Source organism: Plantibacter sp. (assembly GCF_059073635.1).
In genome coordinates this window covers 171525-228410 of record NZ_JCACOF010000010.1, presented here as the reverse complement: position 1 = coordinate 228410, position 56886 = coordinate 171525, and the positions used below count along the sequence as shown (strand labels likewise).

The 56886-nt window shown below is 69.7% G+C and carries 51 protein-coding genes, 1 tRNA gene and 1 pseudogene (2 of these 53 running past the window's edge); 35 read left to right on the top strand and 18 right to left on the bottom strand.

The genetic code is table 11. From position 1 onward, the window contains the following. From AC5JOC_RS13290 to AC5JOC_RS13280, 3 genes are all read right to left on the bottom strand, one after another. A protein-coding gene (locus tag AC5JOC_RS13290) for an arginase family protein (protein ID WP_064295283.1) crosses the window boundary here: on the bottom strand, positions 1 to 367 show its beginning. Its footprint begins 494 nt before the window's first position; only the first 367 of its 861 coding nucleotides appear in the window; its start codon is at positions 365 to 367; its stop codon lies off the left edge, out of view. Positions 368 to 446: 79 nt separating this feature from the next. Beyond that, positions 447 to 1220 carry a PspA/IM30 family protein gene (locus tag AC5JOC_RS13285; RefSeq protein WP_064295284.1) on the bottom strand — a complete coding sequence of 258 codons (774 nt, stop codon included), beginning with the start codon at positions 1218 to 1220 and terminating at the stop codon, positions 447 to 449. 74 nt (positions 1221 to 1294) lie between these two features. Continuing rightward, positions 1295 to 3328, bottom strand: coding sequence for a TPM domain-containing protein (locus AC5JOC_RS13280; RefSeq protein ID WP_494246547.1), 2034 nt, complete (start codon positions 3326 to 3328; stop codon positions 1295 to 1297). A gap of 316 nt (positions 3329 to 3644) precedes the next feature. Between AC5JOC_RS13280 and AC5JOC_RS13275 the strand changes: the two genes are divergently transcribed. Beyond that, entirely contained in the window at positions 3645 to 4391 is a 747-nt protein-coding gene (locus AC5JOC_RS13275; RefSeq protein WP_124769603.1) for a gamma-glutamyl-gamma-aminobutyrate hydrolase family protein, read from the top strand. Between the two features lie 185 nt (positions 4392 to 4576). Continuing rightward, positions 4577 to 5407, top strand: a complete 831-nt coding sequence (locus AC5JOC_RS13270) for a DUF3097 domain-containing protein (protein ID WP_071262446.1) — start codon at positions 4577 to 4579, stop codon at positions 5405 to 5407. A gap of 22 nt (positions 5408 to 5429) precedes the next feature. Here the strand turns inward: AC5JOC_RS13270 and AC5JOC_RS13265 are convergent, their stop codons facing one another. Then, positions 5430 to 6764 carry an aminotransferase class III-fold pyridoxal phosphate-dependent enzyme gene (locus tag AC5JOC_RS13265; protein ID WP_426738482.1) on the bottom strand — a complete coding sequence of 445 codons (1335 nt, stop codon included), beginning with the start codon at positions 6762 to 6764 and terminating at the stop codon, positions 5430 to 5432. A gap of 159 nt (positions 6765 to 6923) precedes the next feature. Here AC5JOC_RS13265 and AC5JOC_RS13260 point away from each other — a divergent pair, with 159 nt between their 5' ends. Next, on the top strand, positions 6924 to 10928 hold the full coding sequence (locus AC5JOC_RS13260; RefSeq protein WP_192006679.1) for a Pls/PosA family non-ribosomal peptide synthetase: 4005 nt from the start codon (positions 6924 to 6926) through the stop codon (positions 10926 to 10928). Then, positions 10928 to 12262 carry a M1 family metallopeptidase gene (locus AC5JOC_RS13255; protein ID WP_494246546.1) on the top strand — a complete coding sequence of 445 codons (1335 nt, stop codon included), beginning with the start codon at positions 10928 to 10930 and terminating at the stop codon, positions 12260 to 12262. The genes AC5JOC_RS13260 and AC5JOC_RS13255 overlap by 1 nt, the downstream gene beginning before the upstream one ends. A 6-nt stretch (positions 12263 to 12268) precedes the next feature. On the opposite strand, the gene AC5JOC_RS13250 is transcribed toward AC5JOC_RS13255, so the two are convergent. Together AC5JOC_RS13250 and AC5JOC_RS13245 are read right to left on the bottom strand one after the other, a co-directional pair. Further along, the gene (locus AC5JOC_RS13250) at positions 12269 to 12937 is read right to left on the bottom strand and encodes a 4'-phosphopantetheinyl transferase family protein (RefSeq protein WP_494246545.1); all 669 of its coding nucleotides are present in this window, start codon (positions 12935 to 12937) and stop codon (positions 12269 to 12271) included. Between the two features lie 55 nt (positions 12938 to 12992). Next, positions 12993 to 13067, bottom strand: a tRNA-Arg gene (locus tag AC5JOC_RS13245). Between the two features lie 90 nt (positions 13068 to 13157). Here AC5JOC_RS13245 and AC5JOC_RS13240 point away from each other — a divergent pair. From AC5JOC_RS13240 to prfA, 8 genes are all read left to right on the top strand, one after another. After that, positions 13158 to 13991 (top strand): transglutaminase-like domain-containing protein, encoded by an 834-nt coding sequence (locus AC5JOC_RS13240; RefSeq protein WP_086473968.1) that lies wholly within the window; start codon positions 13158 to 13160, stop codon positions 13989 to 13991. A gap of 59 nt (positions 13992 to 14050) precedes the next feature. Continuing rightward, the gene (locus tag AC5JOC_RS13235; protein WP_064295369.1) at positions 14051 to 15721 is read left to right on the top strand and encodes an arginine--tRNA ligase; all 1671 of its coding nucleotides are present in this window, start codon (positions 14051 to 14053) and stop codon (positions 15719 to 15721) included. A gap of 103 nt (positions 15722 to 15824) precedes the next feature. Further along, positions 15825 to 16592: an LmeA family phospholipid-binding protein gene (locus AC5JOC_RS13230; RefSeq protein ID WP_494246544.1), complete on the top strand. Its 768-nt coding sequence runs from the start codon at positions 15825 to 15827 to the stop codon at positions 16590 to 16592. Positions 16593 to 16915: 323 nt separating this feature from the next. Continuing rightward, on the top strand, positions 16916 to 18322 hold the full coding sequence (lysA, locus tag AC5JOC_RS13225) for a diaminopimelate decarboxylase (RefSeq protein WP_494246543.1): 1407 nt from the start codon (positions 16916 to 16918) through the stop codon (positions 18320 to 18322). Beyond that, a complete protein-coding gene (locus AC5JOC_RS13220; RefSeq protein ID WP_079002763.1) occupies positions 18319 to 19638 on the top strand; it encodes a homoserine dehydrogenase in 1320 nt (439 codons plus the stop codon). The genes lysA and AC5JOC_RS13220 overlap by 4 nt, the downstream gene beginning before the upstream one ends. 65 nt (positions 19639 to 19703) lie before the next feature. Beyond that, positions 19704 to 20660: a homoserine kinase gene (thrB, locus tag AC5JOC_RS13215; RefSeq protein WP_071262436.1), complete on the top strand. Its 957-nt coding sequence runs from the start codon at positions 19704 to 19706 to the stop codon at positions 20658 to 20660. Between the two features lie 232 nt (positions 20661 to 20892). Further along, on the top strand, positions 20893 to 23112 hold the full coding sequence (gene rho, locus AC5JOC_RS13210; protein WP_124769593.1) for a transcription termination factor Rho: 2220 nt from the start codon (positions 20893 to 20895) through the stop codon (positions 23110 to 23112). Positions 23113 to 23221: 109 nt separating this feature from the next. Continuing rightward, positions 23222 to 24301 carry a peptide chain release factor 1 gene (gene prfA / locus AC5JOC_RS13205; protein WP_071262434.1) on the top strand — a complete coding sequence of 360 codons (1080 nt, stop codon included), beginning with the start codon at positions 23222 to 23224 and terminating at the stop codon, positions 24299 to 24301. A 65-nt stretch (positions 24302 to 24366) separates the two neighbouring features. On the opposite strand, the gene AC5JOC_RS13200 is transcribed toward prfA, so the two are convergent. The 3 genes from AC5JOC_RS13200 to cysK all read right to left on the bottom strand — a co-directional run bounded on the left by AC5JOC_RS13200 (position 24367) and on the right by cysK (position 27530). Then, positions 24367 to 25923 (bottom strand): ABC-F family ATP-binding cassette domain-containing protein, encoded by a 1557-nt coding sequence (locus AC5JOC_RS13200; RefSeq protein WP_079707201.1) that lies wholly within the window; start codon positions 25921 to 25923, stop codon positions 24367 to 24369. 92 nt (positions 25924 to 26015) lie between these two features. Continuing rightward, entirely contained in the window at positions 26016 to 26582 is a 567-nt protein-coding gene (gene epsC / locus AC5JOC_RS13195) for a serine O-acetyltransferase EpsC (protein WP_079707200.1), read from the bottom strand. A gap of 9 nt (positions 26583 to 26591) precedes the next feature. Beyond that, on the bottom strand, positions 26592 to 27530 hold the full coding sequence (cysK, locus tag AC5JOC_RS13190) for a cysteine synthase A (RefSeq protein ID WP_079707199.1): 939 nt from the start codon (positions 27528 to 27530) through the stop codon (positions 26592 to 26594). Positions 27531 to 27693: 163 nt separating this feature from the next. Here cysK and prmC point away from each other — a divergent pair, with 163 nt between their 5' ends. After that, positions 27694 to 28602, top strand: coding sequence for a peptide chain release factor N(5)-glutamine methyltransferase (gene prmC, locus AC5JOC_RS13185; RefSeq protein ID WP_241160911.1), 909 nt, complete (start codon positions 27694 to 27696; stop codon positions 28600 to 28602). Between the two features lie 181 nt (positions 28603 to 28783). Here the strand turns inward: prmC and AC5JOC_RS13180 are convergent, their stop codons facing one another. Continuing rightward, on the bottom strand, positions 28784 to 29422 hold the full coding sequence (locus AC5JOC_RS13180; RefSeq protein WP_241160910.1) for an HAD-IA family hydrolase: 639 nt from the start codon (positions 29420 to 29422) through the stop codon (positions 28784 to 28786). A 125-nt stretch (positions 29423 to 29547) separates the two neighbouring features. Here AC5JOC_RS13180 and AC5JOC_RS13175 point away from each other — a divergent pair, with 125 nt between their 5' ends. The 18 genes and pseudogenes from AC5JOC_RS13175 (at position 29548) to yaaA (AC5JOC_RS13090) (ending at position 44524) form a co-directional block, all read left to right on the top strand. Next, complete coding sequence (locus AC5JOC_RS13175; RefSeq protein ID WP_139382577.1) at positions 29548 to 30345, top strand: glycosyltransferase family 2 protein; 798 nt, start codon at positions 29548 to 29550, stop codon at positions 30343 to 30345. Then, positions 30330 to 30731: pseudogene (locus tag AC5JOC_RS13170) on the top strand (NAD-dependent epimerase/dehydratase family protein); the annotation flags it as partial. The gene AC5JOC_RS13175 and the pseudogene AC5JOC_RS13170, both read left to right, overlap by 16 nt. Before the next feature lie 55 nt (positions 30732 to 30786). Then, positions 30787 to 31314, top strand: coding sequence for a Rossmann-fold NAD(P)-binding domain-containing protein (locus AC5JOC_RS13165; RefSeq protein ID WP_494246907.1), 528 nt, complete (start codon positions 30787 to 30789; stop codon positions 31312 to 31314). Between the two features lie 12 nt (positions 31315 to 31326). After that, positions 31327 to 33147: a polysaccharide biosynthesis protein gene (locus AC5JOC_RS13160; protein WP_079002758.1), complete on the top strand. Its 1821-nt coding sequence runs from the start codon at positions 31327 to 31329 to the stop codon at positions 33145 to 33147. Next, the gene (locus tag AC5JOC_RS13155; RefSeq protein ID WP_494246542.1) at positions 33144 to 34130 is read left to right on the top strand and encodes an MraY family glycosyltransferase; all 987 of its coding nucleotides are present in this window, start codon (positions 33144 to 33146) and stop codon (positions 34128 to 34130) included. The genes AC5JOC_RS13160 and AC5JOC_RS13155 overlap by 4 nt, the downstream gene beginning before the upstream one ends. Before the next feature lie 73 nt (positions 34131 to 34203). Next, the gene (locus tag AC5JOC_RS13150; protein ID WP_079707193.1) at positions 34204 to 34872 is read left to right on the top strand and encodes an L-threonylcarbamoyladenylate synthase; all 669 of its coding nucleotides are present in this window, start codon (positions 34204 to 34206) and stop codon (positions 34870 to 34872) included. Further along, positions 34869 to 36134 carry an MraY family glycosyltransferase gene (locus AC5JOC_RS13145; protein WP_079707192.1) on the top strand — a complete coding sequence of 422 codons (1266 nt, stop codon included), beginning with the start codon at positions 34869 to 34871 and terminating at the stop codon, positions 36132 to 36134. The genes AC5JOC_RS13150 and AC5JOC_RS13145 overlap by 4 nt, the downstream gene beginning before the upstream one ends. Then, complete coding sequence (locus AC5JOC_RS13140; RefSeq protein ID WP_494246541.1) at positions 36131 to 36616, top strand: Cg1360 family ATP-synthase-associated protein; 486 nt, start codon at positions 36131 to 36133, stop codon at positions 36614 to 36616. Before AC5JOC_RS13145 ends, AC5JOC_RS13140 begins: the two co-directional genes overlap by 4 nt. A gap of 275 nt (positions 36617 to 36891) precedes the next feature. Then, a complete protein-coding gene (gene atpB / locus AC5JOC_RS13135; protein ID WP_175117868.1) occupies positions 36892 to 37671 on the top strand; it encodes a F0F1 ATP synthase subunit A in 780 nt (259 codons plus the stop codon). A gap of 46 nt (positions 37672 to 37717) precedes the next feature. After that, complete coding sequence (atpE, locus tag AC5JOC_RS13130; RefSeq protein WP_064295310.1) at positions 37718 to 37951, top strand: ATP synthase F0 subunit C; 234 nt, start codon at positions 37718 to 37720, stop codon at positions 37949 to 37951. 30 nt (positions 37952 to 37981) lie between these two features. Then, on the top strand, positions 37982 to 38533 hold the full coding sequence (locus AC5JOC_RS13125) for a F0F1 ATP synthase subunit B (protein WP_064295311.1): 552 nt from the start codon (positions 37982 to 37984) through the stop codon (positions 38531 to 38533). After that, entirely contained in the window at positions 38533 to 39330 is a 798-nt protein-coding gene (locus AC5JOC_RS13120) for a F0F1 ATP synthase subunit delta (protein ID WP_071262369.1), read from the top strand. Before AC5JOC_RS13125 ends, AC5JOC_RS13120 begins: the two co-directional genes overlap by 1 nt. A gap of 109 nt (positions 39331 to 39439) precedes the next feature. Further along, positions 39440 to 41068, top strand: coding sequence for a F0F1 ATP synthase subunit alpha (gene atpA, locus AC5JOC_RS13115; RefSeq protein WP_079707189.1), 1629 nt, complete (start codon positions 39440 to 39442; stop codon positions 41066 to 41068). 3 nt (positions 41069 to 41071) lie between these two features. After that, entirely contained in the window at positions 41072 to 41965 is an 894-nt protein-coding gene (locus AC5JOC_RS13110) for a F0F1 ATP synthase subunit gamma (protein WP_064295314.1), read from the top strand. Between the two features lie 47 nt (positions 41966 to 42012). Further along, positions 42013 to 43479: a F0F1 ATP synthase subunit beta gene (atpD, locus tag AC5JOC_RS13105; protein WP_079707188.1), complete on the top strand. Its 1467-nt coding sequence runs from the start codon at positions 42013 to 42015 to the stop codon at positions 43477 to 43479. Between the two features lie 2 nt (positions 43480 to 43481). After that, positions 43482 to 43757 (top strand): F0F1 ATP synthase subunit epsilon, encoded by a 276-nt coding sequence (locus AC5JOC_RS13100; RefSeq protein ID WP_064295316.1) that lies wholly within the window; start codon positions 43482 to 43484, stop codon positions 43755 to 43757. A gap of 4 nt (positions 43758 to 43761) precedes the next feature. Next, on the top strand, positions 43762 to 44079 hold the full coding sequence (gene yaaA / locus AC5JOC_RS13095; protein WP_494246540.1) for a peroxide stress protein YaaA: 318 nt from the start codon (positions 43762 to 43764) through the stop codon (positions 44077 to 44079). Continuing rightward, positions 44036 to 44524, top strand: a complete 489-nt coding sequence (gene yaaA / locus AC5JOC_RS13090; RefSeq protein WP_494246539.1) for a peroxide stress protein YaaA — start codon at positions 44036 to 44038, stop codon at positions 44522 to 44524. The genes yaaA (AC5JOC_RS13095) and yaaA (AC5JOC_RS13090) overlap by 44 nt, the downstream gene beginning before the upstream one ends. A gap of 10 nt (positions 44525 to 44534) precedes the next feature. On the opposite strand, the gene AC5JOC_RS13085 is transcribed toward yaaA (AC5JOC_RS13090), so the two are convergent. Continuing rightward, positions 44535 to 45122, bottom strand: coding sequence for a DNA-3-methyladenine glycosylase I (locus AC5JOC_RS13085; protein WP_494246538.1), 588 nt, complete (start codon positions 45120 to 45122; stop codon positions 44535 to 44537). Next, entirely contained in the window at positions 45119 to 45667 is a 549-nt protein-coding gene (locus tag AC5JOC_RS13080) for a methylated-DNA--[protein]-cysteine S-methyltransferase (protein ID WP_463530377.1), read from the bottom strand. The genes AC5JOC_RS13085 and AC5JOC_RS13080 overlap by 4 nt, the downstream gene beginning before the upstream one ends. Before the next feature lie 108 nt (positions 45668 to 45775). Here AC5JOC_RS13080 and AC5JOC_RS13075 point away from each other — a divergent pair, with 108 nt between their 5' ends. Then, the gene (locus AC5JOC_RS13075) at positions 45776 to 46744 is read left to right on the top strand and encodes an aldo/keto reductase (RefSeq protein WP_494246537.1); all 969 of its coding nucleotides are present in this window, start codon (positions 45776 to 45778) and stop codon (positions 46742 to 46744) included. A 9-nt stretch (positions 46745 to 46753) separates the two neighbouring features. Here AC5JOC_RS13075 and AC5JOC_RS13070 read toward each other — a convergent pair whose 3' ends face one another. Further along, positions 46754 to 48568 carry a BCCT family transporter gene (locus AC5JOC_RS13070; RefSeq protein WP_079707184.1) on the bottom strand — a complete coding sequence of 605 codons (1815 nt, stop codon included), beginning with the start codon at positions 48566 to 48568 and terminating at the stop codon, positions 46754 to 46756. A 215-nt stretch (positions 48569 to 48783) separates the two neighbouring features. Here AC5JOC_RS13070 and AC5JOC_RS13065 point away from each other — a divergent pair, with 215 nt between their 5' ends. Beyond that, positions 48784 to 49845 (top strand): glycoside hydrolase family 6 protein, encoded by a 1062-nt coding sequence (locus AC5JOC_RS13065; RefSeq protein WP_161578601.1) that lies wholly within the window; start codon positions 48784 to 48786, stop codon positions 49843 to 49845. Positions 49846 to 49900: 55 nt separating this feature from the next. Next, the gene (locus AC5JOC_RS13060; RefSeq protein WP_371742739.1) at positions 49901 to 50839 is read left to right on the top strand and encodes a response regulator transcription factor; all 939 of its coding nucleotides are present in this window, start codon (positions 49901 to 49903) and stop codon (positions 50837 to 50839) included. Positions 50840 to 50903: 64 nt separating this feature from the next. Here the strand turns inward: AC5JOC_RS13060 and AC5JOC_RS13055 are convergent, their stop codons facing one another. Continuing rightward, positions 50904 to 51281: a hypothetical protein gene (locus AC5JOC_RS13055; RefSeq protein WP_137243289.1), complete on the bottom strand. Its 378-nt coding sequence runs from the start codon at positions 51279 to 51281 to the stop codon at positions 50904 to 50906. Then, positions 51278 to 52774 carry a glycosyltransferase family 2 protein gene (locus tag AC5JOC_RS13050; RefSeq protein ID WP_079707182.1) on the bottom strand — a complete coding sequence of 499 codons (1497 nt, stop codon included), beginning with the start codon at positions 52772 to 52774 and terminating at the stop codon, positions 51278 to 51280. The genes AC5JOC_RS13055 and AC5JOC_RS13050 overlap by 4 nt, the downstream gene beginning before the upstream one ends. A 199-nt stretch (positions 52775 to 52973) precedes the next feature. On the opposite strand from AC5JOC_RS13050, the gene AC5JOC_RS13045 reads away from it, so the two are divergent. After that, positions 52974 to 53612, top strand: a complete 639-nt coding sequence (locus tag AC5JOC_RS13045; protein ID WP_236555493.1) for a hypothetical protein — start codon at positions 52974 to 52976, stop codon at positions 53610 to 53612. Positions 53613 to 53631: 19 nt separating this feature from the next. Here AC5JOC_RS13045 and AC5JOC_RS13040 read toward each other — a convergent pair whose 3' ends face one another. From AC5JOC_RS13040 to AC5JOC_RS13030, 3 genes are all read right to left on the bottom strand, one after another. Continuing rightward, positions 53632 to 54804: a diguanylate cyclase domain-containing protein gene (locus tag AC5JOC_RS13040; protein WP_079707181.1), complete on the bottom strand. Its 1173-nt coding sequence runs from the start codon at positions 54802 to 54804 to the stop codon at positions 53632 to 53634. Further along, positions 54801 to 56537: a sensor histidine kinase gene (locus AC5JOC_RS13035; RefSeq protein ID WP_159879183.1), complete on the bottom strand. Its 1737-nt coding sequence runs from the start codon at positions 56535 to 56537 to the stop codon at positions 54801 to 54803. The genes AC5JOC_RS13040 and AC5JOC_RS13035 overlap by 4 nt, the downstream gene beginning before the upstream one ends. Before the next feature lie 74 nt (positions 56538 to 56611). Next, positions 56612 to 56886, bottom strand: the 3' portion of a protein-coding gene (locus AC5JOC_RS13030; RefSeq protein ID WP_064295326.1) for an Lrp/AsnC family transcriptional regulator. The gene runs 208 nt beyond the window's last position; only the last 275 of its 483 coding nucleotides appear in the window; the start codon falls outside the window, past its right edge — the gene reads right to left on this strand; it ends in the stop codon at positions 56612 to 56614.

Genomic DNA, 56886 nt, shown 5'->3' with positions numbered 1-56886 from the left:
ACCCGGACGGCGAGCTGAGCGGGGTGTTGAGGTCGCCGTGGGCGTCGAACCAGACGACGGCGATGCCGGGGTCGCGTCGGAGGGCCTCACCGACCGACGCGAGTTCGACGCCGCAGTCCCCACCGATGGTGATGACGGGCTCGTCGATCCCGACGAGCGCCTGACGTTGGAGTTCCGCGGTCGTCACGAGGGAACTGGCGCGCCGGATGTCGGTGTCGAGGGCCTCGCCGGCCTCCGTCGGCACGTGGACGAGTGTCGTGGCCGCCGTGGGCAGGTCGCCACGGATCGCCTCGGCTCCATCGATCAACTGCATGGCCCTGGACGAACCGGAGCCCTGCCACTGGGGGACGACGACGAACTTCGTCATGCGGTGCCTTCCTGGAGGTGGTGCGAGGGGGCGAGGGCGACGGGCCCTCGGGAGGTCCCGAGGGCCCGTCGGATCGGCACTACTGGCCGGCGTTCGGCGTGTACTCGGGGCCGGAGGACTCGATCGCGGGAGACGCGGAACCGCCGCCCTTCAGCGCGGCGAGGCGGGCCTCGACCTCGGTCAGCTCGCCGAGGTCCTCGAGGTCGTTGAACTGCGCGTCGAGACTCGACGCGGCGAGCTCCTGCTGGCCGAGCACCTTCGCCTCCTCGCGGCGGATCTTGTCCTCGTAGCGGCTCAGGTCGCTCGTCGGGTCCATGATGTCGATGCTGCCGACCGCATCCGCGACCTTGCGCTGGGCCTCCGCGGTCTTGGCCCGGGCGACGAGCTCGCTGCGCTTCGTCTTCAGCTGCTCGAGCTTCGTCTTCATGCCGTTGAGGCCGTTCTTCAGCTGCTCGACGACCTTCGTCTGCGAGGCCAGCTGCGGCTCGGCCTGCTTGGCCTCGTTCTCGGCGCCGATCTGGCGCTGGAGCGCGATCTTCGCGAGGTTGTCGAACTTGTCGGCGTCCGCGGCGTTGCCCGCCTGACGGTATTCGTCGGCCTTGCGACTCGCGGCCAGCGCCTTGGTGCCCCACTCGGAGGCCGCCTCGACGTCCTGCTGGTGGTCCTGCTCGAGGAGCCGGAGGTTGCCGATCGTCTCGGCGATCGCGCTCTCGGCGTCGGCGATCGAGTTCGTGTAGTCCCGGACCATCTGGTCGAGCATCTTCTGCGGGTCCTCGGCGGAGTCGAGCAGCGCGTTGATGTTGGCCTTGGTCAGCTGGGCGATGCGTCCGAAGATGGACTGCTTCTCTGCCATGGTGTGGTTCCTCTCTCGTGTCCTGCTGGGTCGTGTCGGTCGGTGTCTGGTGATGAGGTGGGTGGTGCCGCGGATCAGAAGCGACCGCCGCCGCGTCGGGAACGGGTGCCGCCGCCACCGAAGCTGCCGGCGCTGCGTGAGCGACCGGAGCCGCCGCCGAACATGCCGCCGCTCGATCCTCCGCCGCCGAACATGCCGCCGCCGGAACGGGACCCGCCGCCGCCGAGGACGGAGTTGATCAGGATGCCGCCGAGGACGGCACCGAGCATCCCGTTGCCGCCCTGCTGCCCCTGGCCGCCGCCGAACATGCCGTCGAGTCCGCCCGCCGACTGGCTCTGGAACTGCCCGAGGTCGGCCTGGGCGAGCTGCACCGCTTGACTCGCGAGCGAGTTGGCGCGCTGGGCGAGGGAGAGCGCCTGCGTCGGGTCGTTGGCGGCGAGGCCCTGGGCCTGCACGAGGGTGCGGCCGGCTTCGGCGAGGCGCGTCCGGGCCTCCGGGCCGACGGCTCCGCGCCGCGAGACGATGAAGTCCTCTGCAGCCGACACCTGCGCGCCCGCCGTCTGCAGGGTCTGTCCGAGGGCGGCTGCGGCGCGCTGTCGCTGCTCCGCCGCGGTGCGCACCCCTTGGAGAGCACCGTCGATCTGCGTGTTCGCCGCATCCAGGCGGGCGAGGAGGGCGATCGGGTTGTTCGGTGCGCCGAGCGCGCCGCGAACCTGGGAGACCGTCGCGGTGGTGCTCGCGACCGCCGCGGCGAGGGTGCCGGTCGGGTCCGGTTGGCCGCCAGCCGCGGCGACGTCTCCGTCCAATTCGGCCAGTCGGGCGGCGAGGTGCTGCTCGGCGGTCGTCAGGTCGGCCTGCAGCCGCTTCACGGCCCCGGTGAGCTGGGTGGCCTGGTCGAGCGCTTCCTCGGCGGCTCGGATGCCGACGGCGGCCTCGCCCGAGTCTCCGGCGGCGAGCCGTGCAGCTGCGTCCGAGATCGCCGCGGTGGCGAAGGCGAGACGCTCCGTCGCCTGCGCCGGGTTGTCGATCACGGTGATGAGGGCGTCGGGGCTGTAGCGCGTCTGCAGGGCGCGCACCGCGTCTTGCGCGGCCGTCACCGTCGGTCCGGCCGCGGCCGCCCTGGCTCGCAGCTCCTCGACCGCGGCGGGTGCGTTCTTCTCGAGCGCGCGGAGCTCGTCGAAGGAGGCTGCTTGTTCATCGAGCACGTGGTTCGCGTGCTCGCAGAGCCGGATGATCTGGAGGTTCCAGTCGCGCTGTTGCTGCTCGGTGTCCGGCTCGGCGTCGTCGAGCCGCTGCTTGAGCGCGAAGGCGTGTGCGAGGTCGTCCTTCGCTCCGGCGAGGGCGGCGGTGAACGCGGCCGTGGCCGGTTCGCCGTAGGAGGCGGTGGCGAAGCCGAGCTCCTCCTCGCTCGTCCGGACGGCGTCGTCGGTCTGGACGAGCGCACTGCCGGCGAGTCGTTCGAGCTCGGGGATCGGGGCGGTGGTCAGCGGGTCGACCGGTGCCCCCTGCTGGCCCGCGGTCACCGCGCCGTCGCCGTTCGCAGCGCGGCGCCGGCGGAGGAAGACGACCAGGAGGATGACGGCCACGACGGCGACGACCACGATCAGCAGGATGGTCAACCAACCGGCCGAGCCCCCTGAGCCGCCACCGGTGCCTCCGATCGACCCGCCGCCGACGGCGGCGCCCAGGCCTTCGGCGGCAGCGACGCCGGCGCCGGCCCAGTCGTCGTCACGCAGCTGCGGCAGGATGCGCTGCTGCTCGATCTCGGTCAGCTGATCGCCGCTCACCGGTCCGCTGGAGTCGCCGGAGAGGTAGTAGGCGCGGTCCTCGGTCGCCACGGCCAGCAGGTACTGGTTCGGTCCGAGGTTGTTGTCCTTCGCGGTCTGGTTCGCCCAGGACTCGGCGTCACTCGGGTCGGTGAAGGTCGGTACGTAGACCACCCAGAGGTCGACGCCGTGATCCGCGGCCAGGTCGTCGACGGCCGTCGTGACCTCGGTGACCTCACCGCTGCTGAGGACACCCGCGCTGTCGCTCACGCGCCCGGCCCCGAGCTGCACCGGGCTCTCCGCCCAGGCGGCGGTGGCTCCCGCTCCGAGGAGCACGGCCACGCAGAACGCCCAGATCGATACCGCCCAGCGAACCCGCATCGGCCACCTCGTCACTCGTTCGGACCCTGGAGCCCCACCCCGCGGCTCGGTTCCGAGTCTAGGTCCGGGCCCTCGACATCTCTACAGCGGGCTCCCAGCGAGCGCACCGAACCAGAGCTGTGCTATACGGCGGTGACGGGGCTTCGCCGACACCGACCGTGACGCTGTCACCGACCGTGACGGACTCTGTTACCGACCATGACGCGGCCACTCGCGCGAGGGCATCTGCCCGGCGAGACTGGTCGAGTCACCTCACGGAACCCCTGGAAGGAGCATCATGCAAGGACACGTCTCACCCATGCTGGCGCTCGTCGAGGTCACCAGGTTCCGTGAGGACGACCAGGCGTACCACGAGTACGTGCAGATCCTCGTCGGACGGACCATCGCCGCTGCCGAACGGGCCGGCTGGCGCGTGACCCGGTTGGCCGCGCACGACCTCGGCACCGAAGCACTCCTCGCCTCGACCGACGGGGCCTCCGCCGTCGTCATCATGGGTGGAGCCGACATCGATCCCGCCCAGTACGGCGGCACCACCGGCTACCGCGCCGAAGGCCAGCACTTCCCCGAGGCCGACCGCGCCCAGCTCGCGGTCGCCCGTCGCGCCGCCGAGCGGGGCACACCGCTGCTCGGGATCTGCCGCGGTCACCAGATCATCAACGTCGCCCTCGGTGGGACGCTCGTGCAGGACCTCGGTGAGCACAGCGCCCACCGCAACGAGGGTGTCCCGGTCGATGAGAGCATGACCCCGCACGAGGTCGAGCTCGACCCCTCGAGTGCCCTCGCATTCCGACTCGGTGCCCGTCACCTCCAGGTGCAGAGCGCCCACCACCAGTCGGTCGGCGAGCTCGGCGAGGGCCTGCGTGCCGTCGCCTGGGCCTCCGACGGCACCGTCGAGGCGATCGAGCACCGCACCCTGCCGATCACCGGCGTGCAATGGCACCCGGAGGACCCCGGCACCGTGGACGACCAGCTCGGGCTCCTGCTCGGCGGTCTCGCCCGCGAGGCTGAGCGCGCCGCAGCCTAGTCGGGGCGTGTCTCCGCACCGGGCGGCTTCGCATGCCAGGAGGCCCTCCCGCTGCAGGCGACCCACCGCTCGACATGTCCCCAACTCAGGACGGCGTCGGCGTGTCGAGCCTGGATTGCGGCGTGTCGGCCGCGCCACGCCGAGGCCGTCCTGAGAAAGGTCGGAGGGTTGGTTAGCGTTGACGGGTGTTCGAAGACAGGTACGGTCAGGACGTCCTCGCGGGGGACTGGCGGAAGAAGAACCGCGTGGTGGCCCGTGAGGTCGAGGCGGTGACCGACCTCGTGGTCGAGGAACTCGGCGGCTTCTGCGGCGCGATCACGCGCGTCGAGGCGAAGACGGTCGAGCTCGAGGACTACCGCGGCAAGCGACGCGTGTTCCCCATGGGGGCGGGGTTCCTCCTCGAGGGTGAACCCGTCGTCCTCGTCGTGCCGAAGCGCGCACCGACGGGGCGGGCGCGCACCGCCTCCGGCTCCTTCGCGGTGGAGACGACCGCTCGGGTGGCTCGCGCGAGCCGGATCTTCGTCGAGGGTCGCCACGACGCGGAACTCGTCGAGCGGGTCTGGGGCGACGACCTCCGCGTGGAGGGCGTCGTCGTCGAGTACCTCGCGGGCGTCGACCACCTCGACGCCGCGCTCGCCGAGTTCCGGCCGGGCCCGGACCGCCGTGTCGGCGTCCTCGTCGACCATCTGGTTCCCGGCTCGAAGGAGCAGCGGATCGCCGACGCCGTCATGGCCGGACCGAACGGCCGGAACGTCCTCATCGTCGGGCACCCGTACGTCGACGTCTGGCAGGCCGTGAAGCCCGCCAGGGTCGGCCTGCGCGAGTGGCCGACCATCCCTCGCTCCATCGAGTGGAAGAAGGGCATCTGCCAGGCGTTCGGCTGGCCGCACGACTCGCAGGCCGACATCGCCCGGGCCTGGAAGCGCATCCTCGGTCAGGTCCGGACCTTCAACGACCTCGAGCCGGAACTCCTCGGTCGCGTCGAACAGCTCATCGACTTCGTCACCGTCGACTGACCCGCCCGCGCGACCGCCGCGGCTAGGAGGAGACCTGCCCCAGGGCGTCCTCGAGGACGGACACCGCGTCGCGGAGGAGCTCGTCGGACATGACCGCGCTCGGGAGGAGTCGCAGCACCGAGTCCCAGGAGCCGGCGTCGAGCACGAGCACGCCCTGGGCGATCGCCGCGTCGATGACGGTCTGCAGTGCCGTGGGGTGCGGCTGCTTCGTGCCGGGGACGACCAACTCGACGCCGGCCATCGCACCGATGATCCGGACTTCGCCGACGATGTCGAACCGCTCGGCCCAGTCGCCCATGAGCGATCGCAGGGTCGCCTCCACCCGACGGGCCTCGCCCAGCAGGTCCTCGCGCTCGATGACCTCGAACGTCGCGAGCGCGGCCGCCGTGGACACCGGGTTGCCCCCGAAGGTGCCGCCGATGCCACCGGGCTGGACGGCGTCCATGATCTCGGCGCGCCCGGTCACGGCCGACAGCGGGAAGCCGCCGGCGATGCCCTTGGCGCTCGTGATGAGATCGGGCACGACGCCGTGGTGCTCGATCGAGTACCAGGCGCCGGTGCGGCCGATGCCGGCCTGGATCTCGTCGGCGACGAACACGATCCCGTTCTCGGTGCACCACTCGCTGATGCGCGCGAAGTAGCCGGGCGCGGGGATGACGATGCCGCCGTCGCCGAGGACCGGTTCGGCGAAGAACGCGGCGACCTCGCTCGCACCGATGTGCCGCTCGATGTAGTCGATCGTCACCTCGGCAGCCGCCGGTCCGTCGAGTCCGTCGCGGAAGGGGTAGGAGAGCGGGACGCTGTAGATCTCACCCGGGAACGGGCCGAACCCGAGGCGCTCGGGCGCCGGCCGGTAGGTCATCGCCATCGTCAGGTTCGTGCGTCCGTGGAAGGCGTGGTCGAGGGCGACGATCGCGCGACGTCCGGTGTACTTCTTCGCGATCTTCACCGCGTTCTCGACGGCCTCGGCACCGGAGTTCAGGAGGATCGAGCGCTTCTCGAAGTCGCCCGGCGTGATCTCGGACAGCTTCTCCGCGACGCGCAGGTAGTTCTCGTAGGGCGTCACGGTGAAGAGCGTGTGCGTGAGCTTCGTCGCCTGCTCGGCTGCGGCTGCGGCGACGTCGGGGTGGGCGTGCCCGATGGTCGTCACGCCGATGCCCGTTCCGAGGTCGATGATGTGGTTGCCGTCGACGTCCACGAGGATGCCGCCGGAGCCGTGGTCCATCCACACCGGCGCGAGGTTGCCGGCACCGCGTGACACCGCCCGGCGGCGCCGTTCCGTGAGGGCGAGCGATCGGGGGCCGGGGATGGCGGTCACGAGCTGGCGTTCCTGGGGCACGGAGTAGTCGATGGTCATGCAGGCCATGGTAGGCGCGCGTCCTCCGAGGATGCCTGGGGCCGACGGAGCGTCGCCGACGATTCCACGACATCTGGCGGTTGACTGGTGTTCACCAACCGTCCATGCGCGCTGCCTACCGTTGGCGGCGCTGAACAGCCGGACGACAGGGGATCGCGTATGGACGCCGACACCAGCACCGCCCTCCTCATCGAGCGGCAGCCCGCGCTGCTCGGTGGCGTGCGCGCACCGGCCGAGCGCACCCTCCTCGACGTCCTCCGTGACGTCGCCGCGTCGCACCCCGAGGCCTCGGCGATCGAGGACGCGGAGGGAGCGCTCAGCTACCGCGAGCTCGTCCTCAGCGCGGAGCGGGTCGCGGCCGGGCTGTTCGCCGCCGGGGTCCGGCGCGGTGACCGGGTCGGTGTCCGGATCGCCTCGGGCACCCGCGACCTCTACCTCGGGATCCTCGGGATCCTGTTCACCGGAGCGGCCTACGTGCCCGTCGACGCCGACGACCCGGAGGAGCGGGCACGACTCGTGTTCGGTGAGGCGGCCGTCGTCGGCGTCCTGGTCGACGGCGGTGTCTTCGAGCGTTCGCGCCGCGGAACGGAGGACCCGGCCGATGACGGCGTCGATCCCGAACGGGTGCAACTCGCGACGGGCGCGGCACCCCACCCGGGCACCCGGGCGATCCCGGTCCTCGAACCACCGCGACTCGACGACGACTCCTGGATCATCTTCACCTCCGGCTCGACGGGCACGCCGAAGGGCGTCGCCGTCTCGCACCGCTCTGCCGCCGCGTTCGTCGACGCCGAGGCGCGGATCTTCCTCCAGGCGGAACCCCTCGGCCCCGGTGATCGTGTGCTGGCCGGCCTGTCCGTCGCCTTCGACGCGTCCTGCGAGGAGATGTGGCTCGCCTGGGGACACGGCGCATGCCTGGTCCCGGCGCCGCGCTCGCTCGTCCGCAGCGGTATGGACCTCGGACCCTGGCTCACCGCGAAGGGCATCACCGTGGTGTCGACGGTTCCGACGCTGGCGGCGATGTGGCCCGCCGAATCCCTCGAGAACATCCGCATGCTCATCTTCGGCGGCGAGGCCTGCCCGCCGGAGCTCGCCGCCCGGCTGGCCGTGGACGGTCGCGAGGTCTGGAACACCTACGGACCCACCGAGGCCACCGTCGTCGCCTGCGCCGCGCTGTTGACCGGCGAGCAGCCCGTGCGCATCGGACTGCCGCTCGACGGCTGGGACCTCGCCGTGGTCGACGCCGAGGGCGTCCCGGTCGAGGAGGGCGGCGTCGGCGAGCTCATCATCGGCGGCGTCGGACTCGCCCGGTATCTCGACCCCGCCAAGGACGCCGAACGGTATGCGCCCATGCCGAGCATCGGGTGGTCGCGGGCGTACCGGAGCGGCGACCTCGTCCGCTACGAGGCCGCAGGACTCGTGTTCCAGGGGCGCGCGGACGACCAGGTGAAGATCGGCGGTCGGCGCGTGGAACTCGGAGAGATCGAGGCCGCCCTGCAGGCGCTGCCGGGCGTCTCGGGTGCGGCAGCAGCCGTCCAGCGCACCGCCGCCGGGAACGCCGTCCTCGTGGGGTACCTCGCGGTGCCCGACCGCGACGGGTTCTCCGTCGAGCGGGCGCTCGACACCCTCCGTGAGCAGCTCCCGGCACCGCTCGTCCCGCTCCTCGCGGTCGTCGGCGAGCTGCCCACCCGCACCTCCGGCAAGGTCGACCGGGCCGCGCTGCCGTGGCCGCTCGACGCCGCCGACGGGGAGGACGCCTCGACCCTGTCGGGCACCGCCGCGTGGCTCGCCGAGCAGTGGACGGCCGTCCTCGGGGTCCGGGTCACGGCCGAGAGCGACAACTTCTTCAGCCTGGGCGGCGGGAGCCTGGCGGCCGCGCAGCTCGTCTCGCTCATCCGCACCCGCGATGCCGAGTTCACGGTCGCCGACATCTACGGCCACCCCCGACTCGGCGCGATGGCCGCCGAACTCGACGGCCGACGCCCCGAGCGTCGCAGCCGAGCGGCCGTCGCGGACCCCGTGCTCCCGACGCCGCTCGCGACCCAGTGGGCACAGACCCTCCTGGGTGTCCCGCTCCTCATCCTCGTCGGACTCCGGTGGCTCGTGTACCTGCTCGCCGGCAGTCGGGTCCTCGGCCTCGTCGCGGACGTCCCGTACCTCCCCATGGTCTCGTGGTGGTGGATCGCCCTCGGCTTCCTCGTGGTCATCACCCCGATCGGACGCATGGCGATCTCCGTGATCGCGGCGAAGCTCCTCCTCGTCGGCGTCCGCCCGGGCGACTACCCGCGCGGCGGCTCGGTCCATGTGCGACTCTGGCTCGCCGAACGCGTCGCCGACACGGTCGGCGCGGTGAGTCTCGCCGGAGCCCCCTGGATCTCGAGCTACGCCAGGGCGCTCGGCGCGAAGATCGGTGCCGACGCGGACCTCCACAGCGTGCCGCCGGTCACCGGGTTCCTCACCGTCGGGGCGCGCGCGTCGATCGAGCCCGAGGTCGACCTCCGCGGCTACTGGGTCGACGGCGACACGCTCCGACTGGGCCACGTCCACATCGGCGCCGAGAGCACGGTCGGCGCTCGCAGCACCCTGCTCGCCGGCACCCGGATCGGCAAGCGTGCGGAGATCGCTCCAGGATCGTCCGTCTTCGGCCGCGTCCCCTCCGGACACCTGTGGTCGGGGTCGCCCGCCGTCCGCGTCGGCAAGGCGAAGCCGGTGTGGCCGACCGAACGACCCCCGCGTCGCCGACGCTGGCTGTTCGCGTACGGCGCGGGATCGGCGCTGCTGTCGGTGCTGCCGTTCCTCGCCTTCGTGCTGGCGGCGGCGGTCGTGGCGGCCGGCGCGTCGGGCGCGACCAGCCTGCTCGAGTTCTCCTGGCGCGCGCTCCTCTGGGTGCCCGTCGCCACCCTCGTGTGGTTCGTCGTCCTGGCGATCAGCACGATCGGCCTGGTCCGGCTGCTCGGCCTCGGTCTCAGCGAGGGCTACTTCCCGGTGCGCAGTCGGGTCGGTTGGCAGGTGTGGGCAACGGAGCGGCTCCTGGACGCCGCGCGCACCCTCCTCTTCCCCCTGTACGCGAGCCTCTTCACGCCCGTCTGGCTCCGCCTGCTCGGGGCGAAGGTCGGGCGCAACGTGGAGGCGTCGACGGTGCTCCTCCTCCCGCGGATGACGACCGTCGGCGACGGTGCGTTCCTCGCGGACGACACGATGGTGGCCTCCTACGAGCTCGGTGGCGGGTGGATGCGGATCGCCGGTGCGTCCGTCGGCAAGCGCGCCTTCCTCGGCAACTCCGGCATGGCGGGCCCCGGCATGCACGTCCCCAAGAACGGCCTCGTCGCCGTGCTGTCGGCCGCACCGCGGAAGGCCAAGTCCGGCTCGTCCTGGCTCGGGAGCCCACCGATGCGGCTCCGGCGGCAGGTGTCCGACGCCGATCTCGACCGCACCTACGACCCGCCGCTCCGGCTCCGGATCGCCCGCGCGCTGTGGGAGCTCTGCCGCATCGTCCCCGTCATGGTGACGACGGGCATCGCGCTCCTGGTGCTCCTCGCCCTCGCCTGGTTCGCCGACACCTGGGGTCTCGGTGTCGCGATCGCCGTCAGCGGTGCCGTGCTCCTGGCCGCCGGCGCGGTCGCGGCCGGGATCACGACCGTCGCCAAATGGGTCATCGTCGGCCCGATCCGCACGGGGGAGCACCCGCTCTGGTCCTCGTTCATCTGGCGCAACGAGGTGTCCGACACCTTCGTCGAGATGGTCGCGGCACCCTGGTTCGCGGCACCCGCCACCGGCACCCCAGCCCTCACCTGGTGGTTGCGCTCGCTCGGTGCCCGCATCGGTCGTGGGGTCTGGTGCGAGAGCTACTGGCTGCCGGAGGCGGACCTCGTCCGACTCGGCGACGGCGCGACGGTCAACCGGGGCTGCGTTGTGCAAACGCACCTGTTCCATGATCGAATCATGAGTATGGATCAGGTCGAACTCGCATCGGGCGCCACGCTCGGGCCGCACAGCGTCATCCTCCCCGGAGCGCGGATCGACGACGACGCGACGGTCGGACCGGCCTCGCTCGTCATGCGCGGAGAACGCGTCCCGGCGGGCACCCGGTGGAGCGGCAACCCGATCGGCCCGTGGCGCGAGGTGACGACGGCGGAGTACCGGGAGCCCCAGGTCGCGTCCTGATGGGGGAGGCTCTCGCCCGTCTGCGGAGCGCAGGCGACCCCTACACGCCCTCCAGCGGGAATCGTGGCTACCGCGTCGTCCGGTACGAGCTGGAGCTCGACTACGACGTCGACCGCAACGCCCTGTCCGGGACGGCTCGGCTCACCGCCGTCGCGACGGAGGAGCTCACGCGGTTCTCGCTCGACCTCGCCGCGCTGCGCGTCACCCGTGTCCAGGTCGACGGGGTCGAGGCGAAGCGGACGCACAGCTCGGGCAAGCTCACGCTGACGCCCCGGAACACCATCGCGGACGGCGCCGAGTTCTCCGTGCTCGTCCGGTACTCGGGTGCGCCCCGTCCCGTGCGCAGCCCCTGGGGCGAGATCGGCTGGGAGGAACTCGAGGACGGCGTCATCGTGGCGTCCCAGCCGTGCGGCGCATCGAGTTGGTTCCCCTGCAACGACCACCCCTCGGACAAGTCGTCCTATCGGATCAGTGTCACGGCGTCGTCGGCGTACACGGTCGTCGCCCCCGGAGAGCTGGTGTCGCGCGTTGCCCGCGCGAGCCGGACCACATGGGTCTACGAGCAGCCCGAACCGATGGCCGCCTACCTCGCGACGGTGCAGATCGGCCGGTACCAGCGGCTCGCCGTCAGCGCTCGGGTCGCGACGAGCACGGTGCCGGTCGTCGCACACCTGCCGCGCGACCTCACGGCGCGGTTCCGACACGACTTCGCCGAGCAGGTCGACATGCTGGCGTGCTTCGAGCGCGCCTTCGGACCCTACCCCTTCGGCAGCTACGGCGTCGTGGTCACGGACGACGTGCTGGAGATCCCACTCGAGGCGCAGGGGATGAGCGTGTTCGGCCGCAACCACGTCGACGGCGTCAGCGGTTCGGAACGGTTGATCGCGCACGAGCTCGCCCACCAGTGGTTCGGGAACAGTCTGACGATCGCCACCTGGCGGGACATCTGGTTGCACGAGGGCTTCGCCTGCTACGCCGAGTGGCTGTGGTCGGAGGAGTCCGGGGCCGAGACCGCCGACGCCTGTGCCCGGGCGCACTACGCAGCGCTCCGACGGGCACCGCAGGACCTCGTCGTCGGCGACCCGGGACCCGCGGACATGTTCGACGACCGGGTCTACAAGCGGGGCGCGATCGCCCTGCACGCCGTGCGCCGACTGCTCGGCGACGAGGCGTTCTTCGACCTCCTGCGTGACTGGGTGGCGTCCTTCCGGCACTCGAGCGTGTCGACGGACGACTTCATCCGGACGGCCGATCGACATGCACCGGCACCGGTCGAGCCGCTCCTCGACGCGTGGCTCTTCCAGGAGGCGCTCCCGCCGTTCCCCGTCGGCTGAACCGGGTCAGGGGAGCAGGAGGGCCGTCGCGACGACGAATCCCGGCACGGGCTCCGGGTGGTCGATGACGAAGCGGTGGCCCGCGGTCTCGGTGACGTGTGGTGCGGCATCCGGCCCGAGGTCGATCGTCGCGGGATCGGTCGTGAGGCCCGTACCGAGGGCCTTCGTCACGGCCTCCTTCGCCGTCCAACGCTCGGCGAGCGCCCGGAGGCGTCGTCGGTCCGGCAGCCGCTGCCACTGCTCCCGTTCCGCGGGGGTGAGGGCGACGTCCTCGACGCCGGCGAACCGGGCCGCGTCGAGCCGTTCGACGTCGACACCGACGGGGTGCTCGATCGACACCGCCACCGCGGAGGCGTCGGCGGTGTGGGAGACGCTCACGTGGACGGTCCGGTCTCCGAAGCGCACCCGTGGTCGTCCGTGCGCGAGACCGCAGTCCGGGCAGACCGCCGTGACCTCGATCCGCTCGGGGTCGGTGCCGATCGTCTCCGCGACGGTGCGCACGAGCAGTGCGCGACCGAACAGGAACCGACGGGCCGCGGTCGCGGACGAGGTGTCGAGGCGGTCACGGGCGGACGCGTCCAGCCGGGCCGCCGTGCCGGCGAGGTCGAGCTCAGCGGCGCTGGCCCAGCGCAGGAAGCGGACCGTCGGCTGCGGGAGGGGATCGGCTCGGTGCATGGCCCCCGCGTCCCGGAGTCGGAGCGATGCGAAGCAGGACCTCGCGAGATGGTGATGGTGCCCTCGACTGGATTCGAACCAGCGACTTCTTCCTCCGGAGGGAAGCGCTCTTCCGCTGAGCTACGAAGGCGGAACGTCTCCAAGCTACCAGAGTCGGGACCCACGCCGGTACCGGAGGCGTGCGGGATCCGCGTCGCCCGTCGCGTGGAACAATGAGGTCATGCAGCGCACCCTGACCGCGTCGCTCGATCTGCGGGTGCACGATCGAGCCGACCTCATCTTCTCCATCGCTGCAGCCGGCGGCACCCCGCTGGCGAGCGAGCGACTGCAGGTGCACTCCTCGGACGGCCCGTGCGCGGTCACCGAGATCGTGGGTCCGGACGACACACGACTCCACCGGGTCATCGCCGAGCCCGGCCGGTTGCAGGTCGACTACGAGGCGGTGGTCGTCGGGCAGGCCGTGCCGCGTCCCGTGGACGCCTTGGAGACCGTGACCTACCTCCGTCCCAGCCGGTACTGCGAGTCGGACGCGCTGTTCTCGCTCGCGCGTTCCGAGCTCGGCTACCTCCTCGAGCACCGTCGCCTGCACGAGGACGGCACGGTGTCCGGCGGTCTGCAGGTGCTGCCATGGGTGGCTGCCTGGGTCGGACGCCACCTCTCCTACGTCTCCGGCTCCACGACCGTGTCGGACAGTGCGGTGTCGACCCTGGCCGCGGGGCGTGGCGTGTGCCGGGACTTCGCGCACCTGACCATCGCGATGCTGCGGGCGCTCGACATCCCGGCCCGGTACGCCGCGGTCTACGCCCCGGGTCTCGTCCCCATGGACTTCCACGCGGTGGCCGAGGGCTTCGTCGACGGCGCCTGGCACGTGGTCGACGCGACGGGCCTGGCACCGCGGCAGTCGCTCGTCCGCATCGCCACCGGACGCGACGCCGCGGACGTGGCCTGGTTGAGCAACCATCACGGCAACGTGACCGTCGAGGACATGCGGATCGACGCCCTGATCGACGTCCTGCCCGCCGACGACCCGGCGCAGGCGGTCGTGCTCGCCTGACGGTCGCCCCGAGGACCACCGTGTCGCCGGTGCGACGCGCCCGGGTAGAATCGCTCCTCGTGACTCCTGAAGACCTCGCCTCCGCCCTGCACGCCATCGTCGTTCCGATCGTCGAACGACGACGCGAGGCGGCGGGCATCACCGACGAGGTCGCGGTGTCGGTCGACGACGTGGTGCTGGAGCGTCCGAAGAACCGCGATCACGGCGACTGGGCCTGCAACATCGCGATGAAGCTCGCGAAGCGGGTGGGGGCGAACCCGCGCGAGCTCGCGCAGGAGTTCGCCGACGCGCTCGTGCAGGTCGACGGTGTCGCCTCGGTCGAGGTCGCCGGTCCCGGGTTCATCAACGTGCGCCTCGACGCCGCTGCCGCGGGTGCGCTCGCGAAGGTGATCGTCGACGCCGGTGACGCGTTCGGCCGCAACGACAGCCTCGCCGGTCAGACCATCAACATCGAGTTCGTCTCGGCCAACCCGACCGGCCCGCTGCACATCGGCCACACGCGCTGGGCCGCGCTCGGCGACTCCCTGGCCCGCGTCCTGAGCGCGTCCGGTGCGACGCTCGTCAGCGAGTACTACATCAACGACGCCGGCAACCAGATGGACACCTTCGCGGACTCGATCCTCGCCGCGGCCAAGGGGGAGCCGACCCCCGAGGGCGGCTATCCCGGGGCGTACATCGGCGACCTCGCGAAGACCGTGCTGGCCGAGATCCCCGACCTCCTCGAGCGTCCGGACGCCCGTGAGGTCGCGCGGGAACGCGCCTACGCCCTGCAGCTCGGTGAGATCCGCGCGTCCCTCGAGCGCTTCAACGTCCACTTCGACGTCTGGTTCAGCGAGCGCACGCTGCACGCGACGGGCGAGGACGGCACGAGCCTCATCGACCAGGCCGTGGACCGCTTGCGCGAGCAGGGGCACGTGTTCGACGAGGAGGGCGCCGTCTGGGTGCGCACGACGGACTTCGGCGACGACAAGAACCGCGTCATCCGTCGCTCCAACGGCGTCTACACCTACTTCGCCGCCGACGCCGCGTACTACCTGAACAAGGGCGACCGCGGCTTCCAGCACAAGATCTACCTGCTCGGCGCCGACCACCACGGGTACGTCCACCGGTTGAAGGCGCTCGCTGGCGCGGCCGGAGACGACCCGGACCGCGACATCGAGGTGCTCATCGGGCAGCTCGTGAGCGTGAACGGCGCCCGACTCTCCAAGCGGGCCGGCAACATCATCGAGCTGGACGACCTGCAGGCCTGGATCGGGACGGACGCCCTGCGGTACTCGCTCGGTCGCTACCCGGCCGATTCGCCGTTGGCCCTCGACCCGGAGCAGCTCCGCAGCCGGACGAACGACAACCCCGTGTTCTACGTCCAGTACGCCCACGCCCGCACGAACTCGGTGGCGCGCAACGCCGCCTCGGCCGGGGTCGACCGCAGCGCCTTCGCTCCGGAGCTGCTCGTCCACGAGACGGAGTCGGCGCTCCTCGGCGTCCTCCAGGAGTTCCCGCGGATCGTCGCGCAGGCCGCACAGCTGCGCGAGCCGCACCGCGTCGCCCGGCACCTGGAGGAGACCGCGAGCCTGTACCACAAGTGGTACGACAGCTGCCGGGTCGTCCCGATGGGGGAGGAGCCGGTCACCGACCTGCACCGCACGCGCCTCTGGCTGAACGACGCGACCGGCACCGTCATCCGCAACGGGCTGGCGCTCCTCGGCGTCTCCGCGCCGGAGCGCATGTAGCTTCCCTACAGCAGGAGATCCGCGCGAGCGCAGGACGGTTCCTCGGGAACGGTCCTGCGCTCGCGGCGTCCTCCTGCCGACGACGGTTCGCTACCCTCGGAACATGAGTGAGCAGCAACCGTCGGGTAAGCGCAGGCGTCCCTGGCTTCCGATCGTCATCGTCGTCGGGGTGCTCGTCGTCCTCGTCGGCGCGTTCCTGATCGCCGACGCGATCGTGCGCGGTGTCGCCGAGGAGCGCGTCGCGACGCAGATCGAGCAGAGTCTGCCCGACAACGTCGACGCGGACGTCGCCGTGTCGATCGGCGGTGCCTCGGTCATCGCCCAGTACCTCACCGGAACGTTCGAGCACGTCGACCTGCGTGCACCGGACGCGAGCGTCGACGGCGTCCCGCTGGACCTCCGGGTCAGCGCGGACCGGGTCCCCCTCGACCCGGAGCAGACCATCGGTCGGGTGGTGGCGACCATCAGGATCGATGCTGCCGGAGCGGCGGACCTCGCCAAGACGGCCGGGCTCCCGGGCACGCTCACCCTCGGCGACGACGAGATCGGGTACGCGGGTGAGGCGACCGTCCTCGGGTTCACGATCCCGTACGACTTCTCCGTGGCGCCGACCACCACGGCCGACCGCGTGAACCTCATGCCGACGTCCGTGAACGTCGACACCGGCCTCCTCGGCGTCATCGACCTGCGGGCGCTCGTGACCGGCTTCCTGCAGGGCGACCCGCCGAGCATCTGCGTCGCCCAGTACCTGCCCGAGGGGGTCGACCTCGATGGACTCGCGGTGACGCCGGAGGCGGCGACCGCCACCCTGACCTCGACGACGCTCCGCCTCGACGAGGCGTCGCTGCAGACGCTCGGCAGCTGCGACTGAACCTCGCCCCGCCACCCGGCGGCGGAGGGGAGCAGGCCACCCGACGTCACGATGCTGCACGGGCACGCGCGTCTCGCTAGACTTTCCACACACCCACTGCTCCGACCGGGCGGTGAGGTGTGCCGTCGGGCCCTCCGGCCCGTGTTCCACCTCAGTCGTTCCAACCGAGCGGCGATGGGTGCGGACGACCGGGATCACCAACCACCGGGCCGTGCGCATCCACCTTCATCGGTGCTCTACAAATCGGTGCTTCAGGGGCCAAACCGGGTCCGCTCGCCCAACGAGAACCTCCTTTTCCGCTCAACAGGACTCAGGACACCCCCGTGGCCAGAAACCCCCTCGCCCCCGACTGGCTCGCCGAGCCCGTCGATCCGAACGCGCTCGATCCGGCCGTGTGGCCGGCATCGGCCGCCCGCGACACCGACGGCCTCCTGCAGCTCGGCGGCGTCGACGTCCGCACGCTCCAGGAGCGCTTCGGCACGCCGCTCTACGTCGTCGACGAGGACGACGCCCGGGCCCGCGCCCGCACGCTGCGAGAGGCGTTCGAGCGTGAGGCGGCCGCCCGCGGCACGAGTGTCGCCGTCTACTACGCGGGGAAGGCGTTCCTCTCGGCCGAGGTCGCGCGGTGGATGACGGCGGAGGGCCTCCGCATCGACATCTGCAGCGGCGGAGAACTCGCCGTCGCACTCGCCGCCGGAACCGATCCGGCCCAGCTGGGCTTCCACGGCAACAACAAGTCGGTCGCGGAGATCGAGCGAGCCGTGGGCGTCGGGATCGGCGCCATCGTGCTCGACAGCCTCACCGAGATCGACCGCGTCGCCGCAGCGGCCGAGCGCGCCGGCCGGGTCCAGTCGGTGCGTCTGCGCGTGAACAGCGGCGTCCACGCCCACACGCACGAGTACCTCGCGACCGCCCACGAGGACCAGAAGTTCGGCCTGCCGCTCGAGGACGCCGCCGACGCCGTCGCGCGCATCCGGTCCCACGCCTCGCTCGACTTCCTCGGACTCCACTGCCACATCGGCTCGCAGATCTTCGGGTCCGACGGGTTCGCCGAATCCGCCGCACGCCTGCTCGCCGTGCACGCGCGCCTGCTCGAGGGCGGCCCCGTGCCCGAGCTCAACCTCGGTGGCGGCTTCGGCATCGCCTACACCAGCGCCGACGACCCGACGCCGATCGAGCAGCTCGCGGCGGACATCCTCGCCGGTGTCCAGGCTGCGGCCGACCTCCACGGCGTCCGGATCCCGAAGCTCGCCTTCGAACCGGGACGCGCGATCATCGGCGGCGCCGGCATCACGCTCTACGAGGTCGGCACGATCAAGGACGTCGTGGTCGCCTGGAACGACGAGGGCGAGACGGCCGTCCGCCGCTACGTCAGCGTCGACGGCGGGATGAGCGACAACGCCCGGCCGTCGCTGTACGGCGCGGACTACACGGTCCGGATCGCCGATCGCGTGAGCGACGCGCCCCCCGCGCTCGTCCGGATCGCCGGCAAGCACTGCGAGTCGGGCGACATCGTCGTGAACGCCGACTACCTGCCGGCGGACGTCCGCGACGGCGACCTCCTGGCCGTCCCCGCGACCGGGGCCTACTGCTGGTCCCTCGCGAGCAACTACAACTACCTCGGTCGCCCGGCCGTCGTCGCCGTGTCGGGTGGCGCGGCCCGCGTCATCGTGCGGGGCGAGACCGAGCACGACCTCCTCAGCCGCGATGCGGGATTGGACACGGAATGATCGAATACCGCGGACTGAAGGTCGCCCTGCTGGGCGCCGGATCGGTGGGCTCGCAGGTGGCGCGTCTGCTGCTCGAGCACGCCGACGAACTGGCGTCCCGAGCCGGAGCGAGCCTCGAGCTCATCGGCATCGCCGTGCGCGACGTCGACGCACCTCGCGACGTCGACCTGCCGAAGGAGCTGTACACGACCGATGCCGAGCAGCTCATCCTGAGCGCCGACATCGTGATCGAACTCATCGGCGGCATCGAGCCGGCGCGCAGCCACATCCTGCAGGCCATCAACGCCGGTGCCGACATCGTCACCGCCAACAAGGCGCTGCTCGCGACGCACGGCCCTGAACTGTTCGACGCCGCTGAGCAGGTCGGCGCCCAGCTGTACTACGAGGCGGCCGTCGCCGCGGCGATCCCGATCATCCGACCCCTGCGGGAGAGCCTTGCGGGCGACCGCATCAACCGGGTGCTCGGCATCGTCAACGGCAGCACGAACTACATGCTCGACCGGATGGACCGCTTCGGCGACACGATGGAGGACGCGGCAGCCGTCGCGAGCGAGCTCGGGTACCTCGAGGCCGACCCGACCCTCGACGTCGAGGGCTACGACGCGGCGCAGAAGGCGACCATCCTGGCGAGTCTCGCCTTCCACACCACCGTCCCCGTCGAGGCCGTCCACCGTGAAGGCATCACCGGGATCACGAAGGCGCAGGTCGACCTCGCCCGCAGCGAGGGCTACGTCATCAAGCTGCTCGCGATCGCCGAGCGGATCGTCGACGAGACCACCGGCGAGGAGGGCCTGTCCGCCCGCGTCTACCCGGCGCTCATCGGTCGGGAGCACCCGCTCGCCGCCGTGCACGGCGGCAACAACGCCGTCTTCGTGGAGGCCGAGAACGCCGGGAGTCTGATGTTCTACGGCGCCGGCGCCGGTGGCAAGGAGACCGCCTCCGCGGTGCTCGGCGACCTCGTCTCGGCGGCCCGTCGTCACGTCGCCGGCGGCCCCGGTGTCGGCGAGTCCACGCACGCCGACCTGCCGGTCCTCGAGATCGGCCGCGTCACGACGCGATACCAGGTCACCCTCGAGGTGGCCGACGAACCCGGCGTGCTCGCCGCGGTCGCTGGGATCCTCAGCGACGGCGGTGTCTCGGTCGAGACCTTCCAGCAGTCCGTGGCCTCCTCGGACGGGACGCTGTCGACCGCTACCCTGGTCATCGGCACCCACCGGGCGCTCGAATCGGCCCTCGCGGCCACGGTCGAGCAGCTCGCCTCGAACGCCCACGTCGAGCGGGTCGTGTCCGTGCTCCGGGTCGAAGGAGCCGAGTAGGTGCCGAACCGCACGACCACCGACCGCGTCGCTCGCCGACCTCTCACCAGATTGCAGGCATCCCTATGAGTCACACCGAACCGCTTGCGATCGGACGCACCGTCACCGTGAAGGTGCCGGCGACCACCGCCAACCTCGGCCCCGGCTTCGACACGCTCGGTCTGGCGCTCGCCCTGTACGACGAGCTGACCGTCACGGTCCGCGAGGAGCCTGGCGTGTTCGTGGAGGTCATCGGTGTCGGCGCCGGCGAGGTGCCGACCGACGCGTCCAACCTCGTGATCACCGCGATCGCACACGCTCTGCGTGCCTACGGCCACGACCTCCCCGGTCTCGACGTCGTCGCGCGGAACGTCATCCCGCACGGCCGCGGCCTCGGTTCCTCGGGCGCCGCGATCGTCTCCGGCATCATGGCGGCGAAGGGGCTCCTCGAGGGTCGGGTCGAGCTCGGACCGGACGACCTCCTCCGGCTCGCGACGGAGATGGAGGGTCACCCCGACAACGTCGCTCCGGCGCTGTTCGGCGGCCTGACGATCGCGTGGACGACGGACGACGGCCCGCAGCACAAGAAGCTCATCGTGCACCGCGGGGTCTCGCCGCTCGTGCTCGTCCCCGAGCACACGATGTCCACGGAACTCGCCCGCAGCCTGCAGCCCGCCAACGTGCCGCACGCCGACGCGGCGTTCAACGTCTCGCGTTCGGCGCTCCTCGTCGCCGCGCTCACGCAGAGCCCCGAGCTCCTGCTCGCGGCCACCGAGGACCGGCTCCACCAGAGCTACCGCGCCGCCGCGATGCCCGAGACGAACACCCTCATCACGCTGCTGCGCGAGCACGGCTTCGCCGCCGTCGTGTCCGGCGCCGGTCCGTCGATCCTCGTCCTCGCGGACGATCCCGGACGACGCCTCGAAGCCACTGCGCTGGTCGCCGAGCACGCCACCACCCCGTGGCAGTCGCTCATGCTCGCGGTCGACTTCAAGGGTGCTACAGTGGGAGGGCACCCGGCCCACCCCGCCTCTTCGGCGTAACCGGCTTCCGGGGCAATTCCGCACAATCATCGCTTTCGCACCAATTGATCGCGTCTGTTCGGGTCCCACCGTGTTTCCATCCTGCTGAGCAGCGCTCCGCCGGGTCGTCGCACCGGGCTATCCGCACAGGCTCTGCGTCGTGTGAACATCACCCACCCGCCGCACAGGATTCCGGTGCGATCGCCGCCTGCGCGAGACAGCTCTGTCTCGACGCAAGGGAAGGAAGACACACGTGACAGACGTCAACGAAGGCGCCTCAGGCGTCTCGCTGGATGCCGACCCGAAGACGCTCAAGGTCGCCGACCTGCAGCGTCTCGCCGCCGCTCTCGGAGTGGCCGGAGCCTCGAAGCTCCGCAAGGGCGAGCTGGTCGAAGCCATCCAGAACATCCAGAACAGCACCGACACCGACACCGACGCCGCGGCCACCGAGACCGCCGACGTGATCGAGTCGGTCTCCGCGCTCGAAGTCGCGCCGGAGGCACCGGTGCAGTCCAAGCTGCCCGAGCTCGACCTCGCGCTCGACCAGGCCTTCGGTGCCGAGAAGGCGGCCCCGCCGGCGCGACGCAAGTCCCGCCGGGCCACGACGGCCACCGTCGCCCCGAACGCGACCCCGATCGTCGGCGCCCCCGTCGTCGAGGCACCGGCTGCGCCGGCTGCCGCACCCGCCCCGGTCGAGGCCGAGGCACCGTCCGCTCCGGCCGACGCGGCTCCCGCCGAGCAGTCCGATGACGCCGCCGCGACCGCCGAGTCGCCGAGCGCCGACGAGACGACCCCCGAGCAGACGCCGAGGCGTTCGCGCGGCAACCGCCGTGGTCGCGGACGCGATCGCGACCGCAACGCCGACGACGCCGAGCAGAACACGGCTGAGCAGGGCACCGGCGAGCAGGCCGGCGGCGAGCAGAACCGCGCCGCACAGAACGCCTCCGAGCAGGACTCGAACGACGACGCCGCGAACACGGACGCCGACGACACCCAGGACGGCGAGCAGCAGGACGGCCAGTCGTCCGGCGGGCGCCGCGGTCGTGGCCGAGGCCGCAACCAGAACAACGGTGGCCAGAACAACGGCAACCAGAACAACGGTGGCCAGAACGCCGACGGCGGCCAGAAGGCCGACGCCAAGCAGGAGCAGCAGGGGCAGAACCGCGGCAACCAGGGCGGTCAGGGCAACCAGGGCGCACCGGGCGACGACTCCGAGGGTCGTGGCGGCCGCAGCCGCTACCGCGACCGCAAGCGTCGCGGATCCGTGCAGAACGACGACGTCGAGCCTGAGATCGCCGAGGACGACGTCCTCATCCCGGTCGCCGGCATCCTCGACGTCCTCGACAACTACGCCTTCGTGCGCACCTCCGGCTACCTCCCGGGCACCAACGACGTCTACGTCTCCCTCGGCCAGGTGAAGAAGTACCACCTGCGCAAGGGCGACGCCGTCGTCGGGGCCATCCGTCAGCCGCGCGACAACGACAGCAGCAGCCGCCAGAAGTACAACGCGATCGTCAAGGTCGACTCCGTCAACGGCCTGTCCGTCGACGAGGCCGGCGCCCGCGTCGAGTTCGGCAAGCTGACCCCGCTGTACCCGCAGGAGCGCCTCCGTCTCGAGACGGAGCAGACGAAGCTCACGCAGCGCATCATCGACCTCGTCGCACCGATCGGCAAGGGCCAGCGCGGCCTGATCGTCGCCCCGCCGAAGGCCGGGAAGACCATCGTCCTGCAGCAGATCGCCAACGCGATCTCGATCAACAACCCTGAGGTCCACCTCATGGTCGTGCTGGTCGACGAGCGTCCCGAAGAGGTCACCGACATGCAGCGCACGGTGAAGGGTGAGGTCATCGCCTCCACCTTCGACCGTCCGGCCGAGGACCACACGACGGTCGCCGAACTCGCGATCGAGCGCGCCAAGCGTCTCGTCGAGCTCGGCCACGACGTCGTCGTGCTGCTCGACTCGATCACGCGTCTCGGTCGTGCCTACAACCTGGCCGCACCCGCCTCGGGTCGGATCCTCTCCGGCGGTGTCGACGCCGCGGCGCTGTACCCGCCGAAGCGTTTCTTCGGTGCCGCTCGCAACATCGAGAACGGCGGATCCCTCACGATCCTCGCGACCGCGCTCGTCGAGACCGGTTCCAAGATGGACGAGGTCATCTTCGAGGAGTTCAAGGGCACCGGCAACTCGGAGCTCCGGCTCTCGCGCCAGCTCGCCGACAAGCGGATCTTCCCGGCCGTGGACGTCAACGCGTCCTCGACCCGCCGCGAGGAGATGCTGCTCGCCCCCGACGAGGTCAAGGTCACCTGGAAGCTGCGTCGTGCCCTCGCCGGCCTCGACCAGCAGCAGGCCCTCGAGGTCGTCCTCGGCAAGCTGAAGGAGACCACGTCCAACGTGGAGTTCCTCGTTCAGATGCAGAAGTCGATGCCCGCACCGACCTCGCACAGCCACGGACACGAGAACAACCACCGCTAGCGGTCCCGACCGACCCCATCCGTACCCGCGCCGCACCGGCATCGGGAACGGGTGGGGTCGGTCCCGTTTCGCCCCCGGTGCCGCATGATGGTGATGAAGGAAGAGAACGATGTTCGAATCAGTTGAGACGCTCGTCGCCGAGCACAAGGATCTCCAGGATCAGCTCGCCGACCCGGCGGTCCACGCCGACCCCGCACGGTCGAAGAAGATCAACCGCCGCTACGCCGAGCTGTCGAAGATCATCGCGGCCTACCACACCTGGCAGGCGACGCAGGAGGACCTCGACGCCGCCCGGGAACTCGCCAAGGAGGACGAGGCGTTCGCCGAGGAGGTGCCGGTGCTCGAAGAGCTGCTGGTGACCAACCAGGAGAAGCTCCGCCGTCTGCTCATCCCGCGCGACCCCGACGACGGCCGCGACGTCATCATGGAGATCAAGGGTGGCGAGGGCGGCGCCGAGAGCGCGCTCTTCGCCGCCGACCTGCTCCGGATGTACCTGCACTACGCGGAGTCCAAGGGGTGGAAGACCGAGCTCCTCGAACGCACCGAGAGCGACCTCGGTGGATACAAGGACGTCCAGGTGGCGATCAAGTCGAACGCGACCGACCCGTCGCAGGGGGTCTGGGCGCACCTCAAGTACGAGGGCGGCGTGCACCGCGTGCAGCGCGTCCCGGCCACCGAGTCCCAGGGCCGCATCCACACCTCCACGACGGGTGTCCTCGTCTTCCCCGAGGTCGATGAGCCGGAGGAGGTCGAGATCAGCCAGAACGACCTGAAGATCGACGTCTACCGGTCGAGCGGCCCCGGCGGTCAGTCGGTCAACACCACGGACTCCGCGGTGCGCATCACCCACCTGCCGACCGGCATCGTGGTGTCGATGCAGAACGAGAAGAGCCAGCTGCAGAACCGTGAGGCCGGTATGCGCGTGCTCCGCGCCCGCATCCTCGCGCGTCAGCAGGAGGAGCAGGCGGCACTCGACAGCGCGGCACGCAAGACGCAGATCCGCACGATGGACCGCTCCGAGCGCATCCGCACCTACAACTTCCCGGAGAACCGCATCGCCGACCACCGGACCGGGTACAAGGCGTACAACCTCGACGGCGTCATGAACGGCGCGCTCGGCCCGATCATCGAATCGGCGATCACCGCCGACGAGGAAGCGCGCCTGGCCGACATCGGCGACCAGGACTAGCACTCGAGAGCGCAGTCGTGGTCGTCATTCCTCTCGGATGACGACCACGACTGCGCTTTCGTCGTTCAGCCGATGCGCAGCCGCTTCGTCGCGACCTTGTCGGCGAAGAACCGGTCGTGGCTGACCACGACGATGGCGCCGGGGAAGTGCACGAGTGCGCGCTCCATCACCTGCGTGCTCGCGAGGTCCAGGTGGTTCGTCGGCTCGTCGAGGAGGAGCACCGAAGCTCCGGAGAGCAGGCACTGGGCCATGGCGACGCGGGCGCGCTGCCCACCCGAGAGCATGCCGATCTTCTGCTTGAGGTCGGCGTCGGAGAACTGGAACATGCCGAGGAAGCGGTTCACCGACTTCTTCGTCGCCGCGAAGGCGAGGCTGTCGGGCATGGCGCCGACGGCGTGCGCCACCGTGTCGGTGAGGTCCAGCTCGTCGACCATCTGGTTGTAGGACGCGTATCGGACCCCGCCGGTCCAGGTGACGTGACCGGCGTCGGGGCGTTCGTCGCCCTCGAGGATCCGGAGGAACGTGGACTTGCCCGCGCCGTTCGGTCCGTGGACGACGATGCGTTCGCGGCGGCCGATCTCGAGGTCGAGTCCGTCGAACAGCGTGTGCTCGCCGTAGGCCTTCGTGAGCCCCTGGATCCGGCAGAGCGTGTCCTTGATGTGCAGGCCGCCGTAGATGTCGGTGATGATGTCGTCGACCGGACGCGGCGGCCTGGCCTTCTTGATCTTCGCCAGCTGCGAGGAGAGGTCCTTCTTCCCGGCGGCCTTGGCCGCCTCGCGACGGTCCGAGATGCCCTCGGCCTCGAAGGCGAGCAGTTCGGACTCGTGGACGAACTGCGCCTCGAGGCTCTTGAGCCGGAACTGCTTCTGGACGACGTACTCGTCGAAGCTCCCGGGGTACTCGTGGAGGTGGAAGTTCTCGACCTCGACGATGCGTGTGACCACGGCGTCGAGGAAGGTCCGGTCGTGCGAGACGACGATCGCCGCGCCGCGGAACGAGCCGAACCAGGATTCGAGCCACTCGACCCCCGCGACGTCGAGGAAGTTCGTCGGCTCGTCGAGGAGCAGGACGTCCGGCCGCTCGAGGAGGATCTTCGCGAGCGCCGCGCGGTTGCGCCAACCACCGGAGAGCGAGTCGATGGGGAGCACGCGGCGCGCGGCGTCGAAGCCGAGCGTGGTGAGGGCGGTGTCGATGTGGCGCTGGTAGTCCCAGCCGTCCTGGCGCTCCATCTCCTCGAAGAGTTCGGCCTGCCGTTCGATGAGCTTCGTCATCCCGTCGAGGTCGTCCGGGTCGGCGGCGATCGCGGCGTCGATGGATGCGAGTTCCGCCTCGATGGCGTGGATGTGACCGAAGAGCCCTTCGAGGACCTCGGTGATGGTTGCGCTGCCGTCGAGCTCCGAGAACTGCGAGAAGTACCCGATCCGCGTCCCGTCCTCGATGGTCACGGTGCCCGAGTCCGGCTGGAGCTGGTCGAGCGCGAGCTTCAGGAGGGTGGACTTGCCGGAGCCGTTCCGGCCGATGAGCCCGACCCGGTCGCCTGGCTCGAGCCGGAAGAAGACGTCGCGGAGCACCGGGCGCTCCTCGAACCGGACGGTGACGTCGTGCAGGCGGATGAGACTCATGGGGACCTCTCGAGGAGCGGGGATGCGGGTGGGATGCGGGAGATCGTCGTCCGGGGGAGGCGTGGGCGACGGATCACCTCACCTCGCGCGGATCAGATGTGGTACTCGGGATCGAGCAACGCGAGGCCGTGGGCGCCGCTCCCGCGCGGGCGCTCGACCGCCGGGACGCCGAGCAGCAGACTGCGGGGTGGGCAGGCCTTGGTGACGACGGCGTTCGCGCCGACGATGGTCCCCGCACCGATCAGGATGGGCCCGAGGATCTTCGCCCCGGCACCGACGGCGACGCCGTCACCGATGGTCGGGTGGCGCTTGCCGACGCCGCGGCTCTTCCCGCCGAGGGTCACGCCGTGGAAGATCATGACGTCGTCGCCCACCTCGGCCGTCTCGCCGATGACGACGCCCATACCGTGGTCGATGAAGAACCGCCTGCCGATCCGGGCGCCCGGGTGGATCTCGATCCCGGTGAGGAACCGGGTGAACTGGGAGCCGAACCGGGCGAGGGTGCGGAAGCCGCGCCGCCACAGGCGATGGTGCAGCCGGTACGCCCAGACGGCGTGCAGGCCGGAGTAGCTGAGCGCGATCTCGATGGTGCCGCGGGCCGCCGGATCGTGTGCGCGTGCGGCACCGATGTCCTCGCGGACCCGCGACAGCATTCCCATGCGTCGAGCCTAGTCGCGCAGGTCGTCGTACATCGTCGTCGACAGGTAGCGCTCGCCCGCGTCGGGGATGATGACGACGATGGTCTTGCCGGCCATCTCCGGACGGCGTCCGACCTCGAGGGCTGCCCACACCGCGGCGCCGGAGGACATGCCTCCGATGATGCCGTCGTCGGTCGCGAGGCGTCGTGCCGTCGCGTAGGCCGTGTCGGTCTCGACCGGGATGATCTCGCTGAACAAGGAGGTGTCGAGGATGTCGGGCACGAAGTTCGGGCCGATGCCCTGGATCTTGTGTCCACCGGCGCGACCCTCGCTGAGCAGCGGGGAGTCCGCGGGTTCCACGGCGATGATCTGCACATCGGGGTTGTGTTCGCGGAGCCAGCCGCCGACGCCGGTGATCGTCCCGCCCGTCCCGATGCCCGCGACGAACGCGTCGACCGTGCCGGCGGTGTCCTCCCAGATCTCGGGTGCGGTCGTCCGCCGGTGGATGGCGGGGTTCGCCTCGTTCTCGAACTGCCTGACCCAGACGGCGCCGGGGTGCTCGGCCACGATGCGCTGCGCCTCCTGCACGGCGTTCGCCATCCCCTTCGTCGGATCGGTGAGGACGAGCTCGGCGCCGTAGGCGCGGAGGAGGGTCCGGCGTTCCTTGCTCATCGAGGCCGGCATCGTGAGGATGACCCGGTAGCCCCGCGCGGCTCCCACGAGGGCGAGCGCGATGCCGGTGTTCCCGCTCGTCGACTCGACGATGGTCCCTCCTGGCTGGAGCTGGCCCGAGGCCTCCGCCGCATCGACGAGCGCGATACCCAGACGGTCCTTGACACTCGATCCGGGGTTGTAGAACTCCAGCTTCGCCAGGACGGTCGCGCCGACACCCTCGGCGATGCGGTTCAGACGGACGAGCGGGGTACGGCCGTAGGCCTGGGTGATGTCGGTGTAGACGGTGCCGGTCACGGTGTTCCTCTTCCTCGAACGGGGCTCGGTCCAGCCTACGACCTGGCCGATCGGGGGTGTCCCGTGTGACGACGAGGGTCGCCGGCCCGCGGCCGCACCGAGGCGGTGGGGTAGGCTCGGTGCGGCCCACCCGACCAGGCCGCCCCAGATGATGACCTCGCTCATGCCCAGCACCCCTTCCGCCGCCGCCGCAGACACCCCGTCCGCCGGCCACCCTGCGACCGTCGAACTCGCGCGCCGACACGCCGTCGAGATCCTCACCCGCGCAGCCGTGCCGTCACCCGACGTCGACGCGGAGCTCCTCCTCGGACACGTGCTCGGACTCGGTCGCGGGGCTGTACAAGCCGCGGCGATCACCGGTCGCGTGCTCGACGCCGAAGAACGCACCGTGTTCGCCGAGCTGGTCGAGCGTCGGGCCGCGCGTGAACCGCTGCAGCACATCACGGGTCGTGCCGCGTTCCGTTCGATGGAACTCGCGGTCGGACCAGGCGTCTTCGTCCCGCGCCCCGAGACCGAGTCGGTCGTGCAGTTCGCGATCGACGCGCTCCGAGCCGTGCCGATCCCTCGGCCCATCGGCGTCGACCTCGGCACCGGCAGTGGAGCGATCGCGCTGGCGATGGCGACCGAGGTCCCGAACGCGGCGATCTACGCGACCGAGAACTCGGTCGAGGCGTTCATCTGGGCGAGACGGAACTTCGCCGAATCCGGTGCCGACAACGCCACCGTCGTCTTCGAGCACCTCGCCGACGCCTTCCACGAGCTCGACGGCTCGGTGGACGTCGTGATCTCGAACCCTCCGTACGTCCCGGACGACGCGATCCCGCGCGATCCCGAAGTGCGTCTCCACGACCCCTCGGCCGCGCTCTACGGCGGACCGGACGGACTCGACGTGGTGCGCCAGGTGTCCGCCACCGCGCAGCGACTGCTCCACCGGGGCGGCACGCTCATCATCGAGCACGGTGAACTCCAGGGGCAGGCCATCCGCGAGCTGCTCACGGCCGACGGTTGGCACGCTGCGGCGACCCACCGCGACCTCACCACCCGCGACCGCACCACCATCGCGATCCGCTGACGCGTCGCGAGCCCGCGCTTCTCCGCTCCGTAGGCCCCTCTTCCGGTCCCTGAGCCTGTCGAAGGGCGAGTCCGCGCCGTGGATCCGCCGCCCTTCGACAAGCTCAGGGACCGATGGTTCGGTCCAGGGAGTCGTGGTTCGGTTCAGGTGGCCGGTGGGACGCATCGCCCGGTGGGCCGAGTCAGGGTGTGGCCGCCACGAAGGCGTCGACCGCGGCGTCGAGTCCCGCGACGTCGAATGCGCCTGAGGCGTCCTTCGTCAGCTGGAACGCGTGCATCCCCACGGCCTCGGCGCCCGCGCAGTTCGCCGCGGAGTCGTCGATGAGCATGGTGCGGTCGGGCGCGACGCCGTACCGGCTGAGCGCGCGGGTGTAGACACGGGGCTCGGGTTTCTCCGCTCCGAGGACGGCGGACACGAGGTCGTTCTCGCCGAGGAGGGCTGCGGCCTCGGGAGCCAGCTGCGCGAAGGAGTCCCGGAACGGGATCGGGTTGTTCGACAGCAGGGAGACCGTGCCGAGGGTCGAGGCACGGGCGAGGGTGGCCAGGACGCCGGGAACCGGGGTCATCGCCGCCGCACGGGCTTCGCGCCACTCCTCGAGGGACAGCGGGTATCCGGTGACCTCGGCGAACACCGCCAGATAGTCGTCGCTCGTCGGGTACTCGCCGATGTTGGCCGCGGCCTCGTGGCCGCCGACCCACCACTGCTTCGCGAGCCGGTACTGGCTCACGCCCGTCAACCGGGAGAGCGCCGGGAGGCGTTTCCGGAAGTCGTAGTCGTACAGGGTCTTGTCGCAGTCGAAGAAGAACACACGCTCTGGCACCACTCCAGTATGCGGCCACGGGCTCCCAGGACCGGACGCGGGCAGCACGTAGACTGACCAGGCGCGTCGGGCCCACGTCCGTCGTGCCTCGGCGGTGCCGTCCCCGCCGCCGGAGAGGGTGAACCGTGGACCGTCCTGTGACCGCCTGCATCGTCATGTACCGGAACGATCGCGACAAGCTGCGTGCGGCCATCGACTCGACCCTCGGGAGCCCGCTCGTCGAGACGCTCTACCTCGTCGACAACTCGCCGACGGACGAGCTCCGCGACCTCGTGGTCGACCCGCGGGTCGAGTACCTGCACAACCCCTCGAACCCCGGCTTCGGCGCCGCCCACAACCTCGCGATCGCGAAGGTCCTCGGGCGCTCGAAGTTCCACATGGTGGTCAACCCGGACGTGTACTTCGAGCCGGAGGCGATCGAGCAGCTCCACGAGTTCATGCTCGAGCACCCCGAGGTCGGGCACGTCATGCCGAAGGTGCTGTACCCCGACGGATCCCTCCAGTACCTGGTGAAGCGGAACCCCTCCGTCTTCGACCTGTTCGCCCGCCGATTCCTGCCCGGTCCGCTGAAGCCGCTCGTCGCGAAGCGCATGGCCCGCTACGAGTACCGCGACATCGACGAGAACCCGGCGCACGACTACAGCAAGACGATGTTCGACGTGCCCTACCTCTCGGGGTGCTTCATGTTCCTCCGGACCTCGACCCTGCACCGCGTCGGCTTCTTCGACGAGCGGATCTTCATGTACATCGAGGACGCCGACCTCACCCGACGCTTCCTCCAGGTGTCCCGGACCGCGTACTACCCCGGCGCGACGATCCACCACCACTTCGCGAAGGGCTCGCATCACAACCGGAAGCTGATGTGGTACTCGATCCAGGGGGCCTTCGTGTACTTCCGCACGTGGGGATGGTTCGGACGATGAGCCGGGTGCTCGTGACCGGTGCGACCGGCTTCATCGGGACGAACCTCGTCCCCGTCCTCGAGGCGGCCGGCCACGAGGTCGTGCCGTTCTCGTTGCGCGGGTGGACGGGGGAGCCCTTCCCCGCGGACGTCGACGTCGTGGTGAACCTCGCCGGGAAGGCGCACGACCTCGACGGCACCGCCGCTCCCGAGGTGTACCGCCGGATCAACACCGACCTCGCCGAACGCGCGTACGTCGCCTTCCTGGCGTCGGACGCCACCACCTTCATCCAGCTGAGCAGCGTCGCCGCGGTGAACGAGGCGACGGTCGACGGCGTGCTCGACGAGTCCGCCGAGCCCCACCCGGTGACCCCGTACGGGAAGTCGAAGCTCGCGGCCGAGCGGCTCCTGCTCGCCGTCGAGCCGCCCTGCCGGTCGCCGGACGATCGTCCTCCGTCCGACGATGGTGCACGGGCCGGGGGACAAGGGCAACCTCCGCCTCCTCTTCGGCCTCCTGTCCCGCGGCATCCCGTACCCGCTCGACGCCTTCCGCAACGAGCGCAGCTTCGTGTCGATCCAGAACCTCACGTGGGCGATCACGAGCATCATCGACACGCCCGCCGTCACGACGGGTGTCTACCTCGTCGCCGACGACGAGCCCGTGTCGACGGGGCACCTCGTCAGCCTCATCGCCGAGGTCACCGGTCGCCGGGTCCGTCGCCTGGCCCTGCCGCCGGCACTCGTCCGGCTGGCGGCCGCCGTCGGCGATCGCGTCCCCGCCGTGCCGCTCAACTCCGGGCGTCTCGCGAAGCTCACCGAGGACTACCGCGTCTCCGGTGCCCGACTGCTCGGCGCGCTCGGGCACGACCGCATGCCGACGGCGACGGACGACGGTCTCCGGTCCTCGATCGCAGCCCTCGCCGCGGAGCGCGGTGCGCCCGGCCCCGACGCGCAGTCCGTGCGCAGCCAACGCGAAGCCGGCGATCGGTAGGATCGACACGTTATGACCTCCACGCTCCCCGACGCCCCCCGTAGATGGACGCAGGCGCCCGGTCCTCGTTTCGCCGCGAAGACCGCCCTCGACGCACTGTGCTGGGTGCTCGCCATCGTGGTCGCCCAGCTCGTCCGGTTCGAGCTCGAGTACGAGCGCGTGGCCCTCGTCGGGACGGTCCTCCTGTGCGTCATCGCCGTGGTCGCCCAGCTCGTCGTGGCCTACCTGTGGAGCTACTACCACGGCCTGCACAGCTTCGGCAGCTTCTACGAGGCGAAACAGCTCATCGTCGTCGCGCTGATCGTCACCGCGATCCTCATCGCGGTCAACGCGGTGTTCGGCGTCGCCTGGGGGGTTCCGCGATCCACGACGGTCATCGCGTTCCCGTTCGCCATCGTCTTCATGGGCATCACGCGGTACGTCAAGCGCCTCTTCGTCGACAGCCGCAGTCGGCCGATCGAGGCGCAGCGCGTCCTCGTCTACGGAGCCGGTGCGCTCGGGATGTCGATCATCCCTCGGCTCATGCGCGACCCGCAGTCGCCCTACCTCCCGGTGGGCGTCATCGACGACGACCCGTCGAAGCGCAACTTCCGCATCGCCTCCGTCGCCGTGGTCGGCACGGGAGCCGACCTGGTGGCGGCCGTCAAGCGCACCGGGGCGCAGGCGCTCATCATCAGCATCGCGGACGTCGACAACGACTTCATCCGCCAGGTCAGCGAGCGAGCCGACGAGGCGAAGCTCCGGGTGCTCGTCGTGCCGCCCATCGACACGATGCTGGCTCCCGGGACGGGCGAGAGCGCGCCGAGCCTGCGCGACCTCAACGTCGAGGACTTCATCGGCCGCAACACCGTCGACCTCCAGGTCGAGAGCATCGCGGGGTACCTCACCGGCAAGCGCGTGCTCGTGACCGGTGCCGGCGGATCCATCGGATCCGAGATCGCCCGCCAGGTCAACCAGTTCGGCCCGGCGGAGCTCGTCCTGCTCGACCGCGACGAGACGGGGCTCCACACCACACAGCTCTCGATCTCGGGACACGGACTGCTCGACACCAAGGAGGTCGTGCTCGCCGACATCCGCGACCTCCCGTCGCTCATGGAGATCTTCGAGGACCGCCGTCCCGACGTCGTCTTCCACGCGGCAGCGCTGAAGCACGCTCCGATGCTCGAGCAGTACCCCGACGAGGCCTGGAAGAACAACGTCCTCGGCACCCTGAACGTCCTCAACGCGGCGCGGGCGGTCGGCGTCGGCACCTTCGTCAACATCTCGACCGACAAGGCCGCGAACCCGACGACCGTCCTCGGGTACAGCAAGCGCATCGCCGAGAAGCTCACCGCATGGATGAGCGCCCAGGAGACCGACGCGCGGTACCTCTCGGTCCGGTTCGGCAACGTCATCGGCAGCCGCGGTTCCGCCATCCCGGCGTTCACCGCCCAGATCGAGGCCGGCGGTCCGGTCACGGTCACGCACCCCGACGTCACCCGCTTCTTCATGACGATCCCCGAAGCGTCGAAGCTCGTCATCCAGGCCGGCGCGATCGGCGACCCGGGCGAGGTCCTCATCCTCGACATGGGCCGTCCGGTCCGCATCCTCGACGTCGCCAAGCGCATGATCGCCGCGTCCGGCAAGGACGTCGAGATCGTGTACACCGGTCTCCGGCACGGCGAGAAGCTGCACGAGGTCCTCATCGACACCGACGAGATCGCCGACCGCTCGAAGCACCCGAAGGTCTCGCACACGCGGATCCAGCCGCTCGACCCGGCACTCCTCGACATCGCCGTCTGGCGGGAGACGATCGCCGACGAGGGCGCCGGCACCCACCACCTGGTGCAATGACGGTTGCCATCCTGGCGGGGGTGCTCGCGCTCGTCGTGAGCCTGCTGTCCCAGCTCGCCATCCGCCCGATCCTCATCCGTCGGGCGGTCGTCGACACCCCGAACCACCGATCCATGCACGTCACCCCGACGATCCGCGGGGGAGGGATCGGCGTCGCGCTCGCGGTCGCCGTCGGTCTCGGCACGGCCGCGGTCCTGCTCCACAGTCTGCCGCTCTGGATCGTCGCCGCCGTGTCGATCGTGAACGCGGCCATCGGAGCCGTGGAGGACGTCCGCGGACTCCCCGTCCGGGTGCGCTTCGGCTTGCAGGTCGTGCTCGGACTCGTGGCGACCTGGGTGCTCGTCGTCTCGATGGCCGCGAGTTCCTGGTGGATCCCGCTCGGGATCGTGGCGCTCGTCGCCTACACGAACATCGCGAACTTCATGGACGGCGTCAACGGCATCTCCTCGATGCACGGCACGGTCGTCGGCGGGTTCTACGCCGGTCTCGGCGCCGTGGCCGGTCTCCCGGGCGTCACGGCAGCCGGCCTCGTCGTGGCGGCCGCGTTCCTCGGGTTCCTGCCGTGGAACCTCGCTCGGCGCCGGATGTTCCTGGGCGACGTCGGCAGCTACCTGCTCGGCGGCTCCCTCGTCGCGGTCGCCATCTACGCGGCCTTCAGCGGCATCTCCTTCGTCGCGCTGATCGGCCCGGTCCTCGTGTACGTCGCCGACACCGGCACGACGATCATCGCGCGCTGGCGGCGGGGGGAGCCGCTGCACGAGGCGCATCGCAGCCACGTGTACCAGCGTCTCGCCGCCGGCGGACTCGGTCACCTCGGGTCCACCGCCGTCGTCAGCGTCGCGACCCTCGCCACCGGGCTCCTCGGGGTGGTCGTCGCGACGGGCGCCTGGCCCTTCCAGGTCCTCGCCGTCCTCGGCATCCTGCTCGTCCTCGTCGTCTACCTGTGCCTGCCCAGACTGCTCGGAAGACGCCCGAGGCTATGATTGAGCGTCGTCACCCCGATCATCCGGCCGACTGATCACCGATCGGCGGCCCCGTTCAGCCAGGACCCACCACATGCCGCAGACCTTCGATTGCCAGGATCACGCGCAGCTGCTCGCCGGGATGCGCTTGGCACGGACGGCCCTGGCGAGGGGTGAGCTGGTCGTGCTCCCGACCGACACGGTCTACGGGGTGGCCGCCGACGCGTTCTCGCCGGCCGCGGTGCAGCGCCTGCTCGACGCGAAGGGTCGGACCCGGCAGTCACCGCCGCCCGTCCTCGTGTCAGGTGTGAACACGCTCGAGGCCTTGGCGGCGTCCGTCCCGGATGCCGTGCACCGGCTCGTCGAGGCGTTCTGGCCCGGCGGCCTGACCATCGTGCTCGAGGCCCAGCCGTCGCTCGCCTGGGACCTCGGCGAGACCGCGGGCACGGTCGCGCTCCGGATGCCGTCGAACCCGGTGACCCTCGAACTCCTGCAGGACACCGGCCCGCTGGCGGTCTCCTCGGCGAACCTCACCGGCCGACCGGCCGCCACGTCAGCCGCTGCCGCGCTCGAGATGCTGGGCGACTCGGTCTCGGTCTACCTCGACGGCGGCGAGAGCGGCGAGCAGTCGTCGACGATCATCGACGCGACCCGACTCGGCACAGCCGACGAACGGATCGTCGTCCTGCGCGACGGAGCCGTCTCCCGCGAGGCGATCCGCGGCGTGGTGGGCGATCTGCTCCCCGAGCCGCGCGAACCATGAGCCAGTTCTCCGGGTACCTCATCGTGCTCGTCGTGAGCGCGGGCATCACCTTCGGCTTCGCCCACCTCGCGCGGCGGGTCGGCGTGAAGTACGGTCTCCACCCGCCGATCCGCGAACGCGACGTCCACCAGACGCCGACGCCGCGGCTCGGCGGGGTCGCGATGTTCATCGGCATCCTGGTCGCGTTCGGCGTGGCCTGGCAGCTGCCGTTCTTCGACCTCGTGTTCGCCGATCCGGAGCCGGTGCTGGCGATCCTCGGTGCCGCCCTGTTCATCGTCGGGATCGGCGTCGCCGACGACCTGTGGGACCTCGACTGGATGATCAAGCTCGCCGCGCAGTTCATGGCGGCAGGGCTCGTCGCCTGGCTCGGTGTGCAGATCTACTCCTTGCCCATCGGTGGCCTGACGGTCGGCTCGTCGTGGGTGTCCTTCTCGATGACGGTCTTCGCCATCGTGCTCGTGATGAACGCGATCAACTTCGTCGACGGGCTCGACGGGCTCGTCGCCGGTGTCGCCGTCATCGCGAACACCGTGTTCTTCGTCTACACCCAGCTGCTCGTGACCTCCACCGGGGCGAGCGACTACTTCAACCTGGCCTCGCTGATCGCCGCGATCCTCGTCGGAGCCTGCCTCGGCTTCCTCCCGCTCAACTGGCACCCCGCCCGATTGTTCATGGGCGACGCCGGCGCCCTGCTCGTCGGGCTGCTCATGGCGACCTCCGCAGCCGCCGTGACCGGCCAGGTCGACCCGGCCGCCCTCGGCCGCACGCAACTGTTGCCCGCGTTCATCCCGATCCTGCTGCCGTTCGCCATCCTCGTCGTGCCGCTCGCCGACTTCGTCCTGGCCGTCCTCCGTCGTCTCCGCGCCGGAAAGTCACCGTTCAGCGCCGACCGGATGCACCTCCACCACCGGCTGCTCGACCTCGGTCACAGCCAGGTGCACGCCGTCCTCATCTTCTACGGCTGGACGGTCGTCATCTCCGTCGGATGCCTGGCGTTCTTCGCTGCCCCGACGTGGCTGGCCGTCCTCTTCGTCTCCGTGGGGGTCGTCACCTGCACGGCGTTCACCCTCCTGCCGATCGGTCGCCGCAGGCGGGCCGACCGGCTCGCGCAGCGCGTTGCCACCGGCACGGAGGGCGCTCCCGGGTCCGCGCTGTACGATCGGCTCGACGAGGCCTCCGGGCAGCGCGACCCCGAGGCGCCCGTGAGCGGCGACACCCTCGACACCCTCGACTCTCTCGCCAAGAAGGACCAGCACCCATGACTCCTCCCGCCCAGGCCGGCTCGCACGCGAGCGCCAACCGGGTCTTCCGCACGGCACTCCGGTACAGCGCGCTCCTCGCGCTCGTGATCGCCGTCGTCGGGGGAGTGGTCGGCTGGAGCGTCGACGGTTCCCGCGGGCTGACGAGTGCGCTCATCGGCACCGCGATGGCGCTCGTGTTCCTCGGCATCACCTCGGTGAGCATCCTCTTCGCCAACCGCTGGTCCGGCCAGGAGTTCTTCGTCGGCATCCTGTTCGGGGTGGTGATGGGCAGCTGGCTCGTGAAGTTCGTCATCTTCCTCGTGCTCGGCTTCATCCTGAAGGACCAGCCGTGGGTCAACGCACCGATCCTGTTCGGGAGCGTCATCGTGGGTGTCGTCGGATCGCTCGTGATCGACGCCGTCGTGGCTGCGAAGGTGCGGGTGCCCTACGTCTCGGACGACATCCTCCCGAAGGCGTCGCCGCAGGACTCCGACCCGGGCTGACGCCGCGGACGCAACGTGGTCGCGCGGGAGCATGCCGGAACCGGTATCCGAGGCGCAGCCGAGGTCGCGGCTCGGAATATAGCCGTGGAATACCACCCCTGGGTTCGTCGGGGCCCGGTTTCCTTGCTAGACTCGTCAACGAATCCTCCCACTAGCACCGCTTCGGCGTGCGGCGAGGAGACATCCCCCCTGTTCGTCGCCGCGAGAGCTCTGCTCCACGCCCCCGAAACTGGAGATACGTGCTGTTCGCTAACGCCGTGCACCTGATCGCACCGATGGCCGCCGAAGATGGCGAGTTCCACGGTCCGTCGATCGACGAGTTCTTCCCCGACATCATCCTCTTCGAGGGCACGCCCTTCGCGATCAACCGGGTCATCCTGATCCGGTTCATCGCGGTGATCGCGCTCCTCCTGTTCTTCTGGCTGTCGACGCGCAAGATGCGCCTCGTCCCCGGCCGCGCACAGAGCCTCGCCGAGATGGGGCTCGGCTTCGTCCGCGTCAACATCGCGGAAGACCTGCTCGGCAAGAAGGACGGCCTCCGGTTCCTGCCGATCCTGACGACCATCTTCTTCATGGTCCTCGCGATGAACCTGACGGGCATCATCCCCGGGCTGAACCTGGCCGGTACCTCGGTCATCGGTGTCCCGCTGGTGCTCGCGCTGGTGTCCTACGTCACCTTCATCTACGCCGGTATCAAGAAGAGCCCGGGCAAGTTCTTCAAGAACTCCCTCTTCCCCTCCGGGGTGCCGTGGCCGGTGTACATCATCGTCACGCCGATCGAGCTCATCTCGACCTTCGTCATCCGCCCGCTCACGCTGACGCTCCGACTCCTCATGAACATGATCGTCGGGCACCTGCTCCTCGTCCTGTTCTTCGCGGCGACGCAGTTCTTCATCGTGAACCTCGGCGGATGGTTCGCCCTCATGGGTGTCGGGACGCTGGCCTTCGGCCTCGTCTTCACCCTCTTCGAGCTCCTGGTCGCAGTCCTCCAGGCGTACGTCTTCACCCTCCTCACCGCGGTCTACATCCAGCTCGCGGTCGCAGAAGAGCACTAATCGAGCCCGGCACCCGCCAGGTCTCACCCAACGGAAGGAAACAAACGTGGACGCAACTACCGTTCTCGCCGCCCTTGAAGGAAACATCGCGACGGTCGGTTACGGTCTCGCAGCCATCGGCCCCGCCATCGGTGTGGGTATCGTCGTCGGCAAGACGATCGAAGGCACCGCGCGTCAGCCCGAGCTGGGTGGTCGTCTCCAGGTCCTCATGTGGATCGGTATCGCCTTCACCGAGGCGCTCGCCTTCATCGGCATCGCGACCTACTTCATCTTCGTCTAAGCCCCCTTTCACATCTCCGAAGGAGGCAAGATGTTTGATGCAGTGATCATCGCTGCTGAAGAGGGCGCTCCAACGAACCCTCTCATCCCAGCGGTCTACGACATCGTCTGGTCTGCCGTCGTCTTCATCATCATCCTCGGCTTCTTCTGGAAGCTGGTCCTGCCCAAGGTGCAGAAGCTCCTCGACGACCGCGCAGCGGCCATCGAGGGCAACATCGCCAAGGCCGATGAAGCGCAGAAGCAGGCCGAAGCGGCGCTCGAGCAGTACAACGCTCAGCTCGCCGAGGCCCGTCAGGAAGCCGGCCGCATCCGCGAGCAGGCTCGTGTCGAGGGTCAGACGATCCTCGCCGAGCTCAAGGAGCAGGCCACGGTCGAAGCCGCTCGCGTCACCGCGAGCGCTCAGGCACAGATCGAAGCCGAGCGTCAGGCGGCCGTCGTGTCGCTGCGTGCCGAGGTCGGCACGCTCGCACTCGACCTCGCCAGTGGCGTCATCGGCGAGACGCTGAACGACGACGCGAAGGCCACGGCGGTCGTCGACCGGTTCCTCGCGGACCTCGAAGCGTCGGAGAAGGCAGCCAAGTAATGGGAAGCGCGACCAGAGAAGCACTCGCCTCGTCGAAGGAGGCCCTCGCCGCCCTCGGCGCCGGGGCCGATCTGGCCACCGCGGACGGACTGTTCGCAGCGGGCCGGGCCATCGGCGGCTCGAGCCACCTGAGCGCAGCGCTCAGCGACCCCGCAGCCGACGCCGGTGCCAAGCGCACCGTCGTCGAGCGGATCTTCGGCACCCAGCTGAGCGCTCAGGCGCTCGGCCTGCTGCAGACCGTCGTCTCCGGCCGCTGGTCCAGCGAGGCCGACCTGCTCGCGGGCATCGAGGAGCTCGGCCTCCGGGCCGCCTCGATCTCCGCCGGCGCTCAGGGCGACATCGAGGCCGAGCTGTTCGAGTTCGGGAAGCTCGTGTCGAGCAACCACGAGCTCGAACTCGCCCTCAGCAGCAAGCTCGGCTCGTCCGCTGCGAAGGGCGCCCTCGCGGCGTCCCTCCTCGCGGGCAAGGCGAGCCCGCAGACCGTCAGCATCGTCGGTCAGCTCGTGCAGCAGCCCCGTGACCGTCGGATCGGAGAACTGCTCCGGTACGCATCAGGCATCGTCGCCGACCAGCAGGGCCTCGCGGTCGCCACGGTCACGGCAGCCGCACCGATCGAGGCGTCGCAGCTCCAGCGCCTCGAGCGCCACCTCGCCACGGCCTACGGCCGTCAGGTGAAGATCAACCAGGTGATCGACCCCGCCGTCGTCGGTGGACTGCGCGTGCAGCTCGGGGACGACGTCATCGACGGCAGCCTCGCTGCCCGACTGAACGACCTCCGTCTGCAACTGGCCGGATAACGGCCCGTGCAGCGCGGGGACCGGCCCGACGGTCTCCACAACTCAAGACGTTGATCCTGACGGATCGCACCTCTCGGAACCCCCGGGTTCCACAACCAAAAGGAACATGATGGCAGAACTCACGATCAGCCCAGACGAGATCCGGGATGCTCTCAAGGACTTCGTCAAGGCCTACGAGCCCGGCACCGCCGCGGCCACCGAGGTCGGACGCGTGATCGATGCCGCTGACGGCATCGCCCACGTCGAGGGCCTCCCGGGCGCCATGGCGAACGAGCTCCTCCGCTTCGCGAACGGCACCCTCGGCCTCGCGCTCAACCTCGACGAGCACGAGATCGGCGTCGTCGTCCTCGGTGAGTTCGACGAGATCGTCGAAGGCATGGACGTCACCCGCACGGGCGAGGTCCTCTCGGTCCCCGTCGGCGACGGCTACCTCGGCCGTGTCGTCGACACGCTCGGCAACCCGATCGACGGCCTCGGCGAGATCGCCAGCACCGGCCGCCGCGCACTGGAGCTCCAGGCTCCCGGCGTCATGCAGCGCAAGTCGGTGCACGAGCCGCTCCAGACCGGCATCAAGGCGATCGACGCCATGATCCCCGTCGGCCGCGGCCAGCGCCAGCTCATCATCGGCGACCGCCAGACCGGCAAGACCGCGATCGCGATCGACACCATCATCAACCAGAAGGCCAACTGGGACTCGGGCGACGTCAACAAGCAGGTCCGCTGCATCTACGTCGCCATCGGCCAGAAGGGCTCGACCATCGCCTCCGTCAAGGGTGCGCTGGAAGAGGCCGGCGCGCTCGAGTACACGACGATCGTCGCCTCGCCTGCGTCCGACCCGGCCGGCTTCAAGTACCTCGCTCCCTACACCGGTTCGGCCATCGGCCAGCACTGGATGTACGAGGGCAAGCACGTCCTGATCATCTTCGACGACCTGTCGAAGCAGGCCGAGGCCTACCGTGCCGTCTCCCTCCTCCTCCGTCGTCCGCCGGGACGCGAGGCCTACCCGGGTGACGTCTTCTACCTGCACTCCCGTCTGCTGGAGCGTTGCGCGAAGCTGTCCGACGAGCTCGGCGCCGGTTCGATGACGGGTCTGCCCATCATCGAGACCAAGGCGAACGACGTCTCCGCGTACATCCCGACCAACGTGATCTCGATCACCGACGGCCAGATCTTCCTGCAGTCCGACCTCTTCAACTCCAACCAGCGCCCCGCGGTCGACGTCGGTATCTCCGTCTCGCGCGTCGGTGGCGACGCTCAGGTGAAGAGCATCAAGAAGGTCTCCGGAACGCTGAAGCTCGAGCTCGCGCAGTACCGCTCGCTCGAGGCGTTCGCGATGTTCGCATCCGACCTCGACGCGGCCAGCCGCCGTCAGCTCGCCCGTGGCGCCCGCCTCACCGAGCTGCTCAAGCAGCCGCAGTACTCGCCGTACCCCGTCGAGGAGCAGGTCGTCTCGATCTGGGCCGGAACCAAGGGCAAGCTGGACGACGTCCCGGTCGAGGACGTCCTCCGCTTCGAGCGCGAACTGCTCGACTACCTGGGTCGGAACACCGAGGTCCTCACCACGCTGCGCGACACGAACGTGCTCGACGACGACACCGTCTCGAAGCTCGATGCCGCTGTCGACCAGTTCAAGCTCGAGTTCCAGACGGGCGAGGGCGCTGCCCTCGGTTCGGAGCAGGTCGAGGAGCTCCCGGTTGAAGACGTCAACCAGGAGAAGATCGTGAAGGGTCGCCGCTAGTCCATGGGCGCTCAACTCCGGGTCTACACGCAGAAGATCAAGTCTGCGCAGACGACCAAGAAGATCACGAAGGCGATGGAGCTCATCGCCGCGTCGCGCATCCAGAAGGCGCAGGCGCGGGTGGCGGCATCCGGACCCTATTCTCGTGCGATCACTCGTGCCGTGTCCGCCGTCGCGACGTACTCCAACGTCGACCACGTGCTCACGACCGAGCCGGAGAAGGTTGAGCGGGCTGCGGTCGTCGTGTTCGCATCCGACCGAGGCCTCGCCGGCGCCTTCAACTCGCAGGTCCTCCGTGAGGCCGCCGAGCTGACCGAGCTCCTGCGCAGCCAGGGCAAGGACGTCACGCACTACCTCGTGGGCCGCAAGGCCGTCGCCTACTTCACGTTCCGACGGATGCAGGCTGCAGGGGAGTGGGTCGGCAACACGGAGAACCCCGACTTCGCCACGGCGCAGGAGATCAGCGAGTCCATCCTCAAGGCGTTCCTCACGGACGCCTCCGAGGGTGGCGTCGACGAGATCCACATCGTCTACAACCGCCTCGTGAGCATGATGACGCAGACCCCCGAGGTCGTCCGTCTCCTGCCGCTCGAGGTCGTCGAAGGCGTCGAGGAGCCCACCGACACCGCTGTGCTGCCGCTGTACGAGTTCGAGCCGGATGCGGAGAGCGTGCTCGATGCACTGCTCCCGAACTACATCGAGAGCCGGATCTTCAACGCGCTGTTGCAGTCCTCCGCCGCGAAGCACGCCGCGACGCAGAAGGCGATGAAGTCGGCCAGCGACAACGCCGACAAGCTCATCACCGACTACACCCGCCTCCGCAACAACGCGAGGCAGGCCGAGATCACCCAGCAGATTTCCGAAATCGTTGGCGGCGCAGACGCGCTCTCGTCCTAGTCATCGCAACACGCACACGTATCTGTAGAGACAGAGAAGAGAAGAACATGACTCCCACCGCAACTGCCGAGCAGGGCGCTGCAGAGGTGAAGGCCGGCGCCGTCGGCCGCATCTCCCGCGTCACCGGCCCGGTCGTCGACATCGAGTTCCCGCACGACGCGATCCCGGGCATCTACAACGCCCTGAAGACCAGCGTCGTGATCGGCGAGCAGACGATGGTCCTCACGCTCGAGGTCGCACAGCACCTCGGTGACGACCTCGTCCGCGCCATCGCCCTGAACCCCACGGACGGCCTCGTCCGCGGCCAGGAGGTCACCGACACGGGTTCGCCCATCTCGGTGCCCGTCGGCGACGTCACCAAGGGCAAGGTCTTCAACGTCATCGGCGAGGTGCTCAACGCCGAGCCCGGCGAGCAGATCGAGATCACCGAGCGCTGGCCGATCCACCGTCAGCCGCCGCCCTTCGACCAGCTCGAGTCGAAGACGCAGCTGTTCGAGACCGGCATCAAGGTCATCGACCTCCTGACGCCGTACGTCCTCGGCGGCAAGATCGGTCTCTTCGGTGGTGCCGGTGTCGGCAAGACCGTCCTCATCCAGGAGATGATCCAGCGCGTCGCGCAGGACCACGGTGGTGTGTCGGTGTTCGCCGGTGTCGGTGAGCGCACCCGTGAGGGCAACGACCTCATCCACGAGATGGAAGAGGCGGGTGTCTTCGAGAAGACGGCCCTCGTGTTCGGCCAGATGGACGAGCCGCCGGGAACGCGTCTGCGCGTCGCCCTCTCCGCGCTGACGATGGCGGAGTACTTCCGCGACGTCCAGAAGCAGGACGTGCTGCTCTTCATCGACAACATCTTCCGCTTCACCCAGGCCGGTTCCGAGGTGTCGACCCTGCTCGGTCGCATGCCGTCCGCCGTGGGCTACCAGCCGAACCTCGCCGACGAGATGGGTCTCCTCCAGGAGCGCATCACCTCGACGCGTGGTCACTCGATCACCTCGCTGCAGGCGATCTACGTCCCCGCCGACGACTACACCGACCCGGCACCGGCGACGACCTTCGCGCACCTCGACGCGACGACCGAGCTCTCCCGTGAGATCGCGTCGAAGGGTCTGTACCCGGCCGTCGACCCGCTGACCTCGACGAGCCGTATCCTCGACCCCCGCTACCTGGGTGCCGACCACTACCGCGTCGCCACCACGGTCAAGCAGATCCTCCAGAAGAACAAGGAACTGCAGGAGATCATCGCCATCCTCGGTGTCGACGAGCTCTCCGAGGAAGACAAGATCACGGTGTCGCGTGCGCGCCGGATCCAGCAGTTCCTCTCGCAGAACACCTACATGGCGAAGAAGTTCACCGGTGTCGAGGGCTCGACCGTCCCGCTGAAGGACACCATCGAGTCGTTCGACGCCATCGCCAAGGGTGAGTTCGACCACGTCGCCGAGCAGGCCTTCTTCAACGTCGGTTCCATCACCGACGTCGAAGAGAAGTGGGCTCAGATCCAGAAGGACAACGGCTAAGCATGGCTTCCGCTCCTCTGACCGTGAGCGTCGTCGCGGCCGACCACGAAGTGTGGTCCGGCCCGGCACGCCAGCTGATCGCGAAGACCGTCGACGGCGAGATCGGTATCCTGCCCGGCCACGAGCCGATGCTGGCCATCCTCGCCGCCGGTGAGGTCCGTGTCACGCTCGAAGACGGCTCGAAGATCGTCGCGAACGCTGAAGACGGCTTCCTGTCGGTCGAGAACAACACCGTCACCGTCGTGGCCGGCAACGCCACGCTCGTGACCAGCTCCTGATTCAGTGCTGATCCTCCTTCCCCCTTCGGAGACGAAGCGGGACGGCGGCGACGGACGAGCCCTGGACACCGCCCTGCTGCGGTTTCCAGGGCTCTCCTCGTCCCGGAACGATTGCCTCGGCGCCCTGGTGTCGCTCGCTGCCGATGAGGCCGCGACGGTGAAGGCGCTGAAGCTCGGCCCCAAGCAGCTCGGTGAGGTCCAGCGCAACCGCGTGGCGGCGACGTCTTCGACGATGCCGGCGATCGACCGGTACACGGGGGTGCTGTACGACGCGCTCGATGCGTGCCACGCTCTCAGCGGACGCGCGACGCTTCGCCGCTGAGCACCTGGTCGTGCACTCGGCGTTGCTCGGCCCGGTCGGCGCGCTCGATCCCATTCCGGCGTATCGGCTCTCCCACGACTCCAGGCTCCCCGGGTTCGTCCTGAAACGTCACTGGGCGGTGCCGGTCGCGCGAGAGCTGGACGCCGTCCAGGGTGTCTTGCTGGACCTGCGCTCGGAAGGCTACGCGTCGCTCGGGCCGTTGCCGGACCGCGTCGGTGCCGTCTACCTGCGTGTGCTCACGGTCGGTGACGATGGCCGCCGTCGTGCGCTCAACCACTTCAACAAGCAGGGCAAGGGCCGGTTCACCCGCGCGCTGCTGGAGGCCGGTGTCGACCACCCTGATGTCGACTCGTTGCTCGAGTGGGCGCGGTCGACCGGATGGGTGCTCGATATCCACTCCCGTGCCGACGACGGTCGGGTGACGGAGCTCGCCCTCGTCGTCTGATCCCTCCGGATCAGGGAGCGCTCTCGGAGCGCCAGCAGCCGACGAGGTGGTCGTCGACGAGGCCTCCGGACTGCATGAGGGCGTACATCGTCGTCGGGCCGACGAACCGGTAGCCGCGCTTCCGCAGGTGGGCGCTGAGCGCGGTGGACTCGGGGGTCACCGCGGGAACCTCCGTCCACTGGGCGAACCGTGCGGGCCGTGGCGGGGGAGCGAAGCTCCAGAGGAGCTCGTCCAGGTCGTCGCCCAGCTCGAGGGCGGTGCGGGCATTGCCGATGACCGCGTTGATCTTCCCGCGGTGCCGGATGATCCGGGCGTCCTCGAGCAGGCTCTCGACATCCGCCTCCGTCATCGCTGCGACGGCGTCGAGGTCGAAGCCGTGGAACCGTTCCCGGAAAGCCGGTCGCTTCCGGAGGATCGTGATCCAGGAGAGCCCGGCCTGGAACCCTTCGAGACTGATCTTCTCGAAGACCTGCCGCTGTCCGTGGAGCGGCACGCCCCACTCCTCGTCGTGATAGCGCTGGTACTCCGCGTCCGTCCCGGCCCAGGCGCAGCGGGTCAGGCCGTCGGTGCCGACGATGGTCGGGGAGGCTGGACTCATCGGCGGTACGGGATCCCTTCGTGGTCGAGGAGCCAGCGTTTGGTGGCCGGTCCGTCTCCGCCAGAATAGCCCGTCACGATCCGCCCGGTCCCGAGGACGCGATGACAGGGGATGAGGAGGGCGATGGTGTTCGCCCGGACCGCCTGGCCGGCCGCCCTGCCGCCCTGCGGGGCACCGGCCGCGGCCGCAAGGGCGCCGTACCCGATGGAGTCGCCGAACGGCACCTCGCCGAGCGCCGACCAGACCGCCTGCTGGAACGGCGTGCCGGTCGTGACGAGCGCGAGGTCGAACACGGTGCGTCGTCCGCGGAAGTACTCGTCGATCTGCTCCGCGGCGTCGAGGAGGACCGCGGTGGGGCGTTCGTCCACGCCGTCGAGGGGGAGTCGCCCGTGGTGCTCGAAGCGCACGGCTGAGACCGCGTCGTCGACGGAGCGGAGCTCGATCCGCCCCACCGGCGTCGGCATCCTGAGGAAGCCCTCGGTGGTCGGGTCGGCGATGACGGAGCAGGGGAGTACGGGAGCGGTGACGGTGAGGTGTGTGGTCATGCACCGAGCGTAGGAAGCCCGTGATCGGCGCGATGCGTCACGTGGGCCTGGCCGCGGCGTCGGGGGCCGACGGGTGCCTGTGGAGGACGGTCGGGCTAGCCTGGATGCATGTCTGATCTCAGCTATCGCCCACTCGGTCGCAGCGGCCTCCTCGTCTCAGCTGTCGGCATCGGCTGCAACAACTTCGGACGCGAGGGCACGGTCACCGAGAGCCTGGACGGCACGCGAGCCGTCGTCGACGCGGCCATTGACGCCGGAGTCACCCTCTTCGACACCGCCGACATCTACGGCCGGGAGTACGGGCTGAGCGAACAACTCCTCGGGCAGGCGATCGCCGGACGGCGGGATGAGATCGTGCTCGCGACCAAGTTCGGCCATGTGGACTACGAGAGCCCGATCCCGAACTGGGGTGCCAAGGGCTCCCGTCGCTACATCCGGCTCGCGGTCGAAGGTTCGCTCCGCCGCCTGGGCACCGACTGGATCGACCTGTACCAGCTGCACACCCCAGACCCGTTCACGCCCATCGAGGAGACGATCGCGGCCCTGGACGAGCTCGTCCACGAGGGGAAGATCCGCTACGCCGGCCACTCGAACTTCGCCGGTTGGCAGCTGACCGAGGCGGACTGGGCGGCTCGCACCGCCGGCCACCCCGCCTTCATCTCGGCCCAGAACGAGTACAGCCTGCTCGTCCGGGGAGCGGAGCGCGAGCTGTTCCCGGCCATGCGCGCCGCCGGCGTCGGCTTCCTCCCGTACTTCCCGCTCTACAACGGCCTGTTCACGGGGAAGTTCTCCCGCGACGGCGGGCCGGCCGACAGCCGCATCATGCGCCAGCGCAAGCACCTCCTCGACACGGCGCCCTGGGACGCGATCGAGGCCTACCAGGCCTTCTGCGACGAGCGCGGCATCTCCATGCTCGAGGCGACCTTCGGCTGGTTGCTCGCTCAGGACGGGCTCACGAGTGTCATCGCCGGTGCGACCACTCCGCAACAGATCCGCGCGAACGCCGCGGCCGGTTCGGCGTGGTCGCCGACCGCCGAGGAAGCGGCCTGGATCTCGGACCGCTTCCCCGTCGGTTGAGCCGTCCGGTCAGTCCTTCGAGCGGCGCTGCTCCGGGTCCTGCGTCTGCGGTTCCGTGGATGCGGCCGATGACCCCGGTGCGTCCGGGGACGCGAGCTGCCGGAGGTCGAGCTGGGCGGTCATCGTGCCGAAGTGCTCCGTGACCTGCTCCGAGACCTGATCCGACAGCTGTTCGCTCACGTCGGCTGAGACGCTCTCGGTGAGCTCTGCGGCGAACAGGCGGCGCTTCGCCCGCTGCTCCCGTCGCACCTCGATCCCGAATGCCTTGAACGACGAGATGCACATGAGGATGATCACGACGCTGAAGGGCAGCGCGGTGATGATGGCCGCCGTCTGCATCGATGCGAGACCGCCGGCAATCAGCAGCGAGATGGCCAGGAGGCTCGTCACGAGCGCCCACGCGATCCGCACCCGGTTCCGCGGTTCCGTGCCGCCGGTGGTGAGCATGCCCATCACGAGCGATCCCGAGTCGGCCGAGGTCACGAAGAACAGGAGGATGAGCAGCAGGGCACCGACGGTCGCGATCGATCCGCCGGGGAGCCCGGCGAGCATGTTGAACAGGGCGGTGTTGAGATCCACCGGGCCGTCGGCGCCGCTGAAGTCACGGCCCTCCAGCGACTGCATGATGGCGGTGCCGCCGAGCACGGCGAACCAGAGGAAGGTGACGAGGGTCGGGACGAGCAGGACGCCGAGCACGAACTGCCGCACGGTGCGTCCCTTCGAGATGCGGGCGATGAAGACGCCGACGAAGGGCGCCCACGACATCCACCAGCCCCAGTAGAAGGTCGTCCACGAGGACTGCCAGGCCTCGCCCGCAGCACCCTGGTACGCGGAGACGTTGAAGGTGAGCCCGACCACGTTCTGGAGGTAGGCGCCCATGGCCTGCACCCATTCGCGGAGGAGGAACAGCGTCGGGCCGGCGAACAGGACGAAGAACAGCAGCAGCGCCGCGAGGACGAGGTTGGTGTTCGAGATCCACTTCATGCCCTTGTGCACGCCGGAGACGAGGGAGAAGATCGTGACGCCGGTGATCACGAGGATGAGGATGACCTGCGTGACGATGTTCGGTTCGGCGATGCCCGTGTACCCGAGCCCCGCGGAGATCTGCAGCACACCGAGGCCGAGCGAGGTCGCGACGCCGAACACGGTACCGATGACGGCGATCGCGTCGATCGCATTGCCCCAGCCGCCCTGCACGCGCTTGCCGAGCAACGGCTCGATCGACCACCGGATCGACATCGGGCGCCCCTTGCGATGCACGGCGTACGCCAGCGCCACACCCACGACCGCGTAGATCGACCAGGCGTGGAGTCCCCAGTGGAGATAGGTCTGACTCATGGCCTGCTGGGCCAGGGACTGCTGGGAGCCCGTGACCCCGGGGCGCGGCTCGAGGAAGTGTGTGAGCGGCTCACCGACGCCGTAGAAGACGAGCCCGATGCCCATCCCGGCGGCGAACAGCATGGAGAACCAGGACAGGAGCGAGAACTCCGGTTCGTCGTCGTCCTTGCCGAGCTTGATGTCGCCGAACTTCGAGACGGCGAAGACGATCGCCACGATGACGAACCCGGCGACGAGCAGGACGTAGTACCACCCGAGGCCTCCGATGATCCCGGACTGGATGGCGTTGAAGACGGACTCGGCCTGTTTCGGGAGCAGGATCGAGAACAGCGCGACACCGAGGATGACCACGAGGGCCGGCCCGAGCACCCAGGGGATGACCTTCGCGGGGGCGTCACCAGCCGCCGCGTCGGAGGTGGGGATGGTCTTCGTGCTCACGTGTGCGCTCCTCGGGCCGTGCGGGCGACCCTGCGTCGCCACGATCATCAAGGGTAGGGAGCCGCGGCGATCCGGACAACGTTGCGCAGCGGGCCCTGGTGTGCAGTCCGGCGTGCGCGCTCGTCGAGCGGCTGGGCGGTCCCGGACGCGTCGGTGCCTCTCGGACATCGCGCCCACCCCCACTCGGGGCACGGATTCGAGCGAATCGGCACCGTGGCGAGGCTTTGTCGGGCACAATTGCGGATGACCATGCAGGAGGATCCGTGCCGAGAACGCCCCGCGACCGACGACGTACCCGGACGGCCGTCGCCCTCGGCGTCGTCGCCGTCCTCCTCGCCGGCGGTGCGCTCGCGGTGTCGCTCGTGAGCCGCGTCCCGAACGCCGCTGCCGGCCCGTTCGACGGAGCGCAGTTGTACGTCGATCCGTCCTCGCTTGCCGCCCGAGCCGCCGCAGCCGATCCGGCGGCCGCGACCGAGGAACCGACGAGTTCCGCCACGGCCGGGACGAGCGGCGGTTCGAACGGCGACCCGAGCGACGTCGCCCAACAGCTCGCAGCGGCGGAGCGGCTCGCGGCGGAGCCGACCGCGATCTGGCTCGTGCCGGAGCGCTACCCGATCGGAACCGTCCGGGACACCGTCTCCGAGGTCGTCCGGTCCGCCGAGCGCTCCGGGTCCATGCCGGTCTTCACGGTCTACGGCGTGCCGGAGCGGGACTGCGGCAACCAGTCCGCCGGTGGGTTGTCGAGCGACGAGTACCAGGACTGGGTCGCCGAGATCGTCGCCGCCGTCGCGGATCACCGCGTCGCCGTGATCCTCGAACCGGATGCCGTCGCGCTCGCGCCGGACTGCGGTGACCGCACCGCGCGGATGCGGCAACTTGCAGCCGCGACCGAGCAGTTCGCGGACGCATCGGTCCCCGTGTACCTCGACGGCGGCCACTCCGACTGGCGACCGCCCGCCGAGATGGCCGAGCTCCTCCGGGAGGCCGGTGTCGCCGACGCAACGGGCTTCGCCACCAACGTCTCCAACTACAACACGACCGAGGACGAGATCGCCTATGCGGAGGAACTGAGCGGCCTCCTCGACGGCGCCCATTACGTGATCGACACCTCTCGGAACGGCAGTGGCTCGAACGGCGAATGGTGCAACCCGTCCGGCCGGACGGTGGGGCAGCAGCCCCTCACCGCGCAGGCCGAACACCTCGACGCGAACCTCTGGGTGAAAGCCCCCGGCGAGAGCGACGGAGCGTGCAACGGTGGCCCCCTTGCTGGGGTATGGTGGCCGGAGCAGGCCGTGCAACTGGCCAAGGGATTCAGCGCGTGGTGAGTCGGCAACGGCCACATCCGGCACGTCGCTGACGGGTGGAACGGGTAGGGGCATCGTGACCGAAGAGCTGAGCGAACGTCGGACCGCGGTCGTCATCGAAGACGACGCGGACATCCGCCAACTGCTCGAGACCGTTCTCGAGCAGGCCGGATTCGAGACCGTGTCCGCTGCGAACGGTCTCGACGGCGTCGAGGCGGTGCGGAGGCACAACCCCCTCGTCACGACCCTCGACGTCAGCATGCCGGGTATCGACGGCTTCGAGGCTGCCAAGCGCATCCGCGCCATCAGCTCCACCTACATCGTCATGCTGACCGCCCGAGGCGACGAGATCGACACCCTGCAGGGCCTCGACTCCGGCGCCGACGACTACATGACCAAGCCCTTCCGTCCGCGCGAGCTCCGTGCCCGCATCGAGGCGATGCTGCGTCGGCCTCGCGCGAACGGTGATGCTCCGGCCGTCGCCGCGGCGGCACCGGCGCAACCGGCTCCGACCGCGGTCGCGCCGGCTCCCGTCGCTCAGGTCGCGACTCCGCCGCTGCAGCAGCAGGTGTCGTCGCCCGACCCCACGATCGTCCACGAGACCGTCGCGCGTCATGCCGCTCCCGTCGGTCAGTCGGTCGTCCCGATCATCATGCAACCGGCTGCCGCAGCGCCCGACGACGGCGAGGGGTGGCTCGTCCACCGCGGTCTGAAGCTCAGCTCGGCCACCCGCATCGTCGAGGTCGACGGCACCGAGGTCGACCTCACGCGGAGCGAGTTCGACCTGTTGCAGGCACTGATGGAGTCCCGCCGTCGAGTGCGCAGCAAGGCGGACCTCGCGCTCATGCTCCGTGGCGAGAGCTACATCACGGCCTACTACGTCAGCGAAGCCGACAAGCGTGCGATCGAGGTGCATCTCGCCAACCTGCGACGGAAGCTCGCGGACAGCACCGTGGCCCCGCGGTTCATCGAGACGGTGCGCGGCGTCGGCTACCGCATGACCTCCGACGACTGAGACCACCGCGGTCCCGACCGCGACGGAGCCTCGCCGGCGACCAACGACGCCTGGTGGACGGAGCTCAGGATTCCGCTGCGTCTGCCGCGTCGAGTTCGAGCAGTCGTTCGCAGCTGCGGCGGCCGACCTCCTGGAGGGCGGTGTGGATCTCGCGTGCGCGTTCGAGTCGCCCCAGCTCGATCGCCTGGAGACCGGCACTCGCGAGTCCGGCCACCCCGATCACGCCCAGCATGACGCTGGAGGAGCGGATGCTGAGGAGGACGACCTTGGACTCGTCGGTGTCATGCGCGTCGAGCGCCGCTCCCAGACGTGCCAGACGGGTGGGCCACATCTCGACGTAGGTCTGGACGAACCGACGACGACTGCGCAGGTCGCCCGAGAGTTCTCGGAGCAACCTGCGCAGTTCGTCGGCGTCGACCGTGCCCGGGTCGGGGGACGTCACACGCGGTAGCCGCGCTGACGACGGATGAGCTTGCCGAACATGCTGAGCGTCTGCAGCACGGTGATGACGCCGAGGACCGGCCAGCCCGCCCAGAGGATCGTGGACTGGACGACGGGGGAGAGCTGGGTCCAGGCGGCGACGATCGCGATGATGGCGGCGAGGACGAACAGGAGCGGCGCGAGGTGCGCGTTGCCCGAGCCGCGTTCTGCCTTCGCCTGCTCGGCCCAGTTGTCGACCTTCTTGTTCGACGCGAACTTCGACCAGGCACGGATGAAGTGGCCCATGCGGATCCACATGTAGAACTCGGCTGGGAAGATGAGGACCGCGAAGAGGATGTCGCGGGCGTTCCGCTTCTTCATCGACAGCGCGATGCGCAGGTTGAGGAAGATGGCGACCAGCGGCGGGATGAGCCACACGGGGCTGAACACGAAGGCGTGGATCGACAGCGAACCGGCGAGCAGCACGACGAAGAGGATGCGCGTGACGATGTTGAGGAGCATCTCCGCGTTCTCGAGCCACCGCAGTCGGAGGTTCGGGTGGAACGGCTGCCCCTTGGTGTCGCCGCGCTGGCCGGGCCACATGAGCTCGATCGCGCCGTAGTTCCACTTGACCTGCTGGGCGTCGAGGGAGCGGACCGTGGTCATCCCACCGACGTCGGCACGGGCGCGGGCGCTGATCTTCGTGAGGTAGCCGGCGCTCTTGATCTGCAGCGACAGGAGCGAGTCCTCCACCTCGGAGTCCTTGACCCACGGGGTGGACTGGTGGTTCTGCTCCATGGCGTCGCGCAGGGCCTGGACGGAGAAGATCGAGTACTGCCCGCCGAGCACGGCCATGTTGCGGCCTCGGAGCATGTTCTGCATGTTGAACGCGGCGAACTGCGTGCGCTGGCCGGCGATGAGGAACGCCGGGACGAGCTGCTTCTTGAACGGCTCGTCGTCGATCGAGAAGATCGCGGAGATGCCGCCGATGCGACTGTCCGAGACGATCTCGGCTTCGAGCGACTCGATCGCGGTCGGGTCGGCGACCGTGTCACCGTCGACACCGAGCAGGTAGTCGTAGCCTTCGACGAGCGTGAAGCCGTAGTTGAGCGCGCCCACCTTCTTGTCGGGGTTCTTCCCGATGTCGTGGATGAACACCTCGGTGAACTGCTCGTAGCCGTCCTCGTCGACCCGGGAGTGCGGGCCGGCGTAGGGCGCGGCGACGTCGACCGACCGGTCCGTGGTGTTGTTGATGACCACGTGGATCACATCGGGCATCCGCGTCTGCTCGAGGAGGGACGCGAGCACCGCCGGCAGCGACTCCTCCTCGTTGTAGGCGGGGATGATGCACCCGATGGTCGCGCGGTACTCGGGGAGCGAGTTGACCGAGTCGATGAATTCGTTGGCATACGCTTCAAGTTCGGGCGCGAGAAGCGGCTGCGTCTGAATGTACCGAGGGTCAGGCTGCTGGGCGTTGGGCCGAGAGCTGTCCGGTCGCGCTTCGAGTTCTGACATCAGGGGTCCTGTTCCGAGTGGGTCGAGTGCAACGGTTCGCGCTGCAGTTGCAACTCTGCCGCGTTGGGCGCGGCTTTCGCGCGTGAATGCGATAGCGTCGGCTCAGGATTTCCTCAAGATTCGCGCTGGCCCCAGTTCGTGGGTCATACGGACCCTCGAGGGTCACTCGATCATCCCTCCGACACCCGCCAGGAGCCTCATGTCGAACCACCCAAGCCCGGTCCGGAACCGGCACGTCAGGCACGCCCTCCAGGCCGCGACCGCCGCCGCGCTCGTCCTCGGGCTGAGCGCCTGCGGGACGCCTCCGTGGGAGGAGCCGGGCGCGCAGCCGACCAGCTCGCCGCGCGTGTCGAAGACGCCGAGGCCGACGGTGAGTGCGATCACCAACGAACTCGCGAGCGGGAGTGCCAAGCACACGCTCACGGCGGGCTCCGCCACCCTCACGGTCGACTACTGGTCCACACTGTCGATGGACGCGTGGACCGCGGACGTCAACAAACCGGTGAGCTTCTCGCTCAGCGGCGTGCTCAACCCCGACGACCTCCAGGCGCTCTATCTCTCGCGGGTGACGCTCACCACGACCGTCCACGGACCGAAGGGGCAGCTGGAGTCGCCTGCCCCGTTCACCGACCAGTCGACGGTGGCACCGGGGTACCTCATCAAGGCGCCGTACAGCTACAGCCAGACGTTCGTCCTCCCCGAGGTGGACAGCGCCGCGACCGGCGTCACCTTGACGATCACCTACGAGCTGCTGGTGCAGGCGACGCCGACGTCCGCCGAATATGCGAAGCAGACTGCGGTGGACACCCTCACCATCGCGATCGCCCCGCCCGCCTGACCGAGCTCGATCCGATCCGTCAGCGGCCCGTCGGCGACGACGAGGCGAGGACCGTGCGGTTCCCGCCGGACGCTGCGGCACGCAGGCTGGCGTCGCTGGCGGCACGCGTGAGGACGGCGACGTCGTACCCGAGGTAGTCGGTCAGAGCGATCCCGATGCTGGCCGTCGGGCGCAGGCGCGGCGTGGTCTCGACGGGGTGGTCGAGCAGGCCGTCCTGGATGCCCTTGGCCGCCTGGAGCGCGACGTCGGCGTCCGTTGCGGGGGTCGCGATCAGGAGACACCCCGCGCCGTCCTCGCCGATGTCGGAGAGCGTCGGACCGTACCGACGGACCGAGGAGATGAACCCCTCGGCGACCTCACTGCTGAACGCCGCTCCGAACGCCGTCTTCATCTCATCGAGGTCGTCGAGCCGGACGTGGAGGATCGCGAGCTGCTCGTCATGGAAGTTCGCCCGTTCCAGCCAGTCGTCGACGATCCGGACGAAGGACTCCTGGAGGAGGACGTCGTCGCCCGTGTACGCGACGATGCTCCCGTGCCGTCGGCTGGCGGGTGCGGCGCGCTCGGCCCGCAGGACCGAGAGCACCACGGTCGCGACGATGAGGAGCGCGATGAGCAGCAGCGAGGCGGCCACGGTCCCGAAGAGCGTCGTGAACAACGAACCGTCCGGCCCCTCCACGAGGAGTGCGACCAGCCGAGCCGCGAAGAACGCCGACGCGATGCCGAGCACGATGGTGAAGCCACGGGTGGTCGGGTTGTCCCGCATCGCGCCGACGAGCGTCTCAGCCGCGCCGAGGCCCGCGAAGAGGGCGATGCAGAGGAACGTCGCAGGCGCGCCCGCCCAGGGGCCTCCCGAGGGCCCGGCGGCGAGCGCGGCGACGATCGTGACCGCCGTCCCGATGAGTGAGACCCAGAGCAGACTCGATTTGCCGTTGAAGAGCCGCGCGCCGGACCACAGGGCGGCGATGCTCAGCACGTATCCACCGTTCCCGGCGGCGATCGCCCACCAGGCCTCCTGGCTCAGGGCGCTGACGACGTAGGAGAAGCTGGTGAACATCCCGGCCATGTAGGACACGGACCACACCCTCCCGCTCGCGTCGTCCTTCCGCATGAAGGTGTTGACGATGAACGTCGCGCCGCAGACGAAGATGACGAGCGCGTTGATCACCGCGACGGTCTGGCTGTCGAAGGTCATTCGGTCCCGCCTCTCGGAATACGGACGACCGCGGTCGTGCCCTCACCGAGCACGCTGTGGACGGTGAGGTCGCCGCCGTGCAGACGGACGATGTCCCGACTGATCGCGAGGCCGAGACCGCTGCCGTGCACCGTGGAGTTGCGGACGAGGTCGGAGCGGAAGAACCGCTCGAAGAGCTTCGGTTGGTCCTCCTCGGAGATGCCGATGCCGGTGTCCCGCACGATGACCCAGGCGGTGTCGCCCTCCGCGGTGACACCGACGCTCAGCTCGCCGCCGTCCCGGTTGTACTTGATGCCGTTCGAGAGCAGGTTGTCGACGACCTGCCGGAGGCGGAACGGGTCGGCGAACAACGGCACGGCCTCCTCGTCGTGGCGCACGATGGTGATGCTCCGTTCGGCGGCCACGTGCGCCAACGACTCGACCGAGCGGTCGACGATCTCCCGGAGCTCGCACTCGGAGCGTTCGAGCACCATGGTCCGGTTCACGTCGCGGGAGGCTGCGAGGATGTCCGCGATGAGTTCGAGGAGTCGATCGCCGTTCGTCTGGGCGATCGTGAGCTGCTTCGCGACCCGCGGTGGGAGCCCCGGGTCGTCGAGCGCGAGGTCGAGGTACCCGAGGATCGACGTCAGCGGCGTCCGGAGCTCGTGCGACACGGAGGCCACGAGGTCGTCCCTGGCGCGGATCGCGTTGATCTCGCTCGTGACGTTGCGTGAGACGAGCACCGTGCCGTCGTAGCCGCCCTCGTGGTCGTAGAGGCGGCGGGAGGTGAGGGCGAGGGCGATCCGCTCGGTACCGGGGGCGCCGAGCCACACCGTGAGGTTCTCGAACTCCTCACCACGGCGTGCACGGATGTACGGCTTGTCCTGCGGCTGGAGGAGGGTCAGTCCGTCCTCGGCCCACACCGGGAGTGCGGGATTGACGTCGGACAGCTCGCCGACCTCGTCCTGCAGCCGCGTCTGGAACCGGTTGACCATCGCCCGGGCTCCGATGCGGTCGAAGCGGACGACGCCGAAGTTCACGGCGTTCAGGATCTCCGCGAGGCGGCTCTCCTGGTCCTGTGCACGCCCCAGGGCGGTCTCGAGCTGTCCGGCCTGCTTGTTCAGCAGCACGCGCTGCGCCTCCGTCCGCTTCGCGGTCATCGCGGTGGAGACGGCGACGAACGCGAGGACCGTGGGCAGGATGACGAGCGCCGGCAGGTTGGCGATGGTGATGTCCCCCGGGGTCATCGCGAGGGATGACCAGCTCGACGTGCAGACGAGCACGATGGCGGTCACGGCACCTGCGAGGCCGAAGGCCGTCGCCATCCAGATGGTCGGGAAGACCCAGAGGAGTCCCGCGCCGATCAGGGGTTCGCCTTGCCGGATGAGCGCGATGGCGATGATGTCGAGGATCGGGAGCGCGATGAGGAGCCGCGGCACCTGGTGCCACGGCACGATCGGCGCGAGCGCCGTCGCGATGAACGCCAGGATCACCCCGATGTAGAAGAGGACGGAGTTGTCGTCGACGCCCTGGAACAGGAGCGTGGCGAAGAGGATGGCGACGACCGCCAGGCCGAAGAGCAGCTGTGGGAAGGCGCTGTAGCCGGTCATCCGGCCGACGCGTCGTGGGACCTCGACCGCGTGCGGGCCCGTTCTCGTGGGCCCGGTGTCCGCGAGACCGGGTGCCGAGGCGGTGTCACCCGACGCCGACGGGCCGGACGGGGGAGTCCGTTCTCCGATCGGCTTCGCGGGCATGGGTTGAGCGTACCTCTGTCGGGGGTGGCGGAACGTGATACTGGGGACGGCTTGCGCCGGTGCGGGGATCCCCTCTAGCGGGTGCCCCAGTCGTAGAGCTGCTTGTGCAGGCGCAGGTAGACGAAGGTCTCCGTTCCGGAGACACCGTCGACGGTGCGGATCTCGTCGTTCAGCAGCGCGATCAGTTCCTCGTCGTCCTCGCAGACCACTTCGACCAGCAGGTCGAAGGAGCCGGCGGTCAGGACGACGTAGTCGACGGCCGACAACGCGGACAGGCGGTCCGCGACCACGCGGGTGTCACCGGTCACCCGGACGCCGATCATCGCCTGTCGGGTGAAACCGAGCTGCA

Bases quoted from the DNA above. Each gene is read 5' to 3' on its own strand.
- AC5JOC_RS13100 (WP_064295316.1), top strand. From the start codon at position 43,482: ATGGCTTCCGCTCCTCTGACCGTGAGCGTCGTCGCGGCCGACCACGAA.
- AC5JOC_RS13140 (WP_494246541.1), top strand. From the start codon at position 36,131: ATGACTCCTCCCGCCCAGGCCGGCTCGCACGCGAGCGCCAACCGGGTC.
- AC5JOC_RS13260 (WP_192006679.1), top strand. From the start codon at position 6,924: ATGGACGCCGACACCAGCACCGCCCTCCTCATCGAGCGGCAGCCCGCG.
- AC5JOC_RS13230 (WP_494246544.1), top strand. From the start codon at position 15,825: ATGAGTGAGCAGCAACCGTCGGGTAAGCGCAGGCGTCCCTGGCTTCCG.
- AC5JOC_RS13035 (WP_159879183.1), bottom strand. From the start codon at position 56,537: ATGCCCGCGAAGCCGATCGGAGAACGGACTCCCCCGTCCGGCCCGTCG.
- AC5JOC_RS13085 (WP_494246538.1), bottom strand. From the start codon at position 45,122: ATGAGTCCAGCCTCCCCGACCATCGTCGGCACCGACGGCCTGACCCGC.
- prfA (WP_071262434.1), top strand. From the start codon at position 23,222: ATGTTCGAATCAGTTGAGACGCTCGTCGCCGAGCACAAGGATCTCCAG.
- AC5JOC_RS13125 (WP_064295311.1), top strand. From the start codon at position 37,982: ATGTTTGATGCAGTGATCATCGCTGCTGAAGAGGGCGCTCCAACGAAC.
- AC5JOC_RS13120 (WP_071262369.1), top strand. From the start codon at position 38,533: ATGGGAAGCGCGACCAGAGAAGCACTCGCCTCGTCGAAGGAGGCCCTC.
- AC5JOC_RS13050 (WP_079707182.1), bottom strand. From the start codon at position 52,774: ATGTCAGAACTCGAAGCGCGACCGGACAGCTCTCGGCCCAACGCCCAG.
- AC5JOC_RS13275 (WP_124769603.1), top strand. From the start codon at position 3,645: ATGCAAGGACACGTCTCACCCATGCTGGCGCTCGTCGAGGTCACCAGG.
- AC5JOC_RS13220 (WP_079002763.1), top strand. From the start codon at position 18,319: ATGATCGAATACCGCGGACTGAAGGTCGCCCTGCTGGGCGCCGGATCG.
- prmC (WP_241160911.1), top strand. From the start codon at position 27,694: ATGCCCAGCACCCCTTCCGCCGCCGCCGCAGACACCCCGTCCGCCGGC.
- AC5JOC_RS13040 (WP_079707181.1), bottom strand. From the start codon at position 54,804: ATGACCTTCGACAGCCAGACCGTCGCGGTGATCAACGCGCTCGTCATC.
- AC5JOC_RS13200 (WP_079707201.1), bottom strand. From the start codon at position 25,923: ATGAGTCTCATCCGCCTGCACGACGTCACCGTCCGGTTCGAGGAGCGC.
- AC5JOC_RS13285 (WP_064295284.1), bottom strand. From the start codon at position 1,220: ATGGCAGAGAAGCAGTCCATCTTCGGACGCATCGCCCAGCTGACCAAG.
- atpA (WP_079707189.1), top strand. From the start codon at position 39,440: ATGGCAGAACTCACGATCAGCCCAGACGAGATCCGGGATGCTCTCAAG.
- AC5JOC_RS13240 (WP_086473968.1), top strand. From the start codon at position 13,158: ATGCAGCGCACCCTGACCGCGTCGCTCGATCTGCGGGTGCACGATCGA.
- AC5JOC_RS13150 (WP_079707193.1), top strand. From the start codon at position 34,204: ATGCCGCAGACCTTCGATTGCCAGGATCACGCGCAGCTGCTCGCCGGG.
- AC5JOC_RS13075 (WP_494246537.1), top strand. From the start codon at position 45,776: ATGTCTGATCTCAGCTATCGCCCACTCGGTCGCAGCGGCCTCCTCGTC.
- yaaA (WP_494246539.1), top strand. From the start codon at position 44,036: ATGCGTGCCACGCTCTCAGCGGACGCGCGACGCTTCGCCGCTGAGCAC.
- thrB (WP_071262436.1), top strand. From the start codon at position 19,704: ATGAGTCACACCGAACCGCTTGCGATCGGACGCACCGTCACCGTGAAG.
- AC5JOC_RS13255 (WP_494246546.1), top strand. From the start codon at position 10,928: ATGGGGGAGGCTCTCGCCCGTCTGCGGAGCGCAGGCGACCCCTACACG.
- atpB (WP_175117868.1), top strand. From the start codon at position 36,892: ATGGCCGCCGAAGATGGCGAGTTCCACGGTCCGTCGATCGACGAGTTC.
- AC5JOC_RS13080 (WP_463530377.1), bottom strand. From the start codon at position 45,667: ATGACCACACACCTCACCGTCACCGCTCCCGTACTCCCCTGCTCCGTC.
- AC5JOC_RS13160 (WP_079002758.1), top strand. From the start codon at position 31,327: ATGACCTCCACGCTCCCCGACGCCCCCCGTAGATGGACGCAGGCGCCC.
- AC5JOC_RS13265 (WP_426738482.1), bottom strand. From the start codon at position 6,764: ATGACCATCGACTACTCCGTGCCCCAGGAACGCCAGCTCGTGACCGCC.
- AC5JOC_RS13110 (WP_064295314.1), top strand. From the start codon at position 41,072: ATGGGCGCTCAACTCCGGGTCTACACGCAGAAGATCAAGTCTGCGCAG.
- AC5JOC_RS13250 (WP_494246545.1), bottom strand. From the start codon at position 12,937: ATGCACCGAGCCGATCCCCTCCCGCAGCCGACGGTCCGCTTCCTGCGC.
- epsC (WP_079707200.1), bottom strand. From the start codon at position 26,582: ATGGGAATGCTGTCGCGGGTCCGCGAGGACATCGGTGCCGCACGCGCA.
- AC5JOC_RS13045 (WP_236555493.1), top strand. From the start codon at position 52,974: ATGTCGAACCACCCAAGCCCGGTCCGGAACCGGCACGTCAGGCACGCC.
- AC5JOC_RS13155 (WP_494246542.1), top strand. From the start codon at position 33,144: ATGACGGTTGCCATCCTGGCGGGGGTGCTCGCGCTCGTCGTGAGCCTG.
- AC5JOC_RS13145 (WP_079707192.1), top strand. From the start codon at position 34,869: ATGAGCCAGTTCTCCGGGTACCTCATCGTGCTCGTCGTGAGCGCGGGC.
- AC5JOC_RS13165 (WP_494246907.1), top strand. From the start codon at position 30,787: ATGGTGCACGGGCCGGGGGACAAGGGCAACCTCCGCCTCCTCTTCGGC.
- atpD (WP_079707188.1), top strand. From the start codon at position 42,013: ATGACTCCCACCGCAACTGCCGAGCAGGGCGCTGCAGAGGTGAAGGCC.
- AC5JOC_RS13070 (WP_079707184.1), bottom strand. From the start codon at position 48,568: ATGATCGTGGCGACGCAGGGTCGCCCGCACGGCCCGAGGAGCGCACAC.